General features: G+C 70.0%; 49 protein-coding genes and 3 pseudogenes (1 of these 52 running past the window's edge). 29 read left to right on the top strand and 23 right to left on the bottom strand.

All coding sequences use genetic code 11. From position 1 onward, the window contains the following. The 3 genes in view from AB0B58_RS36495 to AB0B58_RS36485 are tightly spaced (at most 17 nt apart) and all read left to right on the top strand, a layout consistent with a single transcriptional unit that may run on beyond the window. A protein-coding gene (locus AB0B58_RS36495; RefSeq protein ID WP_360233755.1) for an amino acid adenylation domain-containing protein crosses the window boundary here: on the top strand, positions 1-6,421 show its 3' portion. It extends 809 nt beyond the left edge of the window; only the last 6,421 of its 7,230 coding nucleotides appear in the window; the start codon falls outside the window, past its left edge; the stop codon is at positions 6,419-6,421. Further along, a complete protein-coding gene (locus AB0B58_RS36490) occupies positions 6,421-7,650 on the top strand; it encodes a cytochrome P450 (protein ID WP_360233752.1) in 1,230 nt (409 codons plus the stop codon). Before AB0B58_RS36495 ends, AB0B58_RS36490 begins: the two co-directional genes overlap by 1 nt. 17 nt (positions 7,651-7,667) lie before the next feature. Next, entirely contained in the window at positions 7,668-8,906 is a 1,239-nt protein-coding gene (locus AB0B58_RS36485; RefSeq protein WP_360233749.1) for an MFS transporter, read from the top strand. Positions 8,907-9,509: 603 nt separating this feature from the next. Here AB0B58_RS36485 and AB0B58_RS36480 read toward each other — a convergent pair. After that, positions 9,510-9,773 (bottom strand): annotated as a pseudogene (locus AB0B58_RS36480) (IS6 family transposase); the annotation flags it as partial. 215 nt (positions 9,774-9,988) lie between these two features. Between AB0B58_RS36480 and AB0B58_RS36475 the strand changes: the two are divergent. After that, positions 9,989-10,444, top strand: a complete 456-nt coding sequence (locus AB0B58_RS36475; RefSeq protein WP_360233746.1) for a hypothetical protein — start codon at positions 9,989-9,991, stop codon at positions 10,442-10,444. 273 nt (positions 10,445-10,717) lie between these two features. On the opposite strand, the gene AB0B58_RS36470 is transcribed toward AB0B58_RS36475, so the two are convergent. Then, on the bottom strand, positions 10,718-10,870 hold the full coding sequence (locus AB0B58_RS36470) for a hypothetical protein (RefSeq protein ID WP_360233872.1): 153 nt from the start codon (positions 10,868-10,870) through the stop codon (positions 10,718-10,720). A 74-nt stretch (positions 10,871-10,944) separates the two neighbouring features. Between AB0B58_RS36470 and AB0B58_RS36465 the strand changes: the two genes are divergently transcribed. From AB0B58_RS36465 to AB0B58_RS36445, 5 genes are all read left to right on the top strand, one after another. Next, entirely contained in the window at positions 10,945-11,241 is a 297-nt protein-coding gene (locus AB0B58_RS36465) for a hypothetical protein (RefSeq protein WP_360233878.1), read from the top strand. Positions 11,242-11,380: 139 nt separating this feature from the next. Beyond that, a complete protein-coding gene (locus AB0B58_RS36460; protein ID WP_360233743.1) occupies positions 11,381-12,412 on the top strand; it encodes an endo alpha-1,4 polygalactosaminidase in 1,032 nt (343 codons plus the stop codon). A 15-nt stretch (positions 12,413-12,427) separates the two neighbouring features. Continuing rightward, on the top strand, positions 12,428-12,958 hold the full coding sequence (locus AB0B58_RS36455) for a SigE family RNA polymerase sigma factor (protein WP_360233740.1): 531 nt from the start codon (positions 12,428-12,430) through the stop codon (positions 12,956-12,958). Continuing rightward, positions 12,945-13,955 (top strand): hypothetical protein, encoded by a 1,011-nt coding sequence (locus tag AB0B58_RS36450; protein ID WP_360233737.1) that lies wholly within the window; start codon positions 12,945-12,947, stop codon positions 13,953-13,955. The genes AB0B58_RS36455 and AB0B58_RS36450 overlap by 14 nt, the downstream gene beginning before the upstream one ends. Before the next feature lie 165 nt (positions 13,956-14,120). Next, positions 14,121-14,273, top strand: coding sequence for a hypothetical protein (locus tag AB0B58_RS36445; protein WP_360233734.1), 153 nt, complete (start codon positions 14,121-14,123; stop codon positions 14,271-14,273). Positions 14,274-14,582: 309 nt separating this feature from the next. On the opposite strand, the gene AB0B58_RS36440 is transcribed toward AB0B58_RS36445, so the two are convergent. Further along, positions 14,583-15,194 carry a sigma-70 family RNA polymerase sigma factor gene (locus AB0B58_RS36440; protein WP_360233731.1) on the bottom strand — a complete coding sequence of 204 codons (612 nt, stop codon included), beginning with the start codon at positions 15,192-15,194 and terminating at the stop codon, positions 14,583-14,585. Continuing rightward, positions 15,191-15,649 carry a hypothetical protein gene (locus AB0B58_RS36435; RefSeq protein WP_360233728.1) on the bottom strand — a complete coding sequence of 153 codons (459 nt, stop codon included), beginning with the start codon at positions 15,647-15,649 and terminating at the stop codon, positions 15,191-15,193. The genes AB0B58_RS36440 and AB0B58_RS36435 overlap by 4 nt, the downstream gene beginning before the upstream one ends. An 843-nt stretch (positions 15,650-16,492) precedes the next feature. Between AB0B58_RS36435 and AB0B58_RS36430 the strand changes: the two genes are divergently transcribed. The 5 genes and pseudogenes from AB0B58_RS36430 to AB0B58_RS36410 form a co-directional block, all read left to right on the top strand. Beyond that, positions 16,493-18,658 carry a BTAD domain-containing putative transcriptional regulator gene (locus AB0B58_RS36430; protein WP_360233725.1) on the top strand — a complete coding sequence of 722 codons (2,166 nt, stop codon included), beginning with the start codon at positions 16,493-16,495 and terminating at the stop codon, positions 18,656-18,658. 73 nt (positions 18,659-18,731) lie between these two features. Continuing rightward, a complete protein-coding gene (locus tag AB0B58_RS36425; RefSeq protein WP_360233722.1) occupies positions 18,732-21,881 on the top strand; it encodes a BTAD domain-containing putative transcriptional regulator in 3,150 nt (1,049 codons plus the stop codon). A gap of 180 nt (positions 21,882-22,061) precedes the next feature. Continuing rightward, the gene (locus AB0B58_RS36420) at positions 22,062-22,607 is read left to right on the top strand and encodes an RICIN domain-containing protein (protein WP_360233719.1); all 546 of its coding nucleotides are present in this window, start codon (positions 22,062-22,064) and stop codon (positions 22,605-22,607) included. Positions 22,608-22,787: 180 nt separating this feature from the next. Further along, entirely contained in the window at positions 22,788-23,303 is a 516-nt protein-coding gene (locus AB0B58_RS36415) for a hypothetical protein (RefSeq protein WP_360233716.1), read from the top strand. Positions 23,304-23,561: 258 nt separating this feature from the next. Continuing rightward, a pseudogene (locus tag AB0B58_RS36410) lies at positions 23,562-23,792 on the top strand (transposase family protein); the annotation flags it as partial. A 204-nt stretch (positions 23,793-23,996) separates the two neighbouring features. On the opposite strand, the gene AB0B58_RS36405 reads toward AB0B58_RS36410, so the two are convergent. The 3 genes from AB0B58_RS36405 to AB0B58_RS36395 all read right to left on the bottom strand — a co-directional run bounded on the left by AB0B58_RS36405 (position 23,997) and on the right by AB0B58_RS36395 (position 26,425). Then, on the bottom strand, positions 23,997-24,119 hold the full coding sequence (locus AB0B58_RS36405; protein ID WP_360233875.1) for a hypothetical protein: 123 nt from the start codon (positions 24,117-24,119) through the stop codon (positions 23,997-23,999). 88 nt (positions 24,120-24,207) lie between these two features. Next, positions 24,208-24,819 (bottom strand): DUF1269 domain-containing protein, encoded by a 612-nt coding sequence (locus AB0B58_RS36400; protein WP_360233713.1) that lies wholly within the window; start codon positions 24,817-24,819, stop codon positions 24,208-24,210. Positions 24,820-25,699: 880 nt separating this feature from the next. Then, entirely contained in the window at positions 25,700-26,425 is a 726-nt protein-coding gene (locus tag AB0B58_RS36395; RefSeq protein WP_360233711.1) for a TetR/AcrR family transcriptional regulator, read from the bottom strand. Positions 26,426-26,570: 145 nt separating this feature from the next. Here AB0B58_RS36395 and AB0B58_RS36390 point away from each other — a divergent pair, with 145 nt between their 5' ends. From AB0B58_RS36390 to AB0B58_RS36360, 7 genes are all read left to right on the top strand, one after another. Next, complete coding sequence (locus AB0B58_RS36390; protein WP_360233708.1) at positions 26,571-27,704, top strand: VOC family protein; 1,134 nt, start codon at positions 26,571-26,573, stop codon at positions 27,702-27,704. Further along, complete coding sequence (locus AB0B58_RS36385; protein ID WP_360233705.1) at positions 27,701-28,660, top strand: fumarylacetoacetate hydrolase family protein; 960 nt, start codon at positions 27,701-27,703, stop codon at positions 28,658-28,660. Before AB0B58_RS36390 ends, AB0B58_RS36385 begins: the two co-directional genes overlap by 4 nt. After that, a complete protein-coding gene (locus AB0B58_RS36380; RefSeq protein WP_360233702.1) occupies positions 28,657-30,477 on the top strand; it encodes an AMP-binding protein in 1,821 nt (606 codons plus the stop codon). The genes AB0B58_RS36385 and AB0B58_RS36380 overlap by 4 nt, the downstream gene beginning before the upstream one ends. 25 nt (positions 30,478-30,502) lie before the next feature. After that, a complete protein-coding gene (locus AB0B58_RS36375; protein WP_360233699.1) occupies positions 30,503-32,089 on the top strand; it encodes a bifunctional 3-(3-hydroxy-phenyl)propionate/3-hydroxycinnamic acid hydroxylase in 1,587 nt (528 codons plus the stop codon). Positions 32,090-32,101: 12 nt separating this feature from the next. Continuing rightward, entirely contained in the window at positions 32,102-32,437 is a 336-nt protein-coding gene (locus AB0B58_RS36370) for a DoxX family protein (protein ID WP_360233696.1), read from the top strand. 247 nt (positions 32,438-32,684) lie between these two features. Next, complete coding sequence (locus tag AB0B58_RS36365) at positions 32,685-32,993, top strand: hypothetical protein (RefSeq protein ID WP_360233693.1); 309 nt, start codon at positions 32,685-32,687, stop codon at positions 32,991-32,993. Between the two features lie 88 nt (positions 32,994-33,081). Then, positions 33,082-34,380 (top strand): PAS domain-containing sensor histidine kinase, encoded by a 1,299-nt coding sequence (locus tag AB0B58_RS36360; protein WP_360233690.1) that lies wholly within the window; start codon positions 33,082-33,084, stop codon positions 34,378-34,380. Between the two features lie 288 nt (positions 34,381-34,668). Here AB0B58_RS36360 and AB0B58_RS36355 read toward each other — a convergent pair whose 3' ends face one another. After that, on the bottom strand, positions 34,669-35,082 hold the full coding sequence (locus tag AB0B58_RS36355; RefSeq protein WP_360233687.1) for a hypothetical protein: 414 nt from the start codon (positions 35,080-35,082) through the stop codon (positions 34,669-34,671). Positions 35,083-35,649: 567 nt separating this feature from the next. Here AB0B58_RS36355 and AB0B58_RS36350 point away from each other — a divergent pair. Then, complete coding sequence (locus AB0B58_RS36350) at positions 35,650-36,657, top strand: hypothetical protein (protein WP_360233684.1); 1,008 nt, start codon at positions 35,650-35,652, stop codon at positions 36,655-36,657. A gap of 377 nt (positions 36,658-37,034) precedes the next feature. Here the strand turns inward: AB0B58_RS36350 and AB0B58_RS36345 are convergent, their stop codons facing one another. Both AB0B58_RS36345 and AB0B58_RS36340 read right to left on the bottom strand, forming a co-directional pair. Then, positions 37,035-37,736 (bottom strand): integrase core domain-containing protein, encoded by a 702-nt coding sequence (locus AB0B58_RS36345; protein WP_360233681.1) that lies wholly within the window; start codon positions 37,734-37,736, stop codon positions 37,035-37,037. A gap of 318 nt (positions 37,737-38,054) precedes the next feature. Continuing rightward, a complete protein-coding gene (locus AB0B58_RS36340; RefSeq protein WP_360233679.1) occupies positions 38,055-38,378 on the bottom strand; it encodes a hypothetical protein in 324 nt (107 codons plus the stop codon). Positions 38,379-38,607: 229 nt separating this feature from the next. Between AB0B58_RS36340 and AB0B58_RS36335 the strand changes: the two are divergent. Continuing rightward, positions 38,608-38,934 (top strand): annotated as a pseudogene (locus AB0B58_RS36335) (MerR family DNA-binding protein); the annotation flags it as partial. 23 nt (positions 38,935-38,957) lie between these two features. Here the strand turns inward: AB0B58_RS36335 and AB0B58_RS36330 are convergent. The 5 genes from AB0B58_RS36330 to AB0B58_RS36310 form a co-directional block, all read right to left on the bottom strand. Further along, entirely contained in the window at positions 38,958-39,773 is an 816-nt protein-coding gene (locus AB0B58_RS36330) for a hypothetical protein (RefSeq protein ID WP_360233676.1), read from the bottom strand. A gap of 53 nt (positions 39,774-39,826) precedes the next feature. Then, complete coding sequence (locus tag AB0B58_RS36325) at positions 39,827-40,075, bottom strand: hypothetical protein (RefSeq protein ID WP_360233673.1); 249 nt, start codon at positions 40,073-40,075, stop codon at positions 39,827-39,829. 137 nt (positions 40,076-40,212) lie between these two features. After that, positions 40,213-40,686, bottom strand: a complete 474-nt coding sequence (locus AB0B58_RS36320) for an integrase core domain-containing protein (RefSeq protein ID WP_360233670.1) — start codon at positions 40,684-40,686, stop codon at positions 40,213-40,215. A gap of 188 nt (positions 40,687-40,874) precedes the next feature. Beyond that, complete coding sequence (locus AB0B58_RS36315) at positions 40,875-41,267, bottom strand: hypothetical protein (protein WP_360233667.1); 393 nt, start codon at positions 41,265-41,267, stop codon at positions 40,875-40,877. Between the two features lie 283 nt (positions 41,268-41,550). Then, on the bottom strand, positions 41,551-42,792 hold the full coding sequence (locus AB0B58_RS36310) for a PxKF domain-containing protein (protein WP_360233664.1): 1,242 nt from the start codon (positions 42,790-42,792) through the stop codon (positions 41,551-41,553). Between the two features lie 458 nt (positions 42,793-43,250). Between AB0B58_RS36310 and AB0B58_RS36305 the strand changes: the two genes are divergently transcribed. After that, complete coding sequence (locus AB0B58_RS36305) at positions 43,251-43,646, top strand: hypothetical protein (RefSeq protein WP_360233662.1); 396 nt, start codon at positions 43,251-43,253, stop codon at positions 43,644-43,646. A 20-nt stretch (positions 43,647-43,666) separates the two neighbouring features. After that, the gene (locus tag AB0B58_RS36300; RefSeq protein ID WP_360233659.1) at positions 43,667-43,864 is read left to right on the top strand and encodes a hypothetical protein; all 198 of its coding nucleotides are present in this window, start codon (positions 43,667-43,669) and stop codon (positions 43,862-43,864) included. A 339-nt stretch (positions 43,865-44,203) separates the two neighbouring features. Here AB0B58_RS36300 and AB0B58_RS36295 read toward each other — a convergent pair whose 3' ends face one another. Continuing rightward, positions 44,204-44,767: a reverse transcriptase domain-containing protein gene (locus AB0B58_RS36295; RefSeq protein ID WP_360233869.1), complete on the bottom strand. Its 564-nt coding sequence runs from the start codon at positions 44,765-44,767 to the stop codon at positions 44,204-44,206. A gap of 647 nt (positions 44,768-45,414) precedes the next feature. On the opposite strand from AB0B58_RS36295, the gene AB0B58_RS36290 reads away from it, so the two are divergent. After that, entirely contained in the window at positions 45,415-46,617 is a 1,203-nt protein-coding gene (locus tag AB0B58_RS36290; RefSeq protein WP_360233656.1) for an integrase core domain-containing protein, read from the top strand. Between the two features lies 1 nt (position 46,618). Here the strand turns inward: AB0B58_RS36290 and AB0B58_RS36285 are convergent, their stop codons facing one another. From AB0B58_RS36285 to AB0B58_RS36275, 3 genes are all read right to left on the bottom strand, one after another. Then, complete coding sequence (locus AB0B58_RS36285) at positions 46,619-47,875, bottom strand: nucleotide sugar dehydrogenase (protein WP_360233653.1); 1,257 nt, start codon at positions 47,873-47,875, stop codon at positions 46,619-46,621. 130 nt (positions 47,876-48,005) lie between these two features. Further along, positions 48,006-48,869, bottom strand: a complete 864-nt coding sequence (locus tag AB0B58_RS36280; RefSeq protein ID WP_360233650.1) for a glycosyl hydrolase — start codon at positions 48,867-48,869, stop codon at positions 48,006-48,008. Positions 48,870-48,891: 22 nt separating this feature from the next. After that, positions 48,892-50,415 (bottom strand): glycosyltransferase, encoded by a 1,524-nt coding sequence (locus AB0B58_RS36275; RefSeq protein ID WP_360233647.1) that lies wholly within the window; start codon positions 50,413-50,415, stop codon positions 48,892-48,894. A gap of 402 nt (positions 50,416-50,817) precedes the next feature. On the opposite strand from AB0B58_RS36275, the gene AB0B58_RS36270 reads away from it, so the two are divergent. The 3 genes from AB0B58_RS36270 (at position 50,818) to AB0B58_RS36260 (ending at position 54,038) form a co-directional block, all read left to right on the top strand. Continuing rightward, positions 50,818-51,870: a hypothetical protein gene (locus AB0B58_RS36270; RefSeq protein WP_360233644.1), complete on the top strand. Its 1,053-nt coding sequence runs from the start codon at positions 50,818-50,820 to the stop codon at positions 51,868-51,870. 117 nt (positions 51,871-51,987) lie between these two features. Beyond that, positions 51,988-52,350, top strand: a complete 363-nt coding sequence (locus tag AB0B58_RS36265; protein ID WP_360233641.1) for a hypothetical protein — start codon at positions 51,988-51,990, stop codon at positions 52,348-52,350. A 395-nt stretch (positions 52,351-52,745) separates the two neighbouring features. Then, on the top strand, positions 52,746-54,038 hold the full coding sequence (locus tag AB0B58_RS36260; RefSeq protein ID WP_360233638.1) for a polysaccharide deacetylase family protein: 1,293 nt from the start codon (positions 52,746-52,748) through the stop codon (positions 54,036-54,038). Here the strand turns inward: AB0B58_RS36260 and AB0B58_RS36255 are convergent. The 4 genes from AB0B58_RS36255 to AB0B58_RS36240 all read right to left on the bottom strand — a co-directional run bounded on the left by AB0B58_RS36255 (position 54,028) and on the right by AB0B58_RS36240 (position 57,466). Next, entirely contained in the window at positions 54,028-54,972 is a 945-nt protein-coding gene (locus tag AB0B58_RS36255) for an aldo/keto reductase (protein WP_360233635.1), read from the bottom strand. The two genes, AB0B58_RS36260 and AB0B58_RS36255, sit on opposite strands and share 11 nt — an antisense overlap. A 371-nt stretch (positions 54,973-55,343) precedes the next feature. Further along, positions 55,344-55,811 (bottom strand): DUF4262 domain-containing protein, encoded by a 468-nt coding sequence (locus tag AB0B58_RS36250; protein WP_360233632.1) that lies wholly within the window; start codon positions 55,809-55,811, stop codon positions 55,344-55,346. Between the two features lie 5 nt (positions 55,812-55,816). Continuing rightward, positions 55,817-56,386, bottom strand: a complete 570-nt coding sequence (locus tag AB0B58_RS36245; RefSeq protein ID WP_360233866.1) for a TIGR04222 domain-containing membrane protein — start codon at positions 56,384-56,386, stop codon at positions 55,817-55,819. A 33-nt stretch (positions 56,387-56,419) separates the two neighbouring features. Further along, positions 56,420-57,466: a hypothetical protein gene (locus AB0B58_RS36240; RefSeq protein ID WP_360233629.1), complete on the bottom strand. Its 1,047-nt coding sequence runs from the start codon at positions 57,464-57,466 to the stop codon at positions 56,420-56,422. Between the last annotated feature and the right edge of the window lie 205 nt (positions 57,467-57,671).

Genomic DNA, 57,671 nt, shown 5'->3' with positions numbered 1-57,671 from the left:
GCCCGAATCCCTGTCCGCCGCGCTGCCCGGGGTCTGCGCCCGCGCCGACACGACGCCGTACATGACCGTGCTCGCCGCGTTCCAGACGGCGCTGGGTTTCCACAGCGGCTCCGACGACGTGGCGGTCGGCACGGTGGTCGCCAACCGGGAGCACCCGCAGACCGAGACGCTGGTCGGCTTCTTCGTCAACACCCTGGTGGTCCGCACCGACCTAGGCGGCGACATCACCCCGACGCAGCTGCTCGGCCGGGTCCGGGAGAGCGTGCTGGGCGCGCTGTCGCACCAGAGCCTGCCGTTCGAGCGGGTGGTAGACGAGCTGAGCCCCGAGCGTGACCTGGCCCGCAACCCGCTGTTCCAGGTGCTCTACTCGTACACCCCGGTGCGGCGCAGCACCTTCGCGCTGGGCGCGGCCGCCGGTGAGGCGTACGCGATCGACGCGGTGACCGCCAAGTTCGACCTGTCCCTTGAGGTGCACGACGACGGCGGCCGGCTGCGGCTGGTCTTCGTCTACCGGACCGACCTGTTCACCGAGGAGTCGGTGGCCCGGATCGGCGCGCACACCCTGGCCATGCTGCGGGCCTGCGCCGAGACCCCGGACGCCCCGCTGAGCAGCGTCGACCTGCTCACCGCCGAGGAGACCGCCGGGCTGCTCGGGCCACAGGGACCGGCCAACACCGGCGCCGCGCCCGACCCGGTGCTCGCGCTGCCGCGGCTCGACGAGCGCATCCGGCAGACCCCCGACGCGGTGGCTGTCACCAGCGACGGCCGCAGCCTCAGCTACGCCGAGTTGGACACCCGGGCCCGGGCCCTTGCCCGCCGACTGCGCGCCGCCGGTGCCGGGCGGGAGTCGCTGGTCGGTGTCCACCTGGGCCGCGGTGTCGACCTGGCGGTGGCGCTGCTCGGGGTGTGGCGGGCCGGGGCGGCCTACCTGCCGCTCGACCCGCACCACCCGGTGGCCCGCCGGGAGTTCCTGGTCACCGACGCCGCGGTGCGCTGGGTGGTCACCGACGAGGCCGGCGCGGCGGCGCTCGACAAGCTGCCGGTGGAGATCGTCCCGCTGGACGGCCCCTCTGCCGACCTCGCTATGGATGACGTCGATGTCCGGGCCGAGGACCTCGCCTACGTCATCTACACCTCCGGTTCCACCGGGCAGCCCAAAGGTGTGGAGGTCACCCACGGCAACCTCGGCTGGCTGCTGGCGGCCGCTGCCGCGCAGTTCGACTTCGGCCCGGACGACGTGTGGACGCTGATGCACTCGCCGGCCTTCGACTTCTCGGTCTGGGAGCTGTGGGCGCCGCTGACCAGCGGCGCCCGGGTGGTCATCCTCACCGACGACGAGGTCCGCGACCCGGCCGCGGTGCACGCCGTGCTGCGCGACGAGCGGGTGACCGTGCTCAACCAGACCCCGGCCGCGTTCAAGGGGTTCCGCGCCCACCTGGCGCAGCAGGGCGACGACATCGCCGACCTGTCGCTGCGCACGGTCATCTTCGGCGGTGACGCCTTCGACGTCCGCGACTACCAGGACTGGTTCGTCCCGGGGGCCCGCCGCCCGGCGCTGGTCAACATGTACGGCATCACCGAGACCACCGTGCACGTCACGATCCGGCTGATCACCGAGGCCGACGTCACGTCGCCGGTCTACTCCCCGATCGGCCGGCCCCTGGTCGGAGCGCACGGCTACGTGCTGGACCGGTCCGGCCGGCTGCTGCCGCAGGGCTCGACGGGCGAGCTGTACGTGGCCGGCGGTGGCGTGGCCCGCGGCTACCGCAACCGTCCGGAACTGACAGCGCAGCGGTTCCCGCGCAACCCGTTCGGGCCGCCGGGCAGCCGGATGTACCGCACCGGCGACCTGGTCCGGGTGCTCGACGACGGGCAACTGTCCTACATCGGGCGCGGCGACCACCAGGTGAAGATCCGCGGCTACCGAATCGAGACCGGCGAGATCGAGACCACCCTGCGGGTCTGCCCGGGGGTCGACGACGCGGCCGTGGTCGCCCGACCGGAGCCGGGCGGCAGTGCCCGGCTGGTGGCGCACGTGGTGCTCACCGAGGGCCGACCGTTGGACGCGCCGGCGCTACGCGAGCGGCTGCGCCTGTTCCTGCCCGAGTACATGGTGCCGGCGCTGTTCGTGCGGCACGACCGGCTGCCGGTGACGGCGAACGGGAAAGTGGACCGGAAGACCCTGATCGCGGTGGCCGGTGAGGGCGGCGACGCAGGCGGCGAGTACCAGCCGCCGCGGACCGACGTGGAGGTGGCGCTGGCCGGCATCTGGGCCGAGGTGCTCGGCACCGAACGGGTCAGCCTCACCGCCAACTTCTTCGACCGGGGCGGCGACTCGATCCTGGCGCTGCGGGTGATCGGGTTGGCCCGCTCCGCGGGCATCGGCTTGACCGTGGCCGACCTGTTCGGCGCGCGCACCCTCGGCGACCTGGCCCTGCGGGCCACCACGGCGCACCAGGGCACCGATCCGGTGGCGCCGTTCAGCCAGATCGACGCGGCCGACGCGGGCCGGCTGCCGGCAGGGCTCGTCGATGCGTACCCGCTGACCATGCTGCAGGTGGGCATGCTGCACGAGATGCTGTCCGACCCGACCCGCGGGGCGTACCACAACGTCACCGACCTGAAGATCGTCGTGCCGGAGGGTTTCGAGCTGGCCGCGTTCACCCGGGCCGCCGAGGTGGTGATGGCCGGCCAGGACATCCTTCGCACCGGCATCGACCTGGTCTCCTACAGCGAACCGCTGCAACTCGTGTACGCCGACGTCGCGGCCCCGGTCGGCTACACCGACCTGCGCGGTCTCGCGTACGAGCAGCAGCGGGCCGCCCTGCGGGCGTACGTGCAGTCGGAGTTCGCCCACCGCTTCGACCTGGCCCGGGCGCCGCTGTTCCGGATCCACCTGCACCAGTTGACCGACACCGAGCTGCGGTTCACCATCACCGACTGTCACGTGGTGCTGGACGGCTGGAGCCTCACCTCGCTGATCGCCGACCTGCTGGACCTGCACCGGCAGGCGGTGGCGCATGGCCGGGACCCGCGGCTGCCGGCATCGCCGCGGTTCGCCGAGTACGTGGCCCTGGAGCGGGCCGCCCTCGACAACGAGGAGAGCCTGCGCTACTGGCGGGAGTCGCTGGGCGAACTGCGGCCGATCCGCTTCCCCCGGCAGCAAGACGCCCCGGAGGCCGGCGCGGCGCCGGTGCACGAGGAGCGTCGCTCGTACGCCAAGCTGGTCGAACCGATCGGCCGGCTGGCCCGGCTCGCCGGGGTGCCCCGCCGGACGGTGCTGCTGGCCGCCTTCCACCAGACGATGAGCCTGTTCGCCGAGGACGACACGACCGCGAGCGGGCACGCCATCGGGTTGGTGACCAACGGCCGGCCCGAGCTGCCCGGCGCCGACCGGATGCGTGGGCTGTTCCTCAACACCGTGCCGTTCGGGGTGGCCCGGCCGGGCGGCAGCTGGCGCGAGTACGTCCAGGCGGTCTTCGCCGCCGAGCAGGAGATGCTGCCGCACCGGCGGGTGCCGCTGGCCCGGATGCAGCAGCTGCGGCCCGGCGAGCCCAACATGGTGGAGGCGATCTTCAACTTCGTCAACTTCCACCGGCTCACCCACGAGGCGTGGGAGGAGTCGCTGGAGATCGCCCGGACCATGTTCCCGCTGCTGGTCAACGCGAGTGTGCACAGTTTCACCCTGGACGTCGACCGGGACTACCTGGACCCGGCCACCGCCGCCCAGCTCGCCGACCTGTTCTGCGACACCCTGGCGGCCATGGTCGCCGATCCGGAGGGGCCGGTCGTGCGGCCGTCGCTGCGCGGTGACGCCGAGCACCGGGCCCTGGTCGAGTGGGCCCGCGGGCCGGAACGGGCCAACTCCCCGCTGCTGTTCCACGAGTGGGTGCGGGAGCACGCCGCGACCACCCCGGATGCGGTCGCGCTGACCTACCCGGGTGTCGCTATCAGCTATGCCGAGCTGGACGCGGGTGCCGAGCGGCTCGCGTACGGGCTGAAGGCTCTCGGGGTCGGGCCGGAGGTGATCGTCGGGATCTGCACCGATCGAGGCCCGGACATGATCCGTGCGCTGCTCGGCGTGCTCAAGGCCGGCGGGGCGTTCCTGCCGATGGATCCGCAGCATCCGACCGAGCGGCTGGCCTTCACGGCCGCCGACAGCGGCATGAAGGTGCTGCTCACCCAGCGGCCCCTGGTCGGCCGGGTGCCGTTCGACGGACCCGCGGTCCTGCTCGACGACCCGGTCGACCCAGCACAGCCGCCGACCGACGGTCCGTTGCCGCAGCTCAGCCTGGAGAACACCGCGTACGTCATCTACACCTCCGGGTCGACCGGCGTCCCGAAGGGTGTCGCCATCGCCCACCGTGGACTGGTCAACATGCTGGAGGGGCAGCGCGACCTGGTGCGACCCGACACCACCGACCGGGTGCTGCAGTTCGCGTCGTTCAGCTTCGACGCCTCGATCCTCGAGCTGACCTGGTCGCTGGCGAACGGCGCCCGGCTGTGCACCGCCCCGAAGGAGGCGCTGCGCCCCGGGCCGGACCTGCGGCGGACCCTGCACACCTACGGCATCACGGCGGCGATGCTGCCGCCCAGCGCGCTGTCGGTGCTCGGCACCGACGACTTCGACAAGCTGGCCGTGCTGCAGGTGGCCGGCGAGGCGTGCCCCGCCGACCTGGCCGACGCGTGGTCCCGCAACCGGCGGTTCCACAACGTGTACGGCCTGACCGAGACCTCGGTCTGGTCGGTGCTGGCCGAGTTGACGCCCGGTGGGGGCCGCCCGCCGATCGGCGAGCCGATCCGCAATACGCAGATCTACGTACTCGACGACGACCTGCGGCCGGTGCCGGTCGGCGTGCCCGGGGAGATCTACCTGGGTGGCCAGGCCGTCGGCGAGTGCTACCTCAATCGGCCGGAGCTGACCGCTGCGACCTTCGTGCCCGACCCACACGGCGCCCCCGGTGACCGGCTCTGCCGCACCGGTGACGTGGGCCGGCAGCGGCCCGACGGGATGGTGGACTGGCTGCGGCGCCGCGACAACCAGATCAAGCTGCGCGGGTTCCGGATCGAGCTGGGCGAGATCGAGCACAAGCTGCGGCAGCTCGACGAGGTCAGCCAGGCGGTCGTGCTGCTGCGGCGGGACCTGCCCGGGGAGCCGGGAATCGTCGCCTACCTGGTGCCGCGGCCCGGCGCCGAGGTCTCGGTCGACGGCGTGCGCAAGGCGCTGCGGGTGCAGATGCCCGCGTACATGGTCCCGGCCTTCTTCGTGATCATGGACGGGTTCCCGGTCAACCGCAGCGGCAAGATCGACAAGGGCCTGCTGCCGCTGCCCACCGACGAACGCACCGACGACGACGCCGAATACGTGGCGCCCCGCAACGCCGCCGAAAGCACCCTCGCCGAGATCTGGCAGACGGTCCTCGGGCGCCGGCAGGTCGGCGTGCACGACGACTTCTTCCGCATCGGTGGCAGCTCACTGTCCACCGTCCGGGTCGCCGCCATGGCCGCCGGGAAGGGATTCACCGTCTCCGTCCGCGACCTCATCGAAACGCCGACCATCGCCCAGCTGGCGATCCGCTGCGCCGACGCGGACCGGCCCACCCCGGTCCGGTCCGAGGTGACCCTTCGCGAGATGGACGGCGCACCGCTCTGGTGCATCCACCCGTCCGGCGGCAGCGCTGCCTGGTTCGTCCCGCTGGTCCGGGAGCTACCCGCCGACCGGCCGGTCCGGGCCTTTCAGGCACGCGGCCTGGTCGGTGGCGTCGACCCCACCGACATCGCCGGCATCGCCGCCAACTACGTCGCCGAGATGCGGCAACGCGGCGGCACCGGCCCGCACGAGATGCTCGGCTGGTCGATGGGCGCCAACCTCGCCATGGAGATGGCCACCCAGCTCCACGAACTGGGCGAACAGGTGGCGCCGCTGGTGCTGATCGAGCCGTACCTGCCGAACCCGGCGGCAACGGCCCGGCTCACCAGCACGGCCGACGACATGGTGCGGGCACGGGCACTGCGCGACCAGGTACGCGCCATGGCGCCGTCGCCCGAGCGGACCGCCGCCGAGGCTGAACTCACCGCCGTCCTGCTCGCCGCCGGCATGGCCCAGAGTGAAGCCGCCCTGGTCGCCGACGCCCCCATCGAGGTGTGGCACTCGCTGCTCGCCGCACTGGCCGGCTACCAACCCCGCCCCTATCCCGGGCACGTGCACCTGGTGCTCGGCAGCGCCGCGGCGGAACTACCGCCCGGCGAACCGATGCCCGGCCTCGACGTGGACGCCGCCGCCTACATCGCCCGGTGGCGGGAACTGGCCGCCGGCGGCGTCACCGTGCACATCACCCCGGGCGACCACATGTCGATGCTCGGCACCGAGATCGCCCACACCGCAGCCCTGCTCGAGAAGATCCGGACGGAGGCCAACTGATGACCGCCACCCTGCTCACCTTCGCGGAACGTCACCTGCTCGACCCGGCACTCAACGCCGACCCGTACGGCTACCTCAACGCCCTGCGCGACCACGACCCGGTGCACTGGAGCAGCGCACACCGGGCCTGGCTGGTCACCGGCTACGAGCAGGTCAAAGCCTGTCTGCGCCACCCGGCCGTATCCGCCGAACGGGTCCGGCCGCTGGCCGGCGCCGTGCCGGCCGACGCCGAACAGGACGCCGAACGCGCCTTCGGCATCCTCGGCCGCTGGATGGTCTTCAACGACCCGCCGCAGCACCGCCGCCTCCGGCAGGTCTTCCAGGAACAGTTCTCCGCCCGCGGCATCGGGCGCTACCGCACCTTCGTCGGCCGCGCCACGCAGGCCATGCTGGCCCGACGCACCGGCGCGGGCCGGACCGGCAACCTGATGACCGACATCGCCCACCCGCTACCCGCTCTGGTCTTCGCCCGCTGGCTCGGCGTCCCCGCCGAACACGGACCGTCCTTCTGGTACTGGAACGCCCGCGTCGGTGACCTGGTCCTCGGCGCGGCCCAGGGCGAGGCGGAGTACCGAACCTCCCTGCAGTCGCTGGTGCAGTTGGAGGACTACCTGGCCGGCCTGGTCCGCGAGCGCCGGGAAGCGCCGAAACAAGACCTGATCAGCTCCGTCCTGGCCGGCGGCCAGATCGGCGAGACGGTCAGCGAGCTGGAGTTCGTCGGCCTGCTCACCCAGATGGCCTTCGCCGGCGGTGAAACCACCAGCAACCTGATCGCCAACACCATCCGGGCCCTGCTGCTCGACCCTTCACAATTGGAAGCCGTCCGCGCCGACCCCGCCCTGGTGCCGGTCGCCATCGAGGAAAGCCTGCGCTTCGACGGCCCGTCGAAGATGTCCATCCGTACGGCCGCCCGCGACCTCACCCTGGGCGGCCACGACATCCGCGCCGACGACCGTATCTACCTGGTCACCGCCGCCGCCAACCGCGACCCCGGCCAGTTCGCCGACCCGGACAGCTTCTCCCTCGAACGCGGCGGCACCGGACACCTCGGCTTCGGCCACGGCGCCCACTTCTGCATCGGGGCGGCCCTGGCCCGGTTGGTCGCTGCCGTGGTGGTCGAGGCCCTGCTCACCGAGCACCCCGGGCTGCGGCTGATCGACCCGGAAAGCCACACCTGGCAACTGTCCCTGCTGAACCGCAGCCTGACCGCTCTGCCGGTCCGGTACTGACACCGAGGAGGTCGATCATGGTCAACGTGCTCACCGACGCCGGTACCCGGCTGTGGGCGCCCGCCCGGCAGTCGTCGTTCCGGATGCTCTGGCTCGCCCAGGCGTTCTCCCTGCTAGGCGATGGCGTCAGCTACATCGCGTTCGCCTGGGTCACCCTGAATCTGACCGGTTCCAGCGTGTCCCTGGCCTACGTCCTCGCGCTGCAGGCCATCCCCCGAGCCCTGCTGACCCTCGTCGGCGGCTCGCTGAGCGACCGGTGGTCCACCCGCCGGATGATGACACTGTCCAGTTGGGCCCGCTCGGCCGTGATGATCGCGGTTGGGTCTGCCGCCCTCACCGGATCACTGACCCTGCCGCTGCTCTGCGTGGCCGCCGCCGTCTTCGGCGCCGTCGACGCGTTCTTCCAACCGGCCCGCGCCTCCATCCTGCCCACCGTCGTGTCGGCCGAACAGCTCACCCAGGCCAACTCCCTACTCGGGGTGGGCTCCCGTGTCGCGGCCGTGGCCGGCCCGGCGGTCGGTGGGCTCATCGTGGCGGGCGCCGGAGGCGAGGTCGCCTTCCTCATCGACGGGCTCTGCTTCGCCCTGTGCGGCCTGTTCGTCACCCGGCTCCCCGCCCCGGCACCCGCCTCCGCGCCCGGAAAACAGGCCGAGCCGGGACTGCTCGACCGCATCCGGGAAGGCCTGCACTACGTCTGGCAGGACCCCCGCATCCGGACAGTCCTGGTTGTCGACATGGCCGTGACCTTCTGCTACTCAGGTCCGTTCACGGTGGGTCTGGCCACCATGGCCCGCAACGACCTGACCGGCGGCTCCGTCACTCTCGGTGTGCTCAACGGCGCCCTCGCTGGCGGGGCCATGCTCGGCACCCTCGTCGGTGGCCTCGTCGGCAAAGGGCCGCGGGTGGGCCTGCTCATCGCCGCCCTGGCGGGATGGCTGGCCGTCGGCATGGTCGTACTCAGCCTCGGCACCGGGATCGTGGTGGCGGTCGGCACCGTCCTGTCGATGGGCTTCGCCATCGGCTTCCAAGGCGTCTACGGCCTCTCCTGGATCCAGGGCAACATCCCCGGCGACGTGCTCAGCCGGGTGATCTCGGTGGACATGGTGTTCGGGTATGCCATCGCACCGCTCTCCCTGGTGCTCTGCGGCGCCGTCGCCTCCCACAGCACCGGCGCCATGTTCGCCATGGTCGCGGCGGTCCTCGCGCTCACCGCCCTTGGCACCCTCGCCTCCCCCTCGGTCCGAGAAATGCGCTGACGCCCGGTGGGTGGCAGCCTTCCCGTTGCCACCCACCCGGGGTGATGCACCAGAGGCTCTGTTGCGTCGGCCGATCAGGCAGGGTTGACCGGTGAAGTCGGTGGCTCGGGCTCGTTCCTGGTCTCCTCCGCGCTCGGCGTCGATCCTGGTTGGATAGTCGGCTCGGAACTCTCACCGCTCCCTTGTTGGGAGGTACCACTCGTCCTCCGACCGGTATTGCAGAGCCAGTGGATCCCAGTCGCCGCCGTGGTCGAATTCGAACGAGCTCCAGTCCTCGTCGATCTCGAGCGCGTTGACCGTGACCTCGATTCCTTCCCGTTGGAGTATGGCGATGTAGCGATCGACTTCGGGGCCGAGGTGCTGGGCAAGATTGATGTGTACTTACGCAGGTTCGGCAGGCTCGTCAGCGTGTCGAGGTCGGGCACGTCACCGGTGTTGATCATCGTTAGCCGGCGCAGCCGCGGCGCGTTCCGGAGAGCCTCGAGCTTGCCGGCGCCGCAGCTGCCGGAGGCTACCTCACCTGCGATCGTGTCGGCGTCCTGTAAGAGGGCGTCTGATTCACGTAGTTTGCGTGCTATGAGGTTTTAGCCGTATCGCCAGCAGGACGTCGATAATCTGGCCGTACTGGTCGATCGCCCGGTAGGCGTAGCGCCACACGCCGTTGACCTTCACGTAGGTCTCGTCGACGAACCAGCGGTCGCCCGGCGCGTGCCGGGCGAATCAGGCGGCGTCGGCCAGCAAGGGAGTGAACCGTTGCACCCAGCGGTAGACAGTGACGTGGTCGACCTCGATGCCGCGTTCGGCGAGCAGCTCTTCCACGTCGCGGTAGGAGAGGCCGTAGCGCAGGTACCAGCGCACCGCCACCATGATCACCTCGGCCGGGAATCGGAACCCGGCGAACGCCGAGCGGGGAGCAGACCAAGAGCGCGGCCGAACAGCATGCTTCACCGGTCTAGCCTGCCTGGTCTCTCCGATCGGCGAACGCAACGGAGCCGACCCCCTTCATACGCCGTAAACGGAAATCGCGGTGCTGCACGGCGTGTCAGGTCGAGGATGAGGACGTGGCTCGAAGCAGATCTACGATGCTTGCGGCCCTGGCCGTTGCCTCGCTCTCCGCGTGCAGCAACGACGACAAGCCGGTAGCTACGCCCGTCGTGACCGCCCCATCACCATCGCAGTCCCAGCAAACCCCTGAAGAACCAGAGACCACACAGATTCTTGCCCGCCTCATCGGGCGCACCGGTGCATGGCAGGCAATCCTTGGCGAAGCGAGCGACCAGGGTGATCTCACGATCCACTTCAGGTGCACCGGCGGCGGGAACCTCACCGTCGGCACCTCGCATGGGGGCAGCGCCAAGAATGTCTGCGACGGAGATACCAAGATCTTCGCCGAATCGATCGATGTGCCGTCCGGGCCCGTAACCGTCACGGTCGAGCCAGACGATGATCAGCGATGGTGGCTGTATGTTGCGCGCGGTCCCGTAGAGCCCGGAGGCGAGTGGCCGACGGACGCCCCGGAGATCCAAACCGAGGGCTGAGCCGCGGGTGACCCATCCCAACCCGGATCCAACACACTCGCTCGGCGAGTGCATGCACCGGAACCCAGTTCGACAGCCTCAGCTTGTTCTTTAACCTGAGCGCTGTTGCGTTCTTCGAGGGTGATGGCGCGTTTGGTGGTTTTGCCGACGTCGTGGCGGGTGGCGGGCCGACGGTTCTTCGAGCCTGGAGTACGTCCGGGACCGGCGGCGGTGGGTTTCGGTGCACCCGCCGGTCGGGTGGGAGGCTGTCGCACAGCTTTCGATCTTGGGCTGTCAAGTCGGACGTTTGGTGTCGTAGCAGAAGAGTTTGTTCAGGTTGTGTACAGCGCCGAGCAGTTTGATCTCGGCGTCGACGCTGGTGGCGCCGCGGTAGTGCAGATGGCGACCAAATCGTTGGAACAGTTGCGCGAAACCGGGCTCGACCAGGGCGCTGCGGCGGGCGTAGAGCTCGCGACCGGCGGGGGTGGCTAGGCGGGCAGTGTTTCGGCCACCGGTGGGAGGTGCCGGACTACGCGGCGGCCGAGCTGGCGGAGATCGCCGTCCGCTACCTGCTACGGCGTGGTCATGAGGTGCCCGACGACGTCCGCGCGGCGGTGGCCGACATCGTCGTGGACCTGCCGGACCGCACGGTGCGCCGCGCTCACGCGCTCGCGGCGGGTCTCGCCCGTACGGCCGCATCGCGCACCCTGACCGTCGCCGACCTTGGCTTCCGGCCGGGGCGCGCCGGTGTGTCGATGGAGGGAGGCCTGGTCGGGGTGCCGGTAGACGGGGGCCTGGCGTCGGCGGCTCGTTTCTGAGCGCTCGACCAGCCACCCTGCGCGCCGCGCACCGTGTCTCCGCGGTGACGCAAAGTTCTTCCCTTCCCTTGGCAACATTGCGCAGCAGTCACCGCATTCAGCAGTCGAGAAACGAATCTTCGATCCAGGGAGAGCATGTATGTCGGTCGGTAGGTACAGCACGGCCCGGTGGCGCCCCCGCCTCCGCGGCGCCGTCGTCGCGGGCGCGGCACTCGTCCTGACGGTTGGCGTCGGCGTCGGGGTAGCGACCGCCGGCGACTCCCGCCCAGACCGCCCGGGCGGGGGCATGGCGGCGCGGGACCGTCCCACGCCGCCGGCCGACCCGACCGCGACGCCTCCCGGCCCGGCGCCCGCGCCCACCGCGACCGGCTCCGGGACGATGTCGGCGCCGCACCGTTCCGGGACGTCCGCCGACCCATCGACGGGAACGGTGGGTGCCACCGAGGGCGGCAATTACGCGCCGCCGCCGGCCAACGCCGGGGTCGACTACCAGATCGGTACGGCCTATCCGCCGCCGGCCGGGGTCGACGTCGTGCTGCGGGACCACGGCGCCGCGCCGGCGGCCGGCAAGTACAACGTCTGCTACGTCAACGGCTACCAGACCCAGCCCGAGGACGCCGACTGGTGGCACACCCATCACCGTGACCTGCTGCTCACCAGCGGCGGCCAGGACGTGATCGACGAGGAGTGGGGCGAGATCCTGCTGGACATCTCCACCCCGGCCAAGCGCTCCGCCCTCGCCACGATCGTCAACGGCTGGATCGACGAGTGCGCGAGCAAGGGATTCAAGGCGGTCGAGGTGGACAACCTGGACACCTTCACCCGGTCCAAGAACCTCCTCACGGCCGACCACGCGACGGCGTACGGCAAGCTGCTCGCCGACCACGCGCACAGCCGGGACCTGGCCATCGGCCAGAAGAACGCCGCCGAGCTGGCGACGGAGATGCGTCCGACGGTAGGGTTCGACTTCGCCATTGCCGAGGAGTGCGCGCACTGGGACGAGTGCGAGTCCTACACCGAGGCGTACGGCGACCACGTCGTTGTGATCGAGTACACCGCGCGCGACTTCGGCAAAGCGTGCCGCGGGTTCGGCAGCACGCTGTCGATCGTCCTGCGGGACCGCCAGGTGACGGCACCTGGCTCGCCCGGGTACGTCTTCAAGAACTGCTGATGGGAGCCGCAGCGCATGTCCCAGGGGTTCGACGCCTTCGTGGTGGCCCGCGGACATGCGCTGCGGCGCTTCGCCCACGTCCTCTGCGGCGACCCGCACCTGGCCGAGGACCTCGTCCAGGAGGTACTGGCCCGGGCACATCGGCGCTGGGAGCGGATCGAGGCGATGGACCTGCCCGAGGCGTACGTTCGCAAGGCCGTCGTCCGGGAGTATCTCTCCTGGCGCCGCCGACGCTCCAGCACCGAGCGGGCGATGGCCGAGCTGCCGGACCGGCCCCAGCCCCCTGGCCCCGGTCATGACCCGGCGCACGACCTGGCGGCCCGGGACGAGATGTGGGCGCTACTCGCCGGTCTACCCCGGGCCCAGCGCGCCGTGCTGGTGCTGCGTTTCTACCTCGACATGACCGACGAGGAGATCGCCAACACGCTCGGCTGCGCACATCCCACCGTGCGCGCCCACGCTTCCCGGGCACTGGGTCGGCTGCGGGCCGCGATGGCCGACCGATCGGCACCGCAGACAGTGGAGGTGAGCGTTGAGCGACGTTGAGCGGTTGCTGCGCGACGCCATGCACGAGCGCGCCGAACAGACACTTGCCGGCACCGGACTGCTGGCCGACGTCCACCGCCGCTCGGCCCGCCGGGACCGGCGCCGCCGCTTCAAGGCGGCCGGGGTCGGCCTGGCGACGCTGCTCGTGGCCGTCGGTGTGGTCACCGGGGTGGTCCGGCCGGGCGGCGACGACGGCTCCCGGCGCGCCGTACCCGCCACGGCGAGCCTCGACCCCGGCGGGCTACGGCTGCTGGCACCGTCGGCGGACGGCACGCCGGTCTTCCCGTACCGCCCCGGCGTGACGCCGGCCGGCGGCTTCGCCGCCCCGGTCGTCTCGATCGAGGCCGGGCGGATCGTGGCGTTCTACGAGGCGAAGGACCCGGTCCGCGGCGTGGACGTCACGATCAGCGTCGGCGGCGAGCGCCCGGTCTTCGACGCGCCGGCCGGCCCGGTCAGCGAGAAGGCGCAACGGCTCCACGGCGGCCGTCCGGCCACCCTGCGCACCGTCTCGGTCTCGCCCGCCGCGCAGCTCAGCCTGTACTGGCAGGAATCGCCGGCCCGCTGGGTGCGGATCGACACCGACGACACATTCACCGCCGCCGAGCTGGTGAACTTCGCGAACCGGCTGGAGCCGGCCTCGGTGCCGGTGACCGCCCCGTTTCGCCTTGATGTGGCGCCGGTCGGGATGCTGCTGGACACCGTCACGGCGTCGATGATGTCGTGGCGACCCGCCACCGGAGCCGCCACCAACGCCGACCTGGTCAGCTGCGTGCTGACCAGGCCACGCACCCACGCCGGCCCCACCACAACGGTCGGGCGGTACCGGGGCACGCTGCGCCGCACCGCCACCGAGACGACTCTCACCGTCGCGCTCGACGACCGGGACCAGTCGCTCGTGGTTCGGGTACCGGCCCGATACCCGATCAGCGACGCGGATCTGGTCCGCTTCGCCGCCGGCGTAGACGTCACCGACCACGCCGAACCGGCGGGCGGCTGACCCACCCGCAATTCACCGGAGCACACCACCTGAGCGCAACGCCGCGGCGACGTCACCGAACGGAACGATCGCGGTGACGACGCCACCGGTGCCGCCGGCGCGGCGGCTCCCCCGTCCCTCGGCCCCACGTTCGCCCGGCCCGGGTGGGTCGCGGCGGATGCCGGGGTGGCGGCGAGCGCCTCCCCCACGACGTACGCCTCGATGCCGGCCAGGTCGAGCGCCGGGCAGGTCACCATGGACGAGGTCGTCACCGTGAACGTCGCCGGGCCGCCGCCCGGCGGACGGCCGGTGAGCACAGCACGTATCACGCCGGAGTAAGGCCCACTCGGCGACCCGGCGGCGCGCCGGCTCCGGCAGGCCCGCGCCGAGGACCAGTACCCGGCCCTGGCTCGCCAGCCGCTCCAGCTCGGCCAGGGTCACCGACCTGCCCTCGGCGCCGAAATCGGCCCCGAACGGTACGACGGCATGGGCCGCATGACGGCGTCGTCACCGCCACGCGCCTGCGTGAACGCCCGCGCGGCGTGCCGGCGCAGCTCGGGTTCTGCGAGCCGGCGCCGCAGCCGGCGCGCCTTCCGCCGCCGCGTCCACCAGCCGTCCTGCGCCGTCTTCACACCGGACCTGCCCACGTCACGCCGCCCAGGTTCGGTCGGCGTGGCGGCCGCGGCGGTGGCTCTCCTCGGGCAGGATTCGGCGGAGCATCTCGGCCGCGTTCCGGGACCTCGACTTCACCGTGGCGACCGGGACCCCGAGCTGGGCGGCGATCTGCGGCCCGGTCTCGCCCAGGTAGTGCAGGCGGAGCAGCACTTCCCGGTGCGCCGGCGAGAGCGCCGCCATCGCGGCGAGCAGATCGCGTCGGACCACCACGGCGTCGGCGTCGTCGGACACGGCGACGGTCGCCGCGAGGCCGAGATCCCGCACCTCGCAGGGGCGGGCCCGGTCCCGGCGGTAGGAGTCGATCACCAGGTTGCGGGCAACCCGGAACAACCAGGGACGCAGCGATGACGCCTGCCGGGACAGTCGCGGGGCGAGCACCGCGGCCCGCAGGAGGGTCTCCTGTACGAGGTCCTCGGCGCGGTCGTGATCGCCGTACAGCAGACGTTGAACGTAGCTGATCAGCGGCTGGCGGTAGTGCGTCACCAGGCCGGTGATGAAGTGCTCCCCCTGGTCCGCAGACCAGCCGGGGTCGGGGCGGCCCGGGTCCTCGCCGGACGGGCCGCTCCCGGTCGTCGGGTCGCTCACCTGTGTTCTCCTCTCTCCGCCGCCGGCGGCCCGGCCGCCAGGGCGGTGGCCGGCACCGCCTGCGGCGGCAGATCGCTGGGCAGCGGCAGGCCCACGCCGGCCGCGTCGGGCACCCGGCGGGCATGCCGCCCGACCATGTCGTGGACGAGTCCTACTGCCGACCGGCCGTGCGCGAAGTCCGCGTCCGCGGAGCGCTCGGCGAGCAGACCGGCCAGCCCGTCACGGACGTCGTCCGGCATCCGGTAACCCGCGCAGGTCACGGTCGCCGCGGCGATCTCGACCAGATCCGCCGCGTCCGGGTCGGGAAAGGTCAGCGTGGCGCCGAACCAGGGCCGCAGCCGCGGATCCAGGTCGAACAGGTGTCCGATGCCGGTCGGGCAGCCGGCCGGGAGAACCGCGGTCCCGGCGTCGGCGTCCAGCAGGGCCAGCAGCTCCCGGACCGCCTCGGCCGGCACCCGGTCCCGTCCGGACCGCCGTCGCGGTGGCCCGGACGGCGTGCTCGGCACTGCGGGCCCTTGTTCTTCAGCACGTACGGCCGGTGGACGGGGTACGGCTCTTCGCTCGGCCCCAACCGCACGGGCGGCTTCGGGCCCGTGGGCCGGGCGACGGGCGGCTGCGGCTTTGCGGGCCGCGCGGAGGGCGGCGGGACGGGGGGCCGCAAAGCCGCAGCCGCCGGGGAGGAGGTCGTGGCCTTCGCGGACGGCGAGGCCGAGGAGGACGGCGGAGCCAACGACGCGGGGACAGCCGGCGTGGGGGCGCCGGGGCGCGGTGGGAGGGCGCCCGCCACCGGCTCCCGGGCAGCGGCCCCCTGGTCGACGCCGCCATCGGGGCCGGCGGCTCCGCCGAGCAGTGCGGTCGACGCGGCCAGGGTCACGGCGGCGACCGCGGCGAGCGGCCACGCCCAGCGGCCGCGGCGCGGGTGGCGAGGCGGGCGGGCCGATACCGGTCACCGACGGAGCCGCGACCTTTCCCACCTCGCCAGCCGGCGCGTCGGCGGACTGGGCCACCTGAGTCTCCCCACGTCTGTCGGAATCGTTGCCGGTCGACGCCCAAGCCGACCGGCAACGGATTCAATGTGGCCCACAGCGCCGTGTCAACGGGGCGCGGGACCACGGCGACCCGGTCTTCAGCTCGGCTTCAGAGCCGCTTGGCAGCGGCGTCGATCTCGCGGCTACGCCACGCCGGCCGGATCAGGGCCGCGACCCGTCCCGCCGGCCCAGGCGGCCCCCGCTCTCCTTCAGCGAAACTTCAGCGCCGCTGCCTGGTCCTTTCAGCACCCGGGACCGTTGTAGAGATTTATGAGTTCAGTCACCGAGGCCGGCCGGTCACCCGAGCCGACCCGCTTCTCCCTGCTCGGCCCGGTTCGCGCCTGGCGCGGCGGCGCACCCGTGGACCTGGGGCCACCGCAGCGCCGGGCGGTCCTCGCCGTCCTGCTGCTCCGCCTGGATCGGCCGGTCACCGTCAAGGAGGTCATCGCCGCGGTTTGGGGCGCCACGCCGCCGAGCACCGCGGCCGGCTCCGTACAGACCCATGTGTCCCTGCTGCGCTCCACACTGGAGCCGACTCGCTCGCGGCGCACCGGCGGCTCGGTCCTGCAGTCGGTGGCGGGTGGCTACCGCATCGGGGGCGATGCCGACCTCGACCTGGTGGCGGTCCGCAAGGGTCTCGCCCGGGCCCGGGCCATGCGCGCGGCCGGCGACCTCGCCGGCGCCGCGACACAGTATCGGTGCACCCTGGACCTTTGGTACGGCGAACCGCTCGCCGACGTGCCCGGGCCGGCCGCCGACGCGGAACGGCGCCGGCTCGGCGAGACCCGGTTGGAGGCCGTCGAGGAGCGGCTGGAGGTGGAGCTGCGATTGCGCCGCTTCCACGGCGTCGTCAGCGAGCTCGCCGCGCTCACCGCCGCGCATCCGGTGCGCGAGCGGCTGCGGGTGCTGCAGCTCCAGGCGCTGCATGGTTCCGGCCGTCGGGCGGAGGCGCTGGCCGCCTACGCCGAGGCGCGTCGGGTACTGGCCCGCGAACTGGGCGTCGAGCCCGGCGGTCAGCTCCGGCGCCTGTACCAGTTCGTGCTCGCGGACGAGCGGATGGGCGTGCCGCCGGTCGGCCCGCGGCCGTCGCTCGCCGGTACGGGATCGCCTCGGGTCGGGACCGGACCGGAGGGCGGGCAGGCGGGAGCCGTACCGGCGCGGGTTCCCCCCGTCGCCGGCGACCCGGCCCCGCCGCCCGCGCAGCTTCCCGCGCCACCGCGCCGGTTCACCGGCCGCCGCGCCGAGCTGCACCGGGTCCTCGCCGCGACCGGTCAACGGGACCCGTCCGGCCTGCCGCTGGTGCTGGTCACCGGCATGGCCGGGGTCGGCAAGACGGCGCTGGCACTGCGGGCTGCACACGAGTTGCGTGACCAGTACCCCGACGGGCAGCTGTTCGCCCGGCTGCACGGCTGCGAATCCGCCGCCGATCCAGCCGCCGTCCTCGCCGGTTTTCTCCGGGCGCTGGGCGCGCCGCCGTCGGCGGCGACCGTCGGGCCGGCGGAGCGCTCCGCCCTCTACCGCACTCTCCTGGCCGACCGGCGGGTGCTGATCGTCCTCGACGACGCGCACAGCGCCGAGCAGGTGGCCGCGCTGCTGCCCGGCAGCCCCCGGTGCGGCGTCCTGGTCACCGCCCGCCGCCGCCTCGCCGAGCTGGAGGCGGAGTGCCGCGTCGAGCTGACCGCGCTCACCCCCGACGACTCGCTGGCGCTGCTCTGCGCCCTCGCCGGCCCGACCCTCACGATCGGCGAGACCGCCGCGCTGCGCCGCCTCGGCGACGCCTGCCACGGCCTGCCGCTCGCCCTGCGGGCGATCGGCGCCCGGCTCGTGAGCAACCCGCAGTGGAGCGCCGCGGCGCTCGCGACCCGGCTCAGCCCCGACCGGCCCCACCTCGTCGAGCTGCGGGCCGGCGCGCTGGACGTCGCCGCGAGCCTGGACCGGGGCTACCGCCAGCTCGACCCGTACGCCGCCCGGGTGTTGCGGCTGCTGGCGCTGCCCGGCCCGCGGGTGGTGACGCCGCAAGTGGCCGCGGCCGTGCTGGGCGACAGCGCCGGCGAGGTCGAGGCCGCCCTGGATCGCCTCGCCGACCGGTACCTGCTGGAGTCGCCGGAGCCCGGCCGGTTCGCGTACCACCGGCTCGTGCAGCTCTTCGCACGGCAGCTCGCTGCCGCCGAGGACAGCGTCGCCGACCGCGACGTGGCGCTGCTGCGGTTCGCGCACCACCACCTGCGGCCGGACGGTCCCGAGGCGAAGCCGGGACCGGGTATCACGGACCGGGACACCCGTGACTGGCTGGACCGGCGGCGGGCAGCCCTGGTCGGACTGGTCCGCCGGTACGGGCGCCATCCCGGCCTCGGTCCCGGGCTCGGCGCCGACCTGCTCAGCGCGCTGGCGCGGCCGCTCGCCGTCGGGGCCGGCGGCTGCGGCGACACCGGGTGACCGGTGCGAGCCGTCGACCTGCGCGGCCACCGCGGCTCGACGCCGGGCCGTCAAGACGTATGTAATGTGTTCGATGATTCTGGACGTCCCCGCGATCAAGGTCGCCACGGTCACCGGCTCCGCGCCCGACGCGACGGCGGTCCGGCTGCTGGGCCCGGTCGCCCTCCTGCGCGACGGCACCCCGTGCCCGCTGCCCGGGATCAAGACCCGGTACCTGCTCGCGGTCCTGTCCATACACGCGAACCGGCTGGTCGCGATCGACACCTTGGCCGACGTCCTGTGGCCGCAGCGGGCCCCCCGAACGTTCCGCAACAACGTCCAGGTGTACGTGTCGAAGCTGCGTCGCATCCTGCGGAGGCCGGGCGACGACGACCCGCCGATGGGCATCGAGACTTGGCCGGAGGGGTACCTGCTACGGACTCCGGGCCGGGCCGTCGACCTCGACCAGGTCCGGCATCTGGCCGAGGAGTCACGGCGCGCGGACCGCCTCGGCGACCTCGAGCGGGCGGTGCGGCTGTCCACCGAGGCCCTGTCGGGCTGGGACGGTCAGCCCCTCGCGGATCTCTCCGGAGTCTGGGCCGACGACATCCGCCAGGCCCTGCAGCGGGAACGGCTCGGCGTCCTGGCCACCGGCTTCGACCAGCGGCTGCGGCACGGCGACCCGGCCGACGCCGTCGAGGACCTGTACGAGGCCGTGGCCGCGCACCCGTTGACGGAGATACTGGTCGAGCAGCTGATGGTCGCGCTGAGCCGGTGCGGCCGCCAGGCCGAAGCCCTCACCTGCTACGCCGAGGCGCGGCAGCGGTTCATCGACCGGCTCGGCGACGAGCCCGGCCGGCGGCTGCGGGAGCTGCACGAACGCATCCTGCGCCGCGACGAGGGCACCGACCCCGGCGAAGCGCCGCCGACCACACCCGTCACCGTACAGCCGGCCGGCGGCATCCCTTCTGGCGGTCCGGTCGGCCAGCTCCCGCCGGACATCAGCGACTTCACCGGCCGCGACCCCGCCGTAGCGAGCCTGCTGAGCCGGCTCGGTCCGGCCGCGGCGGCGCCCGGAGCGCCGACCACCACCGGCGTGATGCTCTACGGACCGGGCGGCATCGGCAAGACCACCCTCGGCGTCCGCGTCGCCCACCTGCTGCGCGACCGGTACCCGGGCGGTCAGCTCTTCGTCGACCTCGACGGCGCCCGGCCGGAGCCGACCCCGCCGGCGGCCGTGCTCGCCGGGTTCCTCCGGGCGCTGGGGGTCGACGGCAAGCACCTGCCGGACACCTGCGACGAGCGCAGCCGACTGTTCCGCTCGCTCGTCGCCGACCGCGGGGTGCTGGTCGTGCTCGACAACGCCGGGCACGAGGCCCAGGTCCGCCCGCTGCTGCCCGGCTCCGGCTGCGGCACGCTGGTGACGAGCCGCCGCCCCCTCGTCGGCCTGGAGGGCTTCACCGCCATCCGGTTGGAGACCCTGCCGCCGGCCGATGCGGCGACGCTGCTGGGCAGGATCTGCGGCCCCCGGCGGACGACGGCGGAGCCCGCGGCGGCGCAGCGCATCGCCCAGCTCTGCGGCGGGCTGCCGCTGGCGCTGCGCGCGGCCGGGGCGCGGCTCACCGCCAAGCCGCACTGGTCGCTGGGGCGCATGGCGGCCCGGCTCGACGACGAGCACCGCCGCCTGGACGAGCTCGCCGCCGGCGACCTCGCAGTCCGGGCCAGCCTGGGCCTGAGCTACGCGGACGCCAGCGAGGCGGACCGGCGGGCGGCCCGCGCGCTGAGCCTGATCCCGACCGTCACCTGGTCGCCGTGGAGCATCGCCGCGGTGCTCGACTGCGACGAGGAGGAGGCCGAAGAGATCGTCGAGCGGCTGGTCGACGCACAACTGGTAGAGGCGGTCGCCACCGATGAGGGCGGCCGATCCCGGTACCGCTGCCACGACCTGGTCCGGGTCTTCCTCGCCGAACGGCTGATGGCGGAGGACCCCGAGGAGGTGCGGCGGGTGGCCGCACGCCGGTGGCTCGACTCCTGTCTGTCGCTGGTGACGCACGCGGTGATCCAGGCGGGCGAGCGACCCCGCGCCCGCGACCTGTCCGCGGGCTCGCACCCCGGCCCGCGGCACGCCGCCACAGTGGAGCTGGTGGACCACGACCCGTTCGACTGGTACCTGACCGAACGGAGCACCCTGGTGACAGCCGTCGAGTGGGCGGCCCGGCAGCAGCTGAGCACGCTGTGCTGGCGGCTCGCCCACACTCTGCAGCCGTTCTTCGAAGTCGCCGGCGACTGGGACGACTGGCGCCACACCCACCAGCTCGCCCTCGACGCGGCCGTCACGGCCGCGGATCCCACCGGCGAGGTCGCCATCCGGTACGGCCTGAGCCGCCTCGCCCTGGACCAGGGGCGCAAGGAGGAGACCGTCGCCACGCTGGACGACGTCGTCGTCCGGGCCCGCGAGCTGGACCTCCGATGGCTGCTGGCCGACGCGCTGCGGTGCCTGGGCGACGCCCATGCCGGCTGCGCCCAGCCGGACCGCGCGCGCGAGTGCTACCGGGAGGCGCTCCCGCTCAGCCGCGAGCTGGGCGACCCGATGGCCGAGGTGGCGATCCTGCACGGGCTCGGCATGGTGCACCACGACGCGGACCGCGTCGACGAGGCGGTCGACAATCTCCGGGCCGCGCTCGCGGTGGTCGACGGTTCGCGGGGCAAGCACATGCGCCCGTGGGTGCTCGCCTCACTCGGGTTCGTCCTCATCTCCGCCGGCGCGGCGGCGGAGGCGGCCCGCTGCGGCGAGGCTGCCCTCGCCGGGGCGAGAGCGTTCAACAACTGGCGCGACGAGATCCTCGCGACGCGCTGCCTCGGCGCCGCCCGGCAGGCGCAGGGCCGCCATGACGAGGCCCGCGAGCTGTTCACGCGGGCACTGTCCATGAGCCGCGAACTGACCGACGAACTGAACGAGATCCGCGGCCTACGCGACCTCGCCGGCATCGATGCCCTGATCGGCGCCGACGAACGGGCGACGGCCGAGGCGACCGCGGCGCTGCGGGCGGCCCGCACGCGGGGGTACCGCCGCGAGGAGGCCCTGACGCTGGCCACGCTGGGCGACATCCACCTGCGGGCCGGTCGCCGCGACGATGCCGGCGCGGCGCTGCAGGACAGCGCCGACATCCTCCACGACCTGCGCCTCACCCGGCTCCTCGATGAAGTGGTCACCGCGGTCCGGAGGGGCGGCTGGCCGGCCTGAGTCACCACGCCCCGCCCTCCGCACTCCACGACGTCTTCACGATCACATTGCGGACGGCCGGACTGCCCCACAGGGCGTAGCCGGCACCGGTGTCAGTCCGAGAGGATCCCCGCACCGCGCCAATCGCGGCGTCGCGGGACGCGGGTCCCGCGACCGACACCGACACTTCGGAGGAAGTCCATGCGCGTCGTCCGACCACCTGTCACCACCGCACTCCGCACCGCCGCCGCGGTGCTTCTCGGGCTGCTGGTGGCCACCACCACGACCGTCGCCCCGGCCTCGGCCGCAGCGCCCGCGACCAGCGCCCAGGCGCCGGCCGCGGCGCCAGGGCGGGGCGTGGCGGTCGCGCTGGTGAACGGCGTCCGCGGTGCCTGCCTGGACCACGAGGACTGGGGCAACGCCCCGCGCGCCGGGCTGTGGGGTTGCCACTATGGCGCCAACCAACGCTGGCGGCTCGTCGACGTGGAACGCGGGCTCGTCGTGGTGCAGAACGAGGCCAGCGGCAAGTGCCTGGATGCTTACCGCTGGGGAGAACAAGCCAAGATGAGCGACTGTCGCTACCAAGAAAGCCAGCTGTGGTTCGTCCACACCATCACGGGCAACCAATTCGCCCTCGCTTCCCCCCGTAGCGGGTGCCTCGAACACGAGCGCTGGGGCGACAGTAACCGAGCGGTACTCGGCGATTGCACCGCCGACTACAACCAGCGGTGGGTGACGGTGGTCTGACCGGACGCCGCCACCGCAGCAGGCCACGCAGGACGGTCCAGCTCACCCGATCGTCCTGCGTGGTGGCTGCCGATCGAGTCGCACAATACGAGCGAGGTCGTCGACAACATCTCCGGGGTCCGAGCGCGTTGATGAGGTACAGGACTGCACCACGATCCCGACCGGAGGACGACAATGCCGATGCGACCCGCACGCAACCTCTGGGCCGCGGCCCTGACCACAGCCGCGCTCGGCGCGCCAACCGCCCTCGCCGGCGCCGCCTGCGCGGCACCGTCGCTCTCCGACGGCGTCGCCGTACCGCGGGCCACCCGAGCTGACGCTTCGGCGGCACCCCGGGGGGCGCGAACGGACGGCGCCCGCCCAGTCGAGCTGCGCAACGTACGCGGCAGCCTGCAGAACTCCTGCTGGCTCGGCGCCGACCGGCTCGTACTGACCCAATTCGCCGGCGGCTACAACCGCGGCGACGCCAGGGTCCGCAGCGTCACCCTCGACGCCTCCTACCGCGGCACGGTCACCGACACCCCGGCCCACGGCGCCAACATGCCGGCCGGGTGCAGCCACGCCGGGACCGTCGTGTACAGCGCCGACACCGACTCGGGTGACGCCATCATGGCCGTGGCCCTGCCGGGCGGGCAGCCGCGCACCGTGCTGCGCCGGCCGGGCCAGTTCGCCTGGGGTGCGTTTCTTCCTGAGTGAGCTGCGCGACGAGCATCGATATCCGCCCGCTGTGGCCTTCGCTGACCGGTTGGTATGGGTTGGTTGACCGGTTCCCGGTGGAGGTGGGCGGGTGGATGGAGATCAGATCGTGCGGTTGCTGGCCGAGCGGGAAGCGGCGGCTCGGGCCGAGTGGTTGCGATTGGAGCTGTCAACGCTCCGCGAAATTTGGATCTGACCCACTTTTCGTGATCAGAGACTGACCCCGACTCGTGGATCCACTGTGTATGGTCGGCCGCCGTGCGGGTTGCTGATCTTGCTGTGGTCCTGCCTCACCTGGCAGCTGTGGTCGTTGAGAAGGTCGAACGCGTGGCGTCTGGGCTGCGCTTGCACGTGCGAGCGCGGTCTCGCCGGGCCGCGTGTCCGCGGTGTAGCCGCCGGTCGAGCAGGGTGCATAGCCGATACGAGCGTCGCTTGACCGATGCCGCGGTGGCGGGCTCCCCGGTGGAGTTGCGATTGCGAGTTCGCCGGTTCTTCTGCGACGTAGATCTTTGCCCGGCCCGGACGTTCGCAGAACAGGTTCCGGGACTGACCAGCAAATGGGCACGTCGCAGCCCGCTGATGCGCAGATCGCTCGAGATCATCGTGCTCGCCCTTGCCGGGCGAGCCGGCGCCCGACTGGCCGTGCTGATGGGTCTTGCGGCCAGCCGCAGCAGCATGCTGCGCCTGATCCGCTCACTCCCGGATCCCGATTATGGTCAGGTGACGGTTCTCGGCGTTGATGACTTTGACACCGCACATCTCGCCCAGCCAGGAGTTCCAGTCCAGGCCGCGGTGGCGTACGGGGGTATTGGTCACGACTGCTCCCTGCAATCCGGGGATCGATGCCCCCGCCCGGCGACGGCCGAGGGCAGAACGGCTTCTCGCGATGGACTCGTGCCGCGGATCAGCTGCGGTGCAGCTTCTCCTTCACCGCGTCGAGCTTCTCGTCGATCTTCGCCTTGGCCTCGGTACGCTTGCGCTCGCGCAGCACCCGGCCGGCCTCCTTCTGCGCTGCCTCGGCCGCCGCATCGGCGGCCTCTACCTCGGCACTGACCTGTGCGGCCGGCTGCCGTTCGACGGTCGCGCCGAATCGGGCGGCGAGCTGGTCGAGCGGCTCGGGGGTGTTCTCGGCAACCTCGATGATCAGGGCCGTGGTGCCGGGCGCGATCTGCGCGGACAGCAGAGCCACCGCGCTGTCTACACCAGACGCACGCTCGATGTCGAACACGCCACCGACCAAAGCGCCGGCGCCCAAGCCGACCGGCACGCCCAGCGGGCCGACGAGCACGCCGACGAGCATGCCGATCAACCCGCCTGCGGTCGTACCGACGCCGATGACGGCGTCTTCCCCTTCCGGAACCCGAAGTGCGCCGTCGGGTGTGCGCTCGACCAGTGCGGCGCTGCCCACCTCGATGCTCGTCAGGCTCCACGCGAGTCCGCGTAGGTCACTCAGGGCCTGGTAGGCCTGACTCGGCTGCGGGAAACGGATGACGGCAACGGATTCGGTGGTGGTCATGAAACCCTCCTTTGCTGCTGGGCCGGTTCCTCCGACTCCCGGCGTTCTCGATCTTTCGATCATTTCTGTTATTTAGTATCAGTCCTGACGTTGTAGTCAGTCAATAGCGCTGCTCACACTCATGCCAGGGGACGCTGGGGCCATGCCGCGCGATGCCGCCCGCCGCGGGATCAGGCGAGCAGCTGCTCAACCTGCCGGCCGGTCCGGCGCAAGCCGAAGGCGGCGAAAGCCTCGTTGATCCCGTGAACGACTCACACCCCGACCAGGGTCGGCCAGCGTGACCAACAACCGGTGCCCAGGAATGGACCCGCCCACGCCCGAACACCAGCTCGGCGATGCCCAGCGGTAGCCCGAAGAAGGCCGGGTACCAGCCATTGCGTCACAGATGGAGCCGTGACGGCGGGTCGAGGTCAGGAACTCGTCGCACGGGCACGTTCGGCGGTGCAGGCGTGCGCATCGATGGCGTCTAGGATTGCTAGCTCGGCGCTGTCCACCGCCCATACGGCGAAGTCGATGGCGCCGGTCGCATTGGCGTCCGCGCAGTGCGCCTCACGGGCAGCAGGCTTGGCATCCAGCTCGCCTTGCGTGTCGATCTTGGCCTTGACGTCTTCGATCTTGGCCGCGGCGTCGGCCGTCTGCGCCCAGTTGATACAGGCATGGTCGGGGGCCTCCCACGGCCCGTTGCCGGGCCGTGTTGACGCTCTCGTCTAGTTCGCCCTGAGCCTGGTCGATCCGCTTACCGATCTGCTCACGCGATTCGTTCGAGGCGCTCTGCACTGCCGTCCTGGATCGCCGCGACGGTCGACGCTGATCCTGCCGCCTTGCACCGGCCGTGCCGGTGCAGCGGAGAGCCTGGGCGAGGGGTGGTAGCGCGCCCGGTCTACCAGGCTTCGAGTTGAGGGAGGGGGCGCGTGGCGATCCTTTTGGCGTCCTGGGTGGACACGCCGAGCATGCGCAGGATGGCCTCGGCGAGTTGGTCGACCGCCGTCTCGTCGATCACCTCCGGGTCGTCCTGGTGCACGCGCAGCAGTCCGAGCAGTCCGCCGGCCACCGCGCTCAGGGCGACCTCGGGGTGGGGCGCCGCGAATCGCCCGGCGGCCTGGCCGCTCTTGATGTCGCGCAGCGCGCGCGGTGCCAGGCCGCGGGGAACGGCCAGCAGGTCGAGCCCGGCGCCAGTGATGAATCCGGCCAGATCGGGGTGGGTCCAGCCGAGGCGGCCCGATATGCGCAAGGAGGTGGCGAACACCTCGGCGGGGTCGTCAAGCCCGGCGCAGGCGCGGTCGATCATCTGGCCCCAGCGCTCCAGAGCCTCCTCGGAGGCGGTCCGGAACAGCTGTTCCTTGCTGTCGAAGTGGTTGTAGAAGGACCCGAACCCGATGTCCGCCGCTTCGGTGATCTCTTGGATGCTCGCGCGCTCGCCACGGCCCTCGGCGATCAGCCCGATGGCGGCGCCGATGAGGGCCTGCCGGGTGCGGGCCTTACGCCGGTCCAGCCGGGTCCCCGCAGGTGCGCTGTTCGCTGATGCCGGCTGCGCCATCGGTATCCCTTCCACTTCCCGGATCACACCATAACCGGCGCGCTGCCCGCTCCGTCTGCGGCGGCCCATCGCCGCCGTGATCTCCGCGTCGAACGGTCACACGGAAACCCTTGACGATGCGCTACTCAGAACTGATACTCAATAACAGAACTGATGTGAACCATTAGATCACAGGATGGCGGTGGCATCAACGATGTCCGGCAACGGAGTGATCATGAGCAAGCTGAGCCCGGACCCGGAACGCGAGGATCCGCACCGATCGCTGCACAGCGAGACCGCCGGACTGCCCGGGGAGCACCCGGGACGAGCCCGCAACCCCCTCATCCGGATCACCGGATTGGCGTGGCTCGAGTTCGAGAAGCCGGACCTGGCCCGGGCGGAGCGCTTCCTCGTCGACTTCGGGTTCACGGTCACCGACCGCACCCCGGAGGCGCTGGTACTGCGCGGGCACTGGGCCGGCACGCCGAGCATGGTGGTCCGGCGGGGTGCGACATCCCGGTTCGTCGGGCCGGCGTTCGCCGCGGATGCCCGCGCGGATCTGGACCGGCTGGCGCGCGCTACGGACCGGAGTGTCCGGCCGCACCGGGGCGGTCACGCCGTGGACCTGGTCGACCCGAGCGGGTTCCCCGTCCGGGTGGTGTACGGCGTGCCCGAGTTGCCGGCCCTGCCCGAGCGCGACCCGTCGCCGGTGAACGCCGGGAACCGTTCCGCCCGGGTCAATGCCACCCAGCGGCCGGCGCGGCGTGCCGCGCAGATCCAGCGTCTCGGGCACGTGGTCCTAGGCACCACCCGGTTCCGGACGGCCCTGGACTGGTATCTGGAAACTCTGGGGCCGATCGTCAGCGACTTCCTGTACCTCGACGGGCAGCGCGAGCGCGGTCCGGTGATGGCGTTCATCCGCTGCGATCTGGGCAGCGTGCCCGCCGACCACCACACCCTTGCGATGGCGCTGCAGCCGCAGACCGGGTACCTGCACTCGGCGTACCAGGTGACCGATCTGGACGAGGTGGCGGCCGCGGGGTGGTATCTGGGCGAGCGCGGGTACCGGCACGCCTGGGGCATCGGCCGGCACATCCAGGGCAGCCAGATCTTCGACTACTGGCGGGATCCGGACCGGCTGATGTTCGAGCACTACACCGACGGTGACCTGTTCGACTCCACGATGCAGCCGGGCTGGGCGCCGCTGTCGGCCAGCGGGCTGTCCCAGTGGGGGCCGAAGGCGACCGCCCGGTTCACCGGGGCGCGCGACCCCGAGGTGCTGCTCGCGGCGATCAAGGCCCTGACCGACAGGGGCAACGAGGTCGACTTCGCCGCCCTGCGCGGCCTGATCCAGGCGATGTCGTCATGAGCGTCAATCTCGCCCGTACCGCAGAGGGGTGGTGGGTGCAGGCGCCCGCCGGCCTGGTCCGCCTGGATCTGCCCGCCGGCGCCACCGGCGAGCTGCTGGCCGATCGGATCGCCCTCGACCGGGCGATCCGGTCCGCCCTCGCGGCGGCGCCGGCCGGCGCCCGGCCTGCGGAGGCGCTCGGCCTGCTCAGCCCGGTGACCGCGCCCACCAGGGTCGTCGCGCAGATGGTCAACTATCGGTCACACGCCGTCGACTCCGGCATGGACCCGGACCGGGTGCCGCCGGCCTTCTTCCGCAAGACCTCGCACTCGATCACCGGCCCGACCGGCGACATCGTCCGACCCGCCGGGGTCGACTTCCTGGACTACGAGGTCGAACTCGGGCTGGTCATCGGCCGGGACCTCCCGGTCGGCGCCACGGTGACGGACGAGAATCTGTCCCGGTACGTGGCCGGCCTCGTGGTCACCAACGACGTCAGCGCCCGGCAGATCCAGCTGACCCGTACCCAGTTCTACGAGGCGAAGTCCTACCCCACCTTCACCCCGGTCGGGCCGTGGCTGACCCTGCCCGACGCCGACGACCTGAACCGCCTGGACACGTTGCGGCTCACCCTGGCGGTAAACGGGGAGATCCGTCAGGACAGCGCCGTGGCCGACATGATCGTGCGGCCGGCGCGGGCGCTGACCCTGCTCTCCCGCTTCCAGCCGCTGGCCGCCGGCGACCTGCTGCTGACCGGCACCCCCGGCGGCACCGCGCTGAGCGCGCCTCCAAAGGTCATGGAGAAGTTCGCGGCCCTGCTCCCGCCGGCCACGAAGTGGCGGCTGTTCTTCCGACGGCAGGCCGGCAACCCCCGGTACCTGCACGACGGTGATGTCATCACCGCCCGCATCGCCACCGATGACCACGCGCTGGACCTGGGCGCCCAGCGCAACCGCGTCATAGGAAAGCCGTCATGAGCTCCTCGCTCGTGCTGCCCACGCCCCGATCGACCTACCAGCTGGTGCTGGATGCCGCCCGGGCCGGCCCCGAGGCGGTGGCCACGCAGTGGATTCCCGACCCGGCCGCCTACCGCGACCATCTCACCTGGACGTACGCCGAGCTGGCCGCCCGGGTGGCCCGGATCGCGAACGCGCTGACCGCGATGGGGGTGCGGCGGGCCGACGCGGTGACGCTGTGCGGCGTCAACACCTCGATGCTGTACGCCGCGACGCTGGCCGCGCAGGCGGTCGGCATCGCCGCCCCGGTCAACCCAGCGCTCAGCGCCGAGCACCTCACCCAGCTGATACGCCGCACCGGGTCCCGCGTCGTCGCCGCCGCAGGGCCGGAACTCGATCCTGCGCGGTGGGAAGGGCTGCTCGCGGTGTGCACCGCGGTCGGTGTCAGAGCCGTCCTGGTGCTGCGGCCGGACGGGGACATCGGCGACCCGCCGCCGCTGCCCGCGTACACCGGCATGCTCGTGGCGTACCTCGATGATGTGACCGCCGCACACCCGGCCGACCGCCTCGTCGGCGCGCAGCCGCCGGGACCGGACGACCTCGCGGCATTCGTCCACACGGGAGGCACCACCGGCGCGCCGAAAATTGCCGCGCACACCCACGCGAACCAACTCACCTGCGCCCGCGGCATCGCCCTGGCGACGGGGCTGGCCCCGGGCGAGGCGGCGCTGGGCGGGCTGCCGCTGTTCCATGTCAACGCCCTGGTCGTCACCGGCATCGCGCCGATGTTCGGCCACCAGCGCGTGGTATGGCCGGGCCCCGCCGGCTACCGCAACCCGGACCTGTACGCCCGGTTCTGGAAGATCGTGCAGCACTACCGGATCGCCGCCATGTCCGCCGTCCCCACCGTCTACGCCACCCTGTCCCGGGTACCGGTCGACGCGAATATCAGCAGCCTGCGACTGCCCGTCGTCGGCGCCTCCCCGCTACCGCCATCGGTCCGGGAGGACTTCGCCGCGCACACCGGACGGCGGCTACTGGAAGGCTACGGCCTGACCGAGGCCACCTGCGCCACCACCTTCACCCCGCCGGGCGAGGAACGGGTCGGATCCGTCGGCCGCGTCCTGGCCGGGCAGCAGGTGAAGACGGTACGGATCGGCGACGACGAGACGTGGACGGACTGCGCCCCCGGCGAGGACGGTGTCCTGGCGATTGGCGGACCGGCGGTGTTCGCCGGATACGTCGCCGACCCGGCGCTGCACGGGCCGCGGGTCAGCGTGGACGGGGTCGTCCGTGACGGCTGGCTGAACACGGGCGACGTGGGCCGCGTCGACGCGGACGGGTACGTGTACCTCACCGGACGGGCGAAAGACCTGATCATCCGAGGGGGACACAACATCGACCCGCGCGTCATCGAGGACGGACTGCTGCGCCACCCGGCCGTCCAAGCCGCCGCCGCGGTCGGCCAGCCCGACCGGCATGCCGGCGAGGTACCAGTCGCCTACGTCGTCCCGGCCGATCCGGATTGGTTCAACGAAGACGAACTGCACGCGTGGGCCCGCACGGCCATCGGCGAGGCAGCCGCACGACCCAGGCGAATCCATCCCATCCCGGCGATCCCCACCACCGCCGTCGGCAAGCAGTACAAGCCGGCGCTGGTCGCCGACGCCGCCTCCCGGGCGGTCACCGACGCGCTCGCCGAGGCCGGCATACCCGTGCGCGGCGTCACCGCGAGCCACCAGGACGGCCGCCTCGTCGTCACCGTCGCCGGCGCGGACACGCGGCGGATCCGCGAGGCCGTCGCCGGCTTCGCCCTGAGCATCACCACCGTGCCGTGACAGGACCGAGCGGGAGGACACAGCCATGTATCCCCAGAACGTGATCGTCGTCGGTGCCGGCCCGGTCGGCTGCACCGCCGCGCTGCTACTCGCCGAGCACGGCATCCCGGTCACCCTGATCGAGAGCCACCTCGAGCCTCACCCGCTGCCCCGCGCGGTCCATCTCGACGACGAGGTCGCCCGTATCCTGCACCGGCTTGGCGTCAGCAACGCCTTCCTGGCCGGCTCCCGGCCGGGCCGCGGACTGCGCCTACTCGACGCCCGACGCCGGGTGATGGCCGAGTTCCGCCGCGAGGCCGAGGTCTCCGACAGCGGCTTCCCCGGTGCGAACATGTTCCACCAACCCGATCTGGAAGCGCTGCTGCTGAACCGCATCCGCCACCATCCGCTCATCGACCTGTACCGCGGCGTCGAGGTGCACGCGATCGACGACGCGCTCGGCCCACTGAGCGGACCACCGGTCCGGGTACACACCCGGGCGGTGGCCGGCGAGGCAGCCCGCACCTTCACCGGCAGCCTGGTCCTCGGCTGCGACGGGGCCAACAGCACGCTCCGCCGGCTGCTCGGCGTGGACATGCAAGACCTGCGGTTCACCGAACGCTGGCTGGTCATCGACGTCCGAGCCGCTACGCCCCTGGACACCTGGGACGGCGTCGAGCAGGTGTGCGACCCGGCCCGCGCCGCCACCTTCATGCACATCACCGACGAGCGCTACCGGTGGGAGTTCCAGCTGCACGACGGCGAGGACGAAACCCGCCTCACCGCCGACCTCGGCCCGCTGCTGCAACCCTGGACCGGCCGGACTGACCTCGCCGGGCTGCAGGTCGTCCGCAGCGCGGTCTACACGTTCCGCGCCCGGCTGGCCACCCACTTCCGCGTGGGGCGGGCCTTCCTGCTCGGCGACGCGGCGCACCTCACCCCGCCGTTCATCGGCCAGGGCCTGGCCGCCGGCATCCGCGATGCCGACAATCTCGCCTGGAAGATCGCCCACGTCCTGACCGGCCGTGCGGCGCCCGACCTGCTGAACACCTACGAGACCGAACGCCGGCCCCACGCCAGAGCCCTCATCCGCAAGGCCAAGCTCGTCGGCTGGGCGATGACCGGCGGGCAGGACGCCGCCGCCGCAGTCCGCCGCCTGCTGCTGGCCGCCCTCGTGCGCAACGATCGCGTCCGGGACGCCGTCGCCTCCACCGCCACACCACGACTACGCGCCGGCGCGCTGCGGCAGACTTCCGTGCTGTCCCGCCCGCCCCGGGCGCTGCGCGTCGGCGCCCTCATCCCCAACCCCGTGCTATGCCTCGCCGGCGGCCAACAGGTATGCCTCGACGACGTGCTCGGCGCCGGCCCGGCGATGCTGACCGCGCGCCGTCCCGAGCCGCAGCTCGTGGACGCCTGCCGCCGGTGGGGAATCAGCCTGGTACGCGTCAGGGACGGCCCCGACGGCGACCCGGACGAGGGATGGGTCGACGCCCGACTCGTCCCTGGCCGGGGCGCGAGCCTGCGAGCACTCGCCGCCGACCCGTCGCTGACCGTACTCGTCCGCCCCGACGGCTACATCGCCGCAGTGTGCCCTCACTCCCAGCTACCCCACCCGCCCTGGACCATGCCCTGATCGGAGACTGTCATGTTCGTCGTACTCTCGTTGCTGCTCGTCGCGGTGTGTCTGGTTCCCGCCGCCGCCAAGCTCGCCGGCCACCCGAAGATGCGCCACGCCGCCACCCACTTCGGCATCGCGTGGCGCCGCTACCAGCTCATCGGCGTCGCCGAACTCGTCGCCACCGTCGGCGTCCTGGTCGGCTTCTTCTGGCGCCCAGCCGGTCTGCTGGCCGCCGTCGGCATGACGCTGCTGCTGCTCGGCGCCCTCATCACCCACCTGCGGGCGCACGACCACGTCCGCGAAGCGCTGCCCGCCCTGCTGGCGCTCGCGGTCAGCGGCACGTACCTGGCCGTCGCCCAATGAGCGACCGGGGACTTGAGACGCCCATCCCGCCGCGGGCCAGGCCACCGCCCGTGCCGACCCCCGGCAGCATCGAAGCGCTGCCGACCAACCCAACCGATGAGGGATGACATGACCTGTGCCGAGAGGACCGATCCGCAGTTCGAGGAGCTGGCCGACCGAGCGGCTCCGCCGCCCAACGGGCGACCGCGTTGCCGCCCCGGCGCGGGTACCTCGACTGGTGGTCGCTGGCCGAGGTGTTCGCCTGGCTGTGTCCCGCGACCTGGTGTGGAACCACTGGGTCAACAACTACCTGCTCGGGCACAGGCTACCGACCTCCGACGTCCTGTTCTGGAACGCCGACACCATCCGGACGCCGGCCCGGCCGCACGCCGACTTCGCCCGCCTGGCAATGGACAACTCGCTGGCCGCCCCCGGCGCGATGACTGTCCTCGGAGGACCCGTCGACCTGTCCCAACTCGAGGTCGACACCTACCTCGTCCCGGGGATCGCCGACTACCTGACCCCGTGGCAGAACGGCTACCACGCTCGACCCCGCCCAACCCGACGACGATCATGATGAAAACCTCGAACCGCTCGACCTTCACGGGCACGACACGGTCGGCTGACCGATCTGGCCCCACGGCACTGTCGGCACTGCTACACCGGTGGAGCCGTTCATCGTTGGGCCGATCCATGGCCAAGATCAGATACTTGGCGGACTGGACGACGAAGGGATCGGCCCGGGCGAAACGCCCGGGCGGCCGGGATTGCCGCCTCATGTGCTCCGGACACCCGCCACCGGAGAGTCAGGGGTACGCGGCGAACCGCCCTGGTGGCCGCCACCGGTCTCCACGGCAAGGAAGTGCTCGATGACCACCCCTATCACCGCCGGCCACGCGCGGCAGCTGCCGGCCTTCCCGGATCTGCTCTCCGCAGCGCTCGACGCGGCGACCGACGGCTTGGCCGTCGTGGACGCCGGCGGACGGGTGCTGTTTCGCAATCGCGCCGCGCGCCGATTCCTGGGGGGTGCGTCCCGGTGTGAGTTCCGGCGACCGGACGGCGGGCTCGTCGAGGCCGACGATGCAGTCCACACGCAGGCGCTGCGCGGAGTGGTCACCCCGCGCATGGATGTCGCCGTCGGCGATCGGATCGCGGAGGTGACCGCCGAGGTGCTCCCGGGTGGCGAGACGGTCGTCCTCGGCTGGCGGGATGTGACGGCGGCGCGTCAGCACGCCGACGTGCTGGCCGGCTTCGCTCAGGTAATCGCGCACGACCTGCGCAATCCGCTGTGCGTGGTCGAGATGGGGTCCGCGCAGCTGGGAGATGCATTGGCAGAGGTGTCCGACTGCCCCGCGCGCCGAGAGGCCGAGGACGCCCTGGACCGGATCGGGCGGGCGGCGGCTCGGATGCAGGCCCTGATCGGCGATCTACTGGCGGACGTGACGGCGGCGCAGGCAGAGCCGCGCCGGACTCCGGTGATGCTGGGTGACCTCGTGTCAGAGGTAGCGGCAGGCTGGCTGGACCTGGCGGCCGGGGCGAGCGGGCCAGTCCCCTGGTTCACGATCGGTGAGCTACCGGTCGTGCTGGGAGACATGGCGCTGCTACGGCAGCTGCTGGAGAACCTGATCGGGAACGCGGTCAAGTACACGGCGCCGGGAGTGGTACCGCACGTGACGGTCCGCGCGGAGCACACGGCGTCCGGGTCGGTCGCGGTGCACGTCGACGACAACGGGATCGGAGTGCCCGTCGGTGAGCGGGCGGCGGTGTTCAACGACTTCCACCGCGCGGGCGCCGGTGACGGGTCGCGGGCCGGCTTCCCGGGGTTCGGGCTGGGCCTGGGGATCTGTCGGCGGATCGTCGAGCGGCACGGCGGGACGATCCGGGTGGATGACAACCCGGCCGGTGCCGGTTCCCGGTTCACCATCACGCTGCCCGGTGGTGAGCGGGACATCCGCCCCAGCTGACCGGCCGTGCGGCCGGATAGAACGGCCTATTCCAGGAGAGTCTGCCGTTCCTCAAAGGAGCGCCAAGGGCGCAGCCAACAGGTCACATCCACCGCGAGAACCATCCTGCCGTCCGCGGCCTGCGGGACCGGCACCGCCGAAAGAGCAGTCTGCAGCCGGTCGATGTCGACCCGGCCCCGGTTCATGATCAGCCAGGGTCGATACCACCCTGCCGCACATTAAAACTCAAGCTAGGGATACCCCGATCAGTTCTTCCGAAGAACCAGCGCGGTGGCCGCTGATCACGACCTACCGCGCATAATCACCCGCTTCTCGGAACGGACCCATCAGCTTGGTCAGCCGGGTCAGGCCGTCGACAGCCGCATCGTGGTAGGCGTAGTTGTAGGTGGGTGTGTTGAGCGCGAGAGTGAGGAACAGTTCGACCCGGCCGCCAAGCGGGAGGACCACGTGGCCGAGGCCGACCACTTCGGAAGCGATGTCGCCGAAGCAGTGGACCCCGAGCAGCTTGCGGTCATCGGCGCGGAAGATGAGCTTCAGCAGTCCACCGTGTCCGGCGATCGCCCCTCGCGGGGTGGTGGCGAGATCGCAGCGTCCAACGGCGTAGGGGATACCGGCGGCCCGGATCTGTTCTTCGGTCGCTCCGACGCCGGCGACCTCGGGTAAGCCGTATACGGCGCTGCTCGCGGTCTGGTCAATCTCCACACCGAAGACGAGTCCGCAAGCGTGGGCCGCCGCTGCGCGTCCTTGCTGCATGGCGTTGGAGGCAAGCTGGACGAGACTATACGAGCAGCTCCCGACCTCGTTGAGTCGACTCACAGCCCACCCAAAGGTCGATACCTAAGATCTCGGGCAGCGCGCCCGCGCTGGCGTACGTGAATCGAAAGGCGTCTTGATGAAGGTAGCTAATGCTGCGAAGGTGGTTGGAGTTGCGGCGGTTGGCGCTTCTCTGGTGGGGGTGACGGCAACAGTGTCGTTCGCCGGAGTGGACAGTCCCAGCACGGTGCGGGTCAGTGTGTCCAGCACAGGCCAGCAGGCGGACACCCAAGGCTCCATCGGCTACGCGCGTAGGTCGGCGGTCAGCAGCAGTGGTCGCTTCGTGGTTTTCGTCTCGACCTCGCCGGATCTGGCGCCCGGCGGCATCGGGGGCCGGGCCGACGTGCTGCTGCGGGACACGGTGGAGGGTGTCACCACCCGGATCGGTGTGACCCCCGACGGAGTACAGGGCAACGGCAACAGCCGGTACCCGTCCATCAGCGCCGACGGCGTTATGTGGCGTTCGCGTCGAACGCGGACAACCTGGTCCCCGGTGACACCAATGGCACGGACGACGTCTTCGTCCGTGACGTGGTCGCCGGTACCACGACCCGGGTCAGCGTCGCCACCGACGGCACGCGGGCCAACAGCTGGAGCTGGCCCCCGGAGATCAGCGCGGACGGCCGCCATGTCGCGTTCGTGTCGGACGCGGACAACCTGGTGCCCGGCGACACCAACCAGCACGCCGACATCTTTCTGCGGGACCTCGCCGCCGGCACCACCAGCCGAGTCAACATCGGAAGCAACGGCCAGGAAAGCGACAAGGAGGTCGACTGTCCATTCACTTGCATGCCCAGCCTGAGCCGAGACGGGCGGTACGTCACCTTCGCCTCCTATGCGACCAACCTGGTGCCCGATGACACCAACGGCAGCATCGACGTCTTCGTCCGTGACGTGGTCGCCGGCACCACGACCCGGGCCAACGTCGCCACCGACGGCACGACTGTCGTCAGCGCACCCGGCCCGTTACCCGGCTACGACCCGGTGATGACCGCCGACGGGCGGCGGGTCTTCTTCTTGTCGTCCGCGCCGCTGGTACTCGGTGACACCAACGGCAAGCCCGACCTCTACATGCGCGACCTGAACGCCAGCAGCACCACCATGATCAAGCCGCTGGGCCGCGAGAAGAATGATCTCCGCTCGTTCACGGTCAGCGCCAACGGTCGCTACCTCGGCTTCGATAAGCCACGGCGGCAGGGCGACCCCTTCGGCCTGCGAGACGCATTCGTCTGTGACCTCGTCACCGGAGTCAGCACCCGGGTGAGCCTGTCCAACGACGGCGCCGAGGGCAACGCCACCAGCACCGGTAGCTGGATCAGCCCCGACGGCGGCTCCGTCGTGTTCACGTCCGAGGCGACCAACCTCGTCGACGGCGACACCAACCTCCATGGGGACGTCTTCCTGCATCACCTGAGCACCCCCGAACCCGCGGCCATGAGCCGTACGCAAAACATCACCCGATAGCCGACCACATGCCCGGGGACACAGCCCGTGTCCCCGGGCACCCGGGTCGAGGCGCAGGTGCCCTGCAGGTACGACGGTGGAAGCCGGAAACAGGGTGATCGCCCCTCCGGGCTGCCCGGTTCACAGCAGGAGTCCACCGCCTCGCCCTGCCAACTGGTCATTCGGCCAGGTCGTATTGGTGCTGGTAGCGGCTGGTGTGGGTGCGTTGGTGTTCCTGTTGAAGGCGGAACCGCCAGCCGACGCGGCCGAGCTGGGTGAGGTGCAGGCCCCCGGCCGCCCTCCATAGATATTCGAGGATGTGCCGTCTCCCGCTCGCCCAGGCATGTACCGTGCCAAAACCCCGTTTGTGGCTGTGAACTGGCACTTTGAAGATCTGGTCAAGCTGCCCGGTGGTACTCGTTGATCACGCCGCCGAGGCGTTGTCGCCGTCGAACCGGGGCGTTCATGGCGATGACGACGGCCGGGTCGTGGTTCGGTGGTAGCTGTTGCCGGCCCTGATGCGGGCGGTGATCGTTGAAGTGGTCCACGTACTCGCCGACTACCGCGAGGGCGTGTCGTTCGTCGTAGATCAGCAGCCGGTCGGTGCATTCCTGACGCAGGCTGCGACCCCACCGTTCGATGTAGCAGTTCGCCCGCGGGGCCCGTGGCGGGATCTTGACCACCTCGATGCCCTCCGCGGCGAAGACCTCGTCGAACGCGGCGCTGTACTTGCCGTCCCGGTCGCGGGTCAGGAAACGAAACCGGCCGGCACGGTCGCCGAGGTCCATGACGAGGGTGCGGGCCTGTTGGACAACCCAAGCGTGATCCGGATTGGCGGTGATCCCGAGCGGGTGGACGCGTCGGGTGGCCACCTCCATCACGACCAGCAGGTAGATCCTTCTGAGCAGGATCGTGTCGACATGGAAGAAATCGATGGCCAGCAGGCCGTGCGCTTGCGCGCGCAGGAACGTCCGCCAACTGGTGTCCACGGTTCGCGGTGCCGGGCCGAGCCGTCGGGTGGCGAGGATGCGCCGGATCGTGCCCGCGCCGACATGACGACCCAGCCGTAGCAACTCGCCCTGGATTCGCCGATGTCCCACCGAGGGTTCTCCCGGGCGAGGCGTCGGACCAGGTCCCGGATCTCGTCGTTGATCGGTGGCCGACCGCCCTTGCGCGGATGGGTCCATCGTCGGCGCAGCAGCCGTCGGTGCCAGGCCAGCAGCGTGGCGGGGGTGACCAGCCGGTGGGCCCGGACGGCGGTGGGCAGGAGCCGGGCCAGGCCGGACAGGATGGCCCGGTCCGGCCAGGACAACCGGGGCCTGCCCTTCGACCGACGATCCTCGACGCGAACCGGGAAATCCCAGCTCACCGTGTGTGCGACGAGTTCTGGCACGGTACAGGCATGGTCGTACTCGCGGTCAATGCCACCATAACGGGCCTCGCCGCTTGAGGAGCCGGGCCCGCTTGAGCACGGACCGCCAGCGTTGCTGCTGAGCGGTCGCGTCCGGTGCGCGGGCCGCGGCCGACGATTTGGCCAGAAGGTCACGGAGTTCCTTGACGCTCCAGTCGCCGGAGGCCAGCATCGCGGCCACCTGGTGCGTCAGCGAGGCGACCCGGACACGCGCGCGGCGGCGTTCGGCATCGGTGTCACCCAGTCTCCAGGGCAACGCGTCGACGATACCCTCAGCGGCGGGCAGGTGGGCCTTGGCGTCTGGCGGGGCGGAAGACGGAACGGCGGGCATAACCCAGCATCCTTTCACACCACCGCAAACCCAGGGCGATCTCCGCCATCGCCAGTCACCAATCCTTTAAGGCGATGTCTCCATCGTTACGAGGGGAAGCTCAATCCTTGCCGGTGGAGGGACTTGCCGGCTCACGCTAAAGGGTGGAGTACGGTCCAAGGTCAAGCGCCGAGTTCGCGAGGGAGGGGCCATGCGAATCGGGGAGTTGGCCGCGTAGGCGGGCACCAGCAGGGACACCGTCCGGTTCTACGAGAAACGCGGCCTGGTCGTCGGCCGGCGGCTGGCGAACGGCTACCGCGACTATCCGCCCGAGGCGGTGACCTGGTTGCGACACGTCCGTACCGCGCAGCGGCTCGGCTTCTCGCTGGCCGAGATCGCCCAGTACGGCGAGCAACTACGCGACGCACCCGACGGCGGACCGGCCCTGTCCGCCCTGCTGCGGGAGAAGATCCAGATCATCGACGAGCGGATGGCCGCGCTCGCCGCTTTCCGCGCCGACCTGGCCGCCCGCCTGGGTACCGATTGCCCGTTGCAGGCGGCCGCCCAGGCCCGCTGAACGAGCCGCCCCTCACTTCGGCATCAGCGCCCCGCGGCGCGTGCGACGGCATGGCGTCCGGCGGTGCTGCGGCCGTAGGCGACCAGGGCGGCGGCTTCGGCGAGGGCTTGTCGGGTGTGCTCGTCCCGGCCGGGACCGTCGGCCTCGGCGGTCCAATCGCCCGGGCGGAACGTACGGGTCAGCTTCTTCTGGTGGTCTCCGAAGTAGGACCAGACATCCGGCGGCAGCGACACGTTGACGACCCCGGCTGCGGGCAGCGTCCGGGTCCAGTCGGCGTGGTGCTGCCAGCGAAACGTGTTCGGGCTGGTCTTGCGCCGGCTCGTGATCCCCACGAACCGCAACTTGCGCCGGATCACCGGCCACGGCTCGCGTTCCTGTTCGATCCAGTCACGGATCAGGGTGAACAGCTCGCCGAAGGTCGTTCCGCCATCGACGACGTCGACCAGGACTGCCGGCCGTTCCCGCCGTGCCAACCGGTACGGCGTCAATCCGACCTCTGTCAGGAAGCGGCGGCCCTGAGCCACCTCCGCGGAGCTCAACGGGCGCTGACGCCACCGATTTCCGGCTCGGACCTCCGGACGCCGGAACGACAGCGGCAGCCGATGGACTTGCTGGACGCCGACGAGCGCGCCACCGAGCAGGTCGAACATCGAGTCGAGCGACCTGCCCACGAAATAGAGGTCACCGTTGCCGCTGCGGGCCAGCACCTTTCCGGCGCACGCGACGAGATCGTCGAGAAACCACAGACTCGGCGGCACGGTGCCGTCGAGCAGCGACCCCAACTGATCCGGGGTGACCAGGTCCCACCGAAACGGCACCCCCGGTTCTGCTGGCATCACCAAGGCATCGTGGCAGCTCGCAGCCCGTGAGCGCCATCGAAAATCCCAGCCTCTCAAGGCACCAGCTTCTGGTACGCGGCCCAGAGCCTCTCCGGGTTGATGCCGGCGGCGCGGATGCCACTGTCCAGGAACATGCGGTTCAAGCTGTTCAGCTCGGGGCAGGCGCTCAGTGCGACGTACAGATCGATGGCTCTTTGTCTGTTGCCGGCCTTCTCGGCGGCGTAGAAGAACGCCGCACCGATCTCGTGGTTGAACCTGGTCCGGGCAGCGTCGCCGGAGTAGAAGCCGTCGTTCGATGTCAATTTCCTTCGCCGGCCCGCGTCCGCCGGCTACCCCGGCACCGGCTGTGTGCACGCTGAACGGGAGCAGCAACGCCAAGCTCTCGCGGACCGTGCCAAAACCCTGTGCATGGCTGTGAGCTGGCACTTTGAAGATCGTTTCAGGCTGCCCGGTGGTATTCGTTGATCACGCCGCCGAGGCGTGGTCGGCGTCGTACCGGGGCGTTCATGGCGATGACGACGGCCGGGTCGTGGTTCGGTGGTAGCTGTTGCCGGCCTTGATGCGGGCGGTGCTCGTTGACGTGGTTCACGTACTCGCTGACCACCGTGAGGGCGTGTCGTTCGTGGTATATCAGCAGCCGGTCGGTGCACTCTGCACGCAGGCTGCGGCCCCAGCGTTCGATGTAGCAGTTCGCTCGCGGGGTCCGCGGCGTGATCTTGACCACGGTGATGCCCTCGGCGGTGAAGACCTCATCGAACGCGGCGCTGTACTTGCCGTCCCGGTCTCGGAACCGGAACCGGCCGGCGCGGTCGCCGAGGTCCAGGACGAGGTTGCGGGCCTGCTGGACGACCCAGTCGTGGTCCGGGTTGGCGGTGACCCCGAGCAGGTGGACTCGGCGGGTGGCCACCTCCATCACCGCCAGGACGTAGAGCCGCTTGAGCAGGATCGTGTCGATGTGGAAGAAATCGATCGCGAGGAGGCCGTGTGCTTGTGCTCGTAGGAACGTCCGCCAACTGGTGTCCGCTTCTCGGGGTGCCGGGCCGAGTCGCCGGGTGGCCAGGATGCGCCGGATCGTGCCCGCGCCGACATGATGGCCCAGCCTCAGCAGCTCACCCTGAATACGCCGATGTCCCCACCGCGGATTCGGGTGAGACGCCGGACCAGGTCACGGACCTCGTCGCTGACCGGCGGCCGGCCTGCCTTACGCGGGTGGGTCCAGCGGCGGCGCCGCAGCCGCCGGTGCCAGCCGAGCAGCGTAGCGGGGGTGACCAGCCGGTGAGCCCGGACAGCGGTAGGCAGGAGCCGGGCCAGGCCGGACAGGATGGCCCGGTCCGGCCAGGACAACCGGGGCCGACCCTTCAACTGTCGGCGGAGCACCGCCACCTCATGACGCAGCACGAGAACCTCGGCGACCACCGCGGTCTCGCTACGAACCAGCAACCCGAGAGCACCGACCAGCCGGATCATCATCAAGTACACCAGCCGAACCAACATACTGATGATCCTCGACGTGAAACGGGAAATCCCAGCTCACCGGGTGTGCGACGACTTCTGGCACGGTACAGGCCTCTGCGCTGGGGCAGGCTCTTGCGGGCGCCGGTGATTGCCGTCTTGTCTTTGACCGAGGTAGCGGCAGGTTTCCTCGATCACGCCGGTGGCGATGGGCCAACCTGTAGGCGGCCAGTAGGGGCTGTGCCACGAACGGCACCTCTCTGCTGCCGACGGCTTGACATGAGAGGTGCCGTTCGCGTTACGGACCCGGCCGGTAGTTTCCTCTTTAGTGCAGGCGGAAGTAGGCGTGGAAGACCTGGCCGGTGTCCAGGGTGAGGAACAGTGTGTAGCAGCCCGCCGTCGTCGGTGTCTTCCAGGGGAAGCGGTAGGTCTTGGTCGTGGTGTTGTAGGTCAGTCCCGTGCCGGTCGAGTCAGCCGGCGTCGACCCTGTGGGGTCGGTGGAGAACCTTGTGCAACTGGTCGACTTGTACGTGAGTGACGTGACCGCCGAGAGTGTGGAGACGACGGCCCCCGTCTTGTCGCGTAGTCGCCACTTGAGCTCCCACTGGCCACCACTCTTCAGGAAGATGTTGACTGCGGGTGGGTTGAGCGTCGGGAGAATGAACCCGGCGAAGGTGTACTTCTGCGCCTGGTAGGAGATCACGACCGAGGCTGGATCGCCGGTCACGCCGGTCGTGCCGCCCGCGGGCACGAACGACGACCCGCCACCGCCGCCGCCGTCGCCGCCACCACCGCCACCGCCGTACAGGCCGCCGCCGCCACCGCCGCCGCCACGGTTCGCGGGAATGAACGTGATGTCCGGTGGTGGGCCACCGACGCCGCCCTGCCCCAGCGTTCCGCCTGTCCCTGGCGGCGTCCCCGCACCGCCTGCTGTCTGCGTGCCCGCGCCGCCACCCGCGCCAGCTCCGGGTTGACCGGCGTCGCCGCCGCCGGCAGTGCGCCCCTGGCCGCCGCCGCCGGCGGCGACGATCAGGCGGGAGCTCAGCCCGGTGCCTGCCGGATTGGCGCCGCCGCTGGCGGTCCGCACATCGCTGGCGCCACCACCACCGGGAAACCCTTCGCTCCCAGGATCACCGCTGTCGCCCTGCCCACCACCGTTGAATCCACCGGCCCCACCAGGAGCACCAACCCCAGTGAGATCCTCGCCCACTCCGCCGACCTCGACGTACAGCGTCGAACCCTGCGTCACGGAAAGCGTGGCCGAGGCGACACCACCCCGCCCTGGGCCACCGGTCGCGAACCCGCCGCCGCCCGCGGCGCCGACTGCGGTGACCGCCAGCGCTGTCACGCCGCCGGGCACGACGAACGTCTGCTCGGCTCCCGTGTACGCGAATGTGCACGTCACGGTACTGCCGCTCTGGGTGCAGCCGGGCGGCAACGCCGCATAGGCCGCCGCCGGGGCGGCGCCGGTCGCCGCGACGGCCAGACCGGCAACGACCGCCACTCTGCCGATCAGGTGCCGCCGGACCACATCGCGTTTCTTGACTGGCGCATGGTTCTCCGTCATAGCTTTTCCCACTGTTCGGTTGATGCGGCCCCTGCGGCCCTGCGGAATCCCCAGGTCTGCTCGACGTAACTCCCCACCTGGATGGACGGAGTTTATCGGTTGGTTTCAGCGTTTATAGTGACCCAATTGGGTATTTCGACCTGAGCGGCGGCGGGGTAGCGAGCAGGGCGACGATCGCGACGGGGCGCCCGCAGTGTGGACAGTTGCGCAGGGCGGTGAATTGCTCGTTGTCCATGGTGGTCCCCGGCGTGAACGGCGCGGCTAGCGGCGGCGGCGCGGAGGGTATCGACATGGCGTTGGTGGGCGCGTAGTCGGCAGGAGAAGGGCCTGGCAGCAGATCGTCACCGGACTGCACTCGAGGAGATCCTCGGCCGGCGCGAGGGCTGGGCCCGCGGCCGGCGCGGCGAGGATTACCACGTGATCGTCTTTGGCACGCAGGCACCTGCTCCGCCGACACGGTGACCAGCCCGGATAACACCTCCCGCGCGATTCGCCAGTCGCTCGGCCTCCCGCCGGTACTCCTTGATCAACCCCGCGATCCGGCCGGACTCCTGCTCCAACCGCAGCCACTCAACCCGAGCCGCCGCCTCCCGCTCACCCAGCAACCGCAAGATCTGATCATCGTCCATCAACCGGTCATCCGATGTCACAACAGACAGACATCGACGCCCATCTCGCAGGTCACTCAGAAGGAAACGCACCTCCTGAGTGACGACCTGCGCGCGCCCGAGATCGAACTCAACGACCTGGCAACCACCCGCACCACCCTGACCCGGCTGACCGCCCTCGGCGACGAACTACCCCCGACCGGCCCTCTCGAGATCACCGTCTCCAGCAGATCCTCGCCGCGTTAACGACCGGCAACAGCGGCGCGATGCGCGCCAAGGACGTCTGCCACGCCCTCGGCATCGACACCGAGCCCAAAGACACCGAAGGCGTCCGCGCCAAACTGAAACGCCTGGTCAAACGCCGGCAACTCACCGAGCTCGAACCCGGCCTGTTCGCTCTGCCGACCCCGCCCGCAGCAGCCGATCAAGCCATGACCAGCAACTCAAACCAGGACCAAACGTGAAATACCCCTAAACCGAACTTATGACCCTCTGAGTGAACTGGGGGCGGACGTGATCGACTTCGGCCTGACCGCGATCGGGCCTGAACTGACCGATCCCGCCGCCGTAGCGGACCAGTACGCCGTAGCGATCGGTACCTGACGTTGTTGCAGCGCGAATCCGGTCCTGCCGCCAACTGGGGTCACGAACAGCTGACCGGATCGCGGCATGTACCCCGGAATGCCGAGGTGGGGATGTTCCGCGGCGCGTTTGGACGTTGCGATGCCGACCCGTCCCCAGCCGCTCGGTGAGATGCGGAGCCAATCGTTCGCGAGGTGCAGGGGCGGCCGCCCGGTGGTCCGCTATCGGACAGCCACTCTTCCCCAATTCGGCGGGGATCTCGCATGAGCCTTCGCCTTCACATACAACACCACCCAACGCTGATCGGTGTTCGCCTCCACGGCCTTGACCATGAGAGCGTGATCCACGGAGTCGAAGAACTTCTGGACGTCCAGATCGAGCACCCAGTCCTTCTTCCAGCACCGTTGCCGGCACCGCTCGACCGCCTGCAAGGCGGACCGCTTCGGCCGGTACCCGTAGGAGTCGTCATGGAAGATCTCCTCCGTGCGGGTCTCCAGGCTCAACGCGACCACCGTCTGCGCAATGCGATCGCCCACGGTGGGAACGCCCAACATGCGCGTCCCACCCGGTTTCGGGATCTCCACCGCCTTCACCGCCGGAGGGAAGTAGGTACCCGACGACATCCGATTCCAGATCTTGTAGAGGTTCCTGTTCAGATCCTCCTCGAACTCGTCCATCGAGCACCGGTCCACCCCGGCAGCACCCTTGTTCGCCTTGACTCGCTTGTACGCCTCCCACACCAGACTTCTCGGAATATCAAACGGCTTGTCCTGTGGACCTGACATGCTCACCCGTGTCATCCCAGACTCGCGTCCGGTTGTTCGCGTAAACAGATCCCGATGAGCCGGCCCCTTCGCTCCACACCCATTACAGGCGCTTCCCCGCTACTACGGGCCGGTCCGCCAGCGAGTGCCGCATCGGTACTCATCGCCTCACGATTTCCGTCGCGCTGCGCGCTCCCTCTCGCCGTCGCGCGCCTCAACGAAGCGCGGCGGCCGTATCGACACTCGCCTTCCCACGTTCCGTGCAGATGCCGCAGACCGGGCTCGCGCCGCCTCCATGCCGGACACCGCCTGGCCAATAGACGGGCACCCGCCAGGCTCATCCCGGCGCCATTTAACCGCCCCGGTTTCGATGTCATCTTCTTGTTTCGACACGTCGTCAGCGGTTCGCTCACGCTCACCTTCCCGATCCCCACCTGACGCGCTCATAGGCGCGCCTTTTCCTCAACGCTCACCACGACGGTCTTCAGCCAACGCAGCTTGAGGTGGTTTGACGCCTCCCCCCGCAGGGCGACGCCGAAGGGCCACAAAACCTTCATCATCCACACAGCACCACATCAAATGAGGCTTACCTACATAACCCTCACCTCTGCGCTCGTGGCGCACTTAAACGCGAAGCTAAGTACAAGCGGTGGCAGCGGGAGGCGTCGATGCACTTGTGGCAGCTGGATCTGGTCGGTGGGATCTTCCTGGCCGACGGCCGGGAGTGCAAGATGCTGACCGGCATCGACGACCACTCCCGATTCGTGGTGATCGCGACGGTGTTGGCGGTACCGTCCGGCCGGGCCGTCGCCGACGCGTTCCTGGCGGCGATGCGCGTGTACGGGGTACCGGCCGAGGTGCTCACCGACAACGGCAAGCAGTTCACCGGCCGGTTCACCAAGGGCCGCCCGGCGGAGGTGCTGTTCGAGCGGGTGTGCCGGGAGAACGGCATCACCGGGAAGCTGACCCGCCCCTACTCGCCGACCACGACCGGGAAGATCGAACGGTGGCATCGGACGCTGCGCCGGGAACTGCTGGATGTCACCGGCCCGTTCGCGGACCTGCCCACCGCGCAGGCGGCGATTAGCGGCTGGGTGCACGCCTACAACTACGAGCGCCCGCACCAGGCGCTGGACATGGCCACCCCGGCCAGCCTGTTCAGGCCCAACATCGGCGCCGAGCCCAACCCGGCCGTCATCGTGTCCCAGCCGCCGCGGTCATCCGCTGCGCTGGAGCTCGACGTCTCGCCGCCGGCCACGAGCACCCCGCCGATCCTGCTGCCGGCATCCGCGCCGGCGGTCGAGTTCGACACCGTCATCGCGGCCGGCGGCATGCTCAGCGTCCTGCCGCGCGTGCAGCGCATCCGCATGGGTCCTGCCCGTGGCGGCCAGCCCGCCCATGTCTGGGCCGACGAGAACAGCGTGCACATCCTCATCGACGGCGAACTGGTCAAGACCGTACCGTCGAACCTGAACGCCGACGATCTGCACGAACTGCGGATGCGCGGTGCCCAGCCCGCCGGGTCTCCGCCCGCGAGCACCCCGGCGTTGACCGCCACCACCACACTGCCCGGCAAGGCCGTGGTCGAGGTCGACCGCATCGTCGACAACGACGGCATCACCAACCTCGCCGGGACCCGGCTGCGGCTCGGCGCGGACCTGCACCGCCGCAAAGTCACCCTCCGCCTCGACGGCCACCTCATGCATGTCATCCACGACGGCCGCCTGGTCAAAACCCTTCCCGCACCGATCCCCGCCGACCAGCGAACCAGCCTCCGCGGCGCCCGGCTGACCACCACCGCACTGCCGGCGCCGGCCTCCGGGCCGATCAGCGTCCAGCGCAAGGTCCCCACCGACGGGAAGATCATCTAGGTCAGAGGCGATGCGCATCGTCGGTGGTGGTGACGCCGCGTGTGTCGAAGAAACGCTTCGCCTTCGCGGCGAGCTGGTCGGCGTCGTATTCGCGGTGGCTCTGCACCAGGATTACGAGGTCGGCCGAGACGACCGCACCTTCCAGGTCGTCGACCTGCACGACGTCGATGTCGGGCCGCCACTCCGCGACGTACGGATCGTGGTAGCTGATCTTCGCCCCGAGGCTGCTCAGATCACGCGCGAGCGCTACGGCCGGGGATTCCCGCTCGTCCGCGATGTTCGCCTTGTACGTGACACCCAGCAGAAGGATGTTCGCACCAGTGGTCGCCAGCCCGGCTTCATTGAGGATGTTCTGGGCCCGGCGCGCCACGTAGGCGGGCATCGTCGCGTTGATCTCCTGCGCGAGCTCGACGAACCGGAACGGGTAGCCGAGTCGTACGCGCACGTTGTGGCTCAGGTAGTTCGGGTCGATCGGGATGCAGTGGCCGCCCACGCCCGGACCCGGGTAGAAGGCCTGGAAGCCGAACGGCTTGCTGGACGCCGCCCGGATGACGTCCCACAGGTCGATCCCGAGCCGGTGGCAGAACTTCGCCATCTCGTTGACGAGCGCGATGTTGACGTGCCGGTAGGTGTTCTCGAGCAGCTTGGCCGTCTCCGCCTCCCGGGTGCCCTTGGTGCGCACCACGGTCTCGACGAAACGCCCGTACAGGGCCGCCGCGGCCTCCGTGCACGCCGGAGTGTGGCCACCGACGACCTTGGGGGTGTTGCCGGGACCGAATTCCTTGTTGCCCGGGTCGATGCGCTCCGGCGAGAAGGCCAGGTGGAAGTCCTCGCCGGCGACGAGGCCACCGGCCTCCAGGATGGGGCGCACCAGCTCGTCGGTGGTGCCGGGGTACGTCGTCGATTCGAGGACGACAAGCATCCCCGGGTGAATGTTGCGCGCAACGGCCTGCGTGGCCGACTGGACGGCGTTGAGGTCGGGGCCGCCCTCCTCGAACAGCGGCGTCGGGACGCAGATGACGGCCGCGCCGGCCGTAGCGATCTCGCGTTCGTCGGTCGTGGCACGGAATCCATGCTTGACCATGTCGGTGACATCGTCGTCGGAGAGGTCGTCGACATGGGACCGGCCGGCGTTGAGCGACTCCACCAACGCCTTGTTCACGTCGAAGCCGATCACGGACATGCCCGCCGATGTCGCCTCACGGGCCAGCGGAAGCCCGACGTATCCGAGTCCGATGATGACTACGTCGACAGCCACGGTTGCTCCTTTGTTACTGATTGACCGAGCATAGGCACGCCCAGCCGAATAATCGGTTTCCGCGATCACACCGGACCGGATGTAGAATCGCGGAGAGTATTACACAAACGTTTGGTGACGCCGATCCGGCCTACCGGAGGGAAAGGCACGTCATTCGCGGGGCGAGCGACTTCTTGAAGGCCTTCAGGCTGCTGGGTGTCTCATCGAAGCGCCAGTCCGCACTGGAGTGCGGTGGCGGCGCTTGCGTCCATATCAGTCCGATGACGTTCGGGTTGGCGCGCATCCACGGTCCCAGGCTGACGATCCATTCGGACTTGTTGACCCCGTTGGACCCGGTCTCGGCGAGAACGACCGGCTTCTTGTATCGAGCGAGAAGCTTCATGGTCGGATCGAACGTCTGACCCGCCGTCAACTCGGAACCGAAGGACGACTTGCTAACCCCGTACCCGGTGAAACCCACCAGATCGACCCAGCTGGTGCCGGGCCAGAACTGGGAGATTCCCTTCACTGTCGCGCCGCGGGAGATGTTCGGAGCCCAGAGCCAGAGGACGTTGGTCGCGCCCGCCTCGCGGAACAACGTCACGACGTGTCGCCAAGCCTCGATGTACTGCGCCGGGGTGTTGCCGTTGACGCCGGCCGCCCAGGGCGACCAGTTCCCGTTCATCTCCGGCGCATACCTGATGACTACCAGATCGCCATATTCCACGATGGTGTGCGCTACGGCACGCAGTTTGGCATCCTGCTTCCCTGCGGCGACCGACGCCAGCGACCAGGACTTCTGTTCCACCTTCGTGCTCAAGGCTTTCGGCTGCACGGTGAGGAACGGGATACCGGCCGCCTCGGTCAGCCTCGACAGCTCGAACGGAGCTCCGATGGAGGCGTATACGCCCCGCCATTTCGGTCGGCATCCGGTCTCCGTCGCGATCTCGTCGGATTCGGCTGCGGCAGGCTTGTGGGACGTGACACCGAAAACCGGCTTGGCCTCCTTGAGCATGGCGACAGTGGCGTGGATCGCGCTAACGCGTGGAGCGGTATCGCTCGATACGAGCGAGCTCTGCCGGCCCTGGAAAGAAGACTCTGGTTTCGTCGCGCATCCAGCCAGTAGCAGCAGCGGCAGCACTAGCAAGCACCGTTTCATGGTCACCTCCAATTGCAACCTCGATCTGCTGTCGGGTACCCCACTTGAATCGCATGCATGAGGCGATGGCCCAGAGCCGCCACACCCGCAGCACCGACCACTGCCAGACGGTCGCGATGGGGGCGAGGAGCAGGAACCAGAACAGTTGCGCCGGCCTTGACTGATCGGATCGGCGAACCGTGAAGATCCGCAGCAGCTGGACGTAGCCGAAAACGATCAGCATTCCGAGCGTCAGCAGGAGCATCTTGCCGTCCGCGATCAACGCGTCGGTGCCTGCTCCGCGCGCCCAGGCGATGGTGTCGGCCACCGGCTTCACCACGAACAGCGACGCCACGATGGTGGTTGAGGCGACCGCCTGCACCCACTTCACCGCGTGCAGCCAGTACGCGATCCGGCTCAGAGGCAGGTACTTGAACCGCCAGAAAGACCGGATGAACGAGCCACGCAGCCAGCGCAGGAACTGTCGGCGGTGGTTGCCGAGGCGTTCGGGCATCACGCAGAACGCGAAGGCGTCCGCCTGCTGGACGGTCTTGCCCCGGATCAGCGCTTGCAGCGTGAGGTAGGAGTCGTCGGAGAACTCGACGCGGCGCCCGAAGAACTCCTCGTTCGCGTAGCCGTGGCGGCTCTCGTCGATCACACGGGCGCGGTAAAGCGAGATCCCGCCCGAGTTGACGAGCACCGATCCCAGCGCCGACGTGGCGGACCTGTCGGTCAGCTGCGACGCCGTGCAGATCAGGTCCACCGCGCGGGCGATCGGTCCCCTGAGGTTGTAGGTGAAGAACACTCCGGCAACCGACATGACCTTGGCATCGGCCAGGGGCTTGAGCAGATTTTCGAGCGCGTCCGGCGAGAGCACCGAGTCCGAGTCGATCGTGAGGTAGGCGTCGGCCCAGCCGGAGAAGCGCAGGGAGGCGGCGACGTGGGTCGCCCGCTTGCCCCGGTTCTGGTCGCGGACCCAAACGAGTGGAATGTTCGCCTCGTTCGCGGCTTCGATCGCCCACAGTTCGGTGGGCAGGTAGTCCACTTTGGTAGAGCCGTCATCCCGGACGAAGATCGCGTCCAGCTTGCGGGTCTGCGCAAGAAGGCCGCGGATGGTCGCGATGACCGCGTCGACGTCCTCGTTGTAGAGCGGGACGACCGCCACCACCTTGAGCTTCGCCAGCTCGGCGGCCTGTTTGCGGGTGACTCGCTTGGGTCGGTCGAAGGTCGCCAGCAGGAGTTGCAGGAAGAAGACGACGAAAGCGAACGCGTACACCACTTCGTACGCGGACACATCAGTATCAAAATTCTCGAACCGGACCATGTGGTGGTAAAGCCACAGCGACGAGGCGCCGACCATGAGGACCACCGCGGGCAGAGCGCGCCCCGGGGTCCATTTCGCGGTCTTGGCGGCCTTCGTCATGGCTTCATCCCACGCCGCCAGAACAGGCGCACGGCCAACGCGAAGGTGGTCACGATGCCGACTGCGGTGAGGAGTACTTCGAACAGTCCAAGGTGGGTGCCCACGTAAACCCAGCTTTCTTCGGAGGTGATCTGCCCGTGGCAGCGGGGCACAGGCTATACACAGGAGGCGTCGCGGCGCCGTCCCGTTCGATGCAGGTCACAGACGAAACCCTTGGCGATACTTAAATATTTAATTTCTTTTGCCCGATTTTCAGTAAGGTGCGACTGTGTGAATCGGAACAAACGCCGCCAACCAGGCCGGGGGCTCTGAGATCAAATTCATCCGGGGCTGAAGACATCTGCAGCCGGGTGATTCAATCTCTGCTGTGTATCTCCCGCCTCTTCCCACACCGTCGATGCCATGACCTATGACTACGGAAGGCGCGACGCCGCGCGTGGTCAGGGCGAGCCCGAGCCCCGGGGCCAGTGGAAGGTTTCGCCCGGTGCCGACACATCCCGGCACGGCAACGTTCCGCCCCAGCGGACGGGCGTCCAGCATGACGACGTGCCACACACCCCCGGCTATGGCGGCCCGCAGGCACCACAGGGTCGCCAGGCAGGACCGCCGACCGGCTTCGGCGTGCCCAGTCAGCGCCCGGCGATGCGGGCGGACGTGGATCAGCGGACCCCGCCGTATCGTGGCGGCAACACGTACGGAAGGCCCGGCGAGTACGCCACCCCGGCCCTCAGAGGGCCCGAGAAGCGCAGCCCGGAGCCGGAGGTCAAGGGTCGTTCCCGCAAGCCGCTCGTCCTCCTGCTCCTTGTGGTGCTCGCGGCCGGAGGCGGTGGTGGTTGGTACTACTTGCAAGGTTCCGCCAGTCAGGCTCCCACCGAGCAGGAGCGCAGGGTCGCGGATCGGACGGCCGACCCCGCACCGCTGACCGCTACAGAGGTCTTCCGGTCTGGGACTGTCGTCGGCGCCGGCGGGTCGTACAAGGTCCTCAAAACGCAAGAGTCTGAAAAGTGCGACACGGCTGCCAGCGGTGGCGTCGCGCAGGAGTTGGCCGCCGCCGGCTGCACCCAGGTCGTGCGGGCGACACTGGCTTCGTCCGACAACGCCCTTGTCGCCACGGCCGGGATCTTCAACCTCGAAAGCCGGACGAAGACGGAGAAGGCGGCCGCCGCGATCAAGGAGGCCGTCGATAAGGGCACGGGCCGCTTTGGCGGTCTGGTTGCGGGTGGCTCGTCGGACGTCGTCAACCGGGCCGCCGCGAACCTCGCGTGGGAGGTGCGTGGCCACTACCTGCTGTACTGCATCGTCGCGAAAGCGGATGGCAGCGCGATCACGGAGGACGACCCCCGCGCTGAGGCGATCCGGACCGACCTGGTCGAGAAGTACCTCGGCGGCGTCGTGATCGTCAATCGCGAGACCGCCGGCGGATCAACCGCGTTTCCCTCCACTCGGCCCTCCTGATGACCCATCCGGACATACCATTCGTTCCCTCCCGCAACCCCTCCGAGCAGGGCGCGAGCATGGCCGGACCGAGAGGGCCCCTCAACCACCGAAACGCCACGTGAAATACTTTCACCCGTGCTGACCAGCAAGACTCAACTGATCGCGGTACTCGCCAATGAGTTGTGGTGCGCCACTCTCGCACCCAACGTGTCCCATCTAAGCGCCGAGACACGCGAGCGGATGAAACGGCCGCGGCTCGGTGACCTCGTCGTCGAGTTCTCCGCGGGACAACGCGGCGACCAGGACGGCGTCGGATGGCTACGCGGCATCGAGTTCGCAGACGGTGTCGGAGGCGACAGCGTCAACATCGACGGCCGGCGCGTCGTCAACGCGTGGATGATCGAGCCGCTCGACAAGCCCGGCCAGACTCTCCGATGGGGCAACGCGACATTTTTCGCGGTTCCGCTGCAGAATGCGCGAGCCTGGCTGGCCAGCTAAGGGCTTCAGGTCGGCCAAGTAGTTCCAGGCTGGCACGCGGCGAGCGCAGACATCGACCTTCCCGTCGTATACCAGACCCCGCGATGCTGGGGCCCTGAGCCGGATGGCAGCGGCTGAAGTCCCACTGACGTGCCGCCTAGGAATTTCCTTCGCCCGGCGGACGGCGCCTTTCGGGCCAGGCGTTACGCCGGACCTGCGACAGCGCGGTGGCCCAGGACGCGTGCGCCTGTGTCGATTGACAAGATCGTCAGGTAGCGTGGCGCCGTTCGCCGAACCTGGCCGCCGTCGATGAGGACAGCTCTACGGGAACATCGACGTCTCGGTGCGACCGCGCGGGGCTGACAGGCCATCGATGAACCGGTCGGGACCAAACTGAGCGTGGAGGACTGTTCTCAATGCCGATCATTGCACCGCGATCAGTCCCAGCGTGGGCTCCCGCGAGCTGGACGCAGAACTTCCAGTCGGGCCACGGCTGGAGAGTCGCCGGCGGCAATGTCGGGTCATCCAACCTCAACGACACCACCGAGTTCGTACGCGGCACGCAGTCAGTCGCGATCACCACGGCCGGAAGAGCCACCGCCAACGGGGCGTCGGCGGACCAGGCCAATTTGGACAGGTTCGGAGGACCGCAGCTCAATCTGACTGGCAAGGCGATTCGCCTGATGTTCAAGGTGTCCGACGTCACCCGGCTCCGGTGGATCAGCTTCTATGCCGGCACATCCGGCCTGGCTAACTTCTTCCGGTGGCGGGTACACACGCATACGTCCACCCAAAACTGGGTGCAGTCCGGCGAGTGGGTGATGGTGACCCTGCAGTGGGGAGACGTCCAGGCCGCTGGCGGAGCCTTCAGTCTCTCGTCCACACGTGTCCCGTCCACGAAGTCCGGGTTCACCGACCTTCGGTTCCAGGCGATCGACGCCGGCAACGGCCCCGTCACAGTCCGGCTACAGTCGGTCGAACTCATCGACGACACGTCGGTGACCCATCCGGACGGACTGGTGTCGATAACCTTTGACGATTCCTGGGCGGACGTCTTCACCAACGCCCGCCCGGCGATGGACACCTACGGTTTCCGCGGGACCACGTACACGATCGCCGACCAGATCGGCACGCCCGGCAAGTACACCCTGGCCCAGTTGAAGGCGGCGCAGAACCTGTCCGGGTGGGAGGTCGCCGGACATGCCTACCAGTCCGCCGTACACGAGTCACGGTACGACGGTGTGACCGCGGACAAGGTCGATGCCGACGCGGGAAACCTACGGGCATGGCTGGTCAACAACGGTTTCCGCGGCGACTCGCTCGCCTACCCGGGCGGGCGGTTCGGACGGACCACGGACGGGGTGAGTGTCGAGGAGATCGTGGCGCGCTACTTCGCCACCGGTCGCTCCATCATCGCCGCCGACAACCGCGAATCCCTGCCGCCGCCGATGCCGCACCGGCTCCGATCCCTCACGGGCATCAGCTCGGTGGCGGCCGGCACGTCGAACCCCGCCAACCTGACAGGTCCGGGCGGATTACTCGACCGCGCGCAGCTGTCCGGCGGCTGGCTCATCCTGTGCTTCCACCGTGTTGTCACCACCACCCCGGCGAACGACGCCGAGTGTCATCGGGACGACTTTGCGGCGATAATGCGGGCCATCCATGCCAGACGCATGCCGGTTCTACCCATCGCCGAAGTCATGCGGTGAGGCCCGGCGCGCCTCTCTCGAGCTGAGCAAAGCCCGTGAACCCTGCCATATGCTCCACCATCCGCGCACGCTGGTCGTCGTCGGGAAGTGGACCACGCAGTGCCGTCATGTTGTCCTGCACGTGTGCCGGGTTGCCGGCGGACGGGAGGACAACCGTAACGGCCGGGTGAGACAGGACATACTTCAGGAAGAACTGGGCCCAGGTCGTAGCACCGAAGTCGATCGCCCAGCCAGGCACCTGATGGCCCTCGACCAGCTTGTGCAGGCGGCCCGTCTCCAACGGCATGGTGACGAGGACGGGGATGCCCCGCTCTGCGGCGAGCGGCAGAATGTGCTCCTCGGCCAGCCGGGTGAGAATGGAGTAGCGAATCCGGATGACGTCGATGTCGAAGTTTCGCATCAGGATCTCAATGGCCGGAAAGTACCGGGTCTCTTGATGACTGACGCCGACGTAACGAACCCTTCCTGCGCTCTTCCACCTGCCCAGCATCGGCACGGCGGCCTCGACGTCGGCCAGGTCGGCCACCTGTAGCACGTCGATCTGCTTCCGGCGCAGCCGTTCCTCGGAAGCCTGCAGCTGACGCGACATGCGGCTTTCGCTGAGGTCCCCGGCTGCAGGCCAGAGGTTCTGGGTCAGGAACATGCTGCCGGCGATGCCGAGGGCAGTGGCGACCTCACTGAGGAGGAGTTCGGAGTCGCCGTTCAGCCGAGAGGTGTCGATCACCCGGCCGCCAGCCTCCCAGTACGCCTTCAGGACATCCCGCAAATGTGCACGTTGCACCGCGGGATGCTTGTCGACGCCCACCATGGCACCCAGCCCGATCGCGGGAAGTTGTTCGCCGGTATGCCCGATAGTGCGGACAGTGACCTCTCGGTGGGTCGCGGCCGCGTGCGTGGCCTGACCCCGGCCGGCAACGCCCTCGATGAGCAGCATCCCCGCTCCGGCTACGCCAGCGGTCAACACGCTCCGCCTGGTGAATCGGCTGAGTTGGAATTTCGACGGATCGGTCCTGAATGTCAAGTTGTCCTCCCGCGTTCCCCAGCATGGCCGAGAACTGCCCGGCGGTGATCACCTCCGCCAGTGGCCCCCGGGACACTAACCGAGACGGCTCCCGTGGACACCCAACGGGTGGAGATCTTATCGGCTGCCGATTCGGCGTCTCGGTAGTCGAGGGGACCCGTGTAGAGCGAGTCAACGCCGACCTCGCTGCCGAGCAGGCCGTGGCCAGCGTACACAGGGTAAATGCGGTAGCGGCGACGATGGTCGGGGGCGTTCAGAACGTGCTGTCCTGCCGATGCGTCCCGTCAGCGGGATGAGACATGCCGGCCCAGGACCGGCATGTCGTCCACGCGCGTGCCGGGCTGCCAGGGCCAACGCTGGTCCCGGTCCGGCCACACGATCTGCAGCGCCGCTACGGCGGCAGCAGCCGTGCCGGCATAGAACTGCGCGGCAACGGGCAGGTGGCGTTCCGGCTCAGTCACCGCAACGAACAGGACCTGGTGTCCCTCGAGAACGTCGTCTGCGTGTTGTCCCGCGACGCACGTCCGTCGGCCTGCGACAACGTCGCCGGCAACGGCATGCAGGACGGGCCGCGAAATGTCCGGCGGTAGTCCGAACAAGATCAGCTCAGGGTGATCGTGGTCGGTCAGACCGATCGTGTACCAGCACGTTTCCAAGGGATTCGGCTGGGGCACGAACTCCAGGTGCACGCCAGAACGCTCAATGGTCTCGCCGATCTGGCGAAGCCCGGTGTCCTGCTGTCCGGCCGTCATCAGGCTTACCTTCCGCCCGGTCGCTCACAAAGAGCCGCACCTGTGGCCTTGGCCTGGTTACGTGTGAGCGTGTCGCTCGGAGTGGTTGCTGTGAAGTCCATCGCCAGGATCACGACCTGGATCAGGTACCACCCGGCGACCAGCAGACCCGGGATGGCGAGCAGGCGCAGTCGTCGCTGCCGGGCAGCCGACAGCATCCAGTCCCGCCGTATCAGCCGCGTGCCGAGAGCTGCGCCGGCGCGCAGAACGTGGGCGTCATGCCTCAGCGTCTGCCAGGAGTGTGGCTGTTTCAGGCCGTTCCGGACGGCAATCAGCAGCTTCGGCGCGCGATCGGGCAGGCTGGTAGATGTGCTGACAGCGACAAGGGTCCCGGACATGGCACGAACGAGCCCCAGTCGATGCAGCTCAGCGATGCAGGCGTAGCCGGCGAGTCTGAGGCCGCCGTGGAGGTAGGCGACCTCCATCGCCTCCAGGGTTCGTCCCGTCCGGCGCCGCGCCGCAGCCACCATCGCGCGCCCCCAGAGGCGGCTAGGACGGTTCCTGCGAGCGCCGCATGGGCCGCGATGATCACCCAGGTGTCGTAGTTGTCCAGGGGCATAGGGGGTGCTTCAGTTCTTGGCGGCCGCAAGTGAACCGCCGGCCTCTGCAAGATTCGCCTCCGCTTGAACGATCATCGCGTTGACGGCGGGCTCGTCACGTTTCCACCAGTCGGCGAAGGTGCCGAGCACCAGTGTCCTTGCCAGGATCTCGTCGTGCACGGAGAGTCCCGGCTCGGGAACGTCCTCGCCGAGGGCGGCCCGGATCATGTATTCCGTGGCCATGAGGTCCAGGTCGGGATAGAAGGCGGCCTGCGTCGCCGCGGCCAGGTCGCTGAACTCACGCAGGTGAGCCTGGGGGCGGAACTGGATTTGGACGGCGACGGCAAATGCTTCCCTGGTCAGGCGCGTGACATCGTCGTTACCCAACTCGTGGAGGATCCCCGACAGGCGCTTTCGCTCCGCACTGCGCCGGAGCATGGAAGCGCTGATGAAACGCCCGGCCAAGGTCGAGGGCAACGCGTTCGCGCCACGGCCGGGCCGCAGCCGCTTGGACTTGCTCCCGCCGAACACCCGGCTCAAGGCGCCGCGAGCTGGGGTCGGGGTGCCCTGTGCCGGGGGCATGGACACGTCACCGCCGAGATACGGCTGCCTCGTACTCCGATGCATACCGCTGGTGATCGCCGGCGCGTCCGGTGCTCCCTCCGGCGGCACCTCCACGGCGCGATAGTCGGCTGCCACCTGCCGCTCGGCAGCGACGAGCAGCCCGTCGGCCTGCTCGTCGCTGAGCTCGAGCTCATCGACGAGCGCGAACAGCAGCGCATACATGATCTCACCACACGTGGCGCGATCGACGGAGGTGAATAGAAGCTCCTCCCCCAGCACACCGCGCAGCACAGCCTCGACATCGGCAGCGGAGAAGACCCCGTGTGGACCCCGGGCGAGGAACTGCCGCACGAAAACCGTGATCAGGCGCAGATCCTGCTGCCCGAACCGTCGCACTGCGGCCAGCGCCAGCGCGGTCGGCATAACCTCCGCCCACTCGCCCTCGGCACCGCGATCGAGGGCGTCTAGCTGGCGCCAGCTCTGCTCGTCGCCGCGCATCTCAGCGCTGAGCATTCGAGCTTCGCGGGACTGCAGGGAAGTACCGGGGTCCACTCTCGCCTCCCAGCGGGAACGTTCGTCGGCCTATCTTCGTCTCATGGTGACGATCCGTTTGATGATCCAGCCTAAGGGCGCGTCTCATTTGGTGATCTTCTGGAGTCGGCGGTAGCTGAGCAGGGCGCAGGCGATGTCGACGAAGCCTTGGAAGTGTTCGGCTTTG

The organism is Actinoplanes sp. NPDC049118 (assembly GCF_040648555.1).
In the GTDB taxonomy this organism is placed as follows: domain Bacteria; phylum Actinomycetota; class Actinomycetes; order Mycobacteriales; family Micromonosporaceae; genus Actinoplanes.
This window is presented reverse-complemented; position numbering and strand designations above follow the sequence as displayed.

Bases quoted from the DNA above. Each gene is read 5' to 3' on its own strand.
- AB0B58_RS36315 (WP_360233667.1), bottom strand. From the start codon at position 41,267: ATGTTGGTTCGGCTGGTGTACTTGATGATGATCCGGCTGGTCGGTGCT.
- AB0B58_RS36390 (WP_360233708.1), top strand. From the start codon at position 26,571: ATGAGCAAGCTGAGCCCGGACCCGGAACGCGAGGATCCGCACCGATCG.
- AB0B58_RS36415 (WP_360233716.1), top strand. From the start codon at position 22,788: ATGCGACCCGCACGCAACCTCTGGGCCGCGGCCCTGACCACAGCCGCG.
- AB0B58_RS36310 (WP_360233664.1), bottom strand. From the start codon at position 42,792: ATGACGGAGAACCATGCGCCAGTCAAGAAACGCGATGTGGTCCGGCGG.
- AB0B58_RS36280 (WP_360233650.1), bottom strand. From the start codon at position 48,869: ATGCTCAAGGAGGCCAAGCCGGTTTTCGGTGTCACGTCCCACAAGCCT.
- AB0B58_RS36295 (WP_360233869.1), bottom strand. From the start codon at position 44,767: ATGTCAGGTCCACAGGACAAGCCGTTTGATATTCCGAGAAGTCTGGTG.
- AB0B58_RS36275 (WP_360233647.1), bottom strand. From the start codon at position 50,415: ATGACGAAGGCCGCCAAGACCGCGAAATGGACCCCGGGGCGCGCTCTG.
- AB0B58_RS36425 (WP_360233722.1), top strand. From the start codon at position 18,732: ATGATTCTGGACGTCCCCGCGATCAAGGTCGCCACGGTCACCGGCTCC.
- AB0B58_RS36240 (WP_360233629.1), bottom strand. From the start codon at position 57,466: ATGCTCAGCGCTGAGATGCGCGGCGACGAGCAGAGCTGGCGCCAGCTA.
- AB0B58_RS36400 (WP_360233713.1), bottom strand. From the start codon at position 24,819: ATGACCACCACCGAATCCGTTGCCGTCATCCGTTTCCCGCAGCCGAGT.
- AB0B58_RS36370 (WP_360233696.1), top strand. From the start codon at position 32,102: ATGTTCGTCGTACTCTCGTTGCTGCTCGTCGCGGTGTGTCTGGTTCCC.
- AB0B58_RS36430 (WP_360233725.1), top strand. From the start codon at position 16,493: ATGAGTTCAGTCACCGAGGCCGGCCGGTCACCCGAGCCGACCCGCTTC.
- AB0B58_RS36255 (WP_360233635.1), bottom strand. From the start codon at position 54,972: ATGCTGCTCATCGAGGGCGTTGCCGGCCGGGGTCAGGCCACGCACGCG.
- AB0B58_RS36395 (WP_360233711.1), bottom strand. From the start codon at position 26,425: ATGGGCCGCCGCAGACGGAGCGGGCAGCGCGCCGGTTATGGTGTGATC.
- AB0B58_RS36380 (WP_360233702.1), top strand. From the start codon at position 28,657: ATGAGCTCCTCGCTCGTGCTGCCCACGCCCCGATCGACCTACCAGCTG.
- AB0B58_RS36460 (WP_360233743.1), top strand. From the start codon at position 11,381: ATGTCGGTCGGTAGGTACAGCACGGCCCGGTGGCGCCCCCGCCTCCGC.
- AB0B58_RS36250 (WP_360233632.1), bottom strand. From the start codon at position 55,811: ATGACGGCCGGACAGCAGGACACCGGGCTTCGCCAGATCGGCGAGACC.
- AB0B58_RS36475 (WP_360233746.1), top strand. From the start codon at position 9,989: ATGCTTGCGGCCCTGGCCGTTGCCTCGCTCTCCGCGTGCAGCAACGAC.
- AB0B58_RS36260 (WP_360233638.1), top strand. From the start codon at position 52,746: ATGCCGATCATTGCACCGCGATCAGTCCCAGCGTGGGCTCCCGCGAGC.
- AB0B58_RS36490 (WP_360233752.1), top strand. From the start codon at position 6,421: ATGACCGCCACCCTGCTCACCTTCGCGGAACGTCACCTGCTCGACCCG.
- AB0B58_RS36385 (WP_360233705.1), top strand. From the start codon at position 27,701: ATGAGCGTCAATCTCGCCCGTACCGCAGAGGGGTGGTGGGTGCAGGCG.
- AB0B58_RS36485 (WP_360233749.1), top strand. From the start codon at position 7,668: ATGGTCAACGTGCTCACCGACGCCGGTACCCGGCTGTGGGCGCCCGCC.
- AB0B58_RS36300 (WP_360233659.1), top strand. From the start codon at position 43,667: ATGCGCGCCAAGGACGTCTGCCACGCCCTCGGCATCGACACCGAGCCC.
- AB0B58_RS36290 (WP_360233656.1), top strand. From the start codon at position 45,415: ATGCACTTGTGGCAGCTGGATCTGGTCGGTGGGATCTTCCTGGCCGAC.
- AB0B58_RS36375 (WP_360233699.1), top strand. From the start codon at position 30,503: ATGTATCCCCAGAACGTGATCGTCGTCGGTGCCGGCCCGGTCGGCTGC.
- AB0B58_RS36340 (WP_360233679.1), bottom strand. From the start codon at position 38,378: ATGCCCGCCGTTCCGTCTTCCGCCCCGCCAGACGCCAAGGCCCACCTG.
- AB0B58_RS36270 (WP_360233644.1), top strand. From the start codon at position 50,818: ATGACCTATGACTACGGAAGGCGCGACGCCGCGCGTGGTCAGGGCGAG.
- AB0B58_RS36320 (WP_360233670.1), bottom strand. From the start codon at position 40,686: ATGGAGGTGGCCACCCGCCGAGTCCACCTGCTCGGGGTCACCGCCAAC.
- AB0B58_RS36420 (WP_360233719.1), top strand. From the start codon at position 22,062: ATGCGCGTCGTCCGACCACCTGTCACCACCGCACTCCGCACCGCCGCC.
- AB0B58_RS36455 (WP_360233740.1), top strand. From the start codon at position 12,428: ATGTCCCAGGGGTTCGACGCCTTCGTGGTGGCCCGCGGACATGCGCTG.